The 55,847-nt window shown below is 58.2% G+C and carries 56 protein-coding genes, 2 tRNA genes and 2 pseudogenes (1 of these 60 only partly in view); 35 read left to right on the plus strand and 25 right to left on the minus strand.

Going from position 1 to position 55,847, the window contains the following annotated elements; translation table 11 throughout:
* Positions 1-176 precede the first annotated feature (176 nt).
* Positions 177-1,373, minus strand: coding sequence for a site-specific integrase (locus tag Q1A34_RS03080; RefSeq protein WP_300030598.1), 1,197 nt, complete (start codon positions 1,371-1,373; stop codon positions 177-179).
* Between the two features lie 168 nt (positions 1,374-1,541).
* Here Q1A34_RS03080 and Q1A34_RS03085 point away from each other — a divergent pair.
* From Q1A34_RS03085 to Q1A34_RS03095, 3 genes are all read left to right on the plus strand, one after another.
* A tRNA-OTHER gene (locus Q1A34_RS03085) sits at positions 1,542-1,610 on the plus strand.
* A 514-nt stretch (positions 1,611-2,124) separates the two neighbouring features.
* Complete coding sequence (locus Q1A34_RS03090) at positions 2,125-4,185, plus strand: bifunctional diguanylate cyclase/phosphodiesterase (RefSeq protein ID WP_300030601.1); 2,061 nt, start codon at positions 2,125-2,127, stop codon at positions 4,183-4,185.
* 574 nt (positions 4,186-4,759) lie between these two features.
* Positions 4,760-5,815 carry an aromatic ring-hydroxylating dioxygenase subunit alpha gene (locus tag Q1A34_RS03095; RefSeq protein ID WP_300030604.1) on the plus strand — a complete coding sequence of 352 codons (1,056 nt, stop codon included), beginning with the start codon at positions 4,760-4,762 and terminating at the stop codon, positions 5,813-5,815.
* Here Q1A34_RS03095 and Q1A34_RS03100 read toward each other — a convergent pair.
* The 11 genes from Q1A34_RS03100 to Q1A34_RS03150 form a co-directional block, all read right to left on the minus strand.
* A complete protein-coding gene (locus tag Q1A34_RS03100; RefSeq protein WP_300030607.1) occupies positions 5,778-7,085 on the minus strand; it encodes an amidohydrolase family protein in 1,308 nt (435 codons plus the stop codon). The two genes, Q1A34_RS03095 and Q1A34_RS03100, sit on opposite strands and share 38 nt — an antisense overlap.
* On the minus strand, positions 7,085-8,158 hold the full coding sequence (locus tag Q1A34_RS03105; RefSeq protein ID WP_300030610.1) for a BMP family ABC transporter substrate-binding protein: 1,074 nt from the start codon (positions 8,156-8,158) through the stop codon (positions 7,085-7,087). Before Q1A34_RS03105 ends, Q1A34_RS03100 begins: the two co-directional genes overlap by 1 nt.
* Before the next feature lie 36 nt (positions 8,159-8,194).
* Positions 8,195-9,109 carry an ABC transporter permease gene (locus tag Q1A34_RS03110; protein ID WP_300030613.1) on the minus strand — a complete coding sequence of 305 codons (915 nt, stop codon included), beginning with the start codon at positions 9,107-9,109 and terminating at the stop codon, positions 8,195-8,197.
* Entirely contained in the window at positions 9,109-10,182 is a 1,074-nt protein-coding gene (locus tag Q1A34_RS03115; RefSeq protein WP_300030616.1) for an ABC transporter permease, read from the minus strand. The genes Q1A34_RS03110 and Q1A34_RS03115 overlap by 1 nt, the downstream gene beginning before the upstream one ends.
* Positions 10,175-11,689, minus strand: a complete 1,515-nt coding sequence (locus Q1A34_RS03120; RefSeq protein WP_300030619.1) for an ABC transporter ATP-binding protein — start codon at positions 11,687-11,689, stop codon at positions 10,175-10,177. Before Q1A34_RS03120 ends, Q1A34_RS03115 begins: the two co-directional genes overlap by 8 nt.
* Positions 11,682-12,338, minus strand: coding sequence for a glutathione S-transferase family protein (locus Q1A34_RS03125; protein WP_300030622.1), 657 nt, complete (start codon positions 12,336-12,338; stop codon positions 11,682-11,684). Before Q1A34_RS03125 ends, Q1A34_RS03120 begins: the two co-directional genes overlap by 8 nt.
* The gene (locus tag Q1A34_RS03130; RefSeq protein WP_300030625.1) at positions 12,335-13,180 is read right to left on the minus strand and encodes an aromatic ring-hydroxylating dioxygenase subunit alpha; all 846 of its coding nucleotides are present in this window, start codon (positions 13,178-13,180) and stop codon (positions 12,335-12,337) included. Before Q1A34_RS03130 ends, Q1A34_RS03125 begins: the two co-directional genes overlap by 4 nt.
* Positions 13,177-13,815 (minus strand): Rieske (2Fe-2S) protein, encoded by a 639-nt coding sequence (locus Q1A34_RS03135; protein WP_300030628.1) that lies wholly within the window; start codon positions 13,813-13,815, stop codon positions 13,177-13,179. The genes Q1A34_RS03130 and Q1A34_RS03135 overlap by 4 nt, the downstream gene beginning before the upstream one ends.
* Positions 13,816-13,932: 117 nt before the next feature.
* Positions 13,933-14,205, minus strand: coding sequence for an acylphosphatase (locus tag Q1A34_RS03140; RefSeq protein ID WP_300030631.1), 273 nt, complete (start codon positions 14,203-14,205; stop codon positions 13,933-13,935).
* On the minus strand, positions 14,202-14,690 hold the full coding sequence (locus tag Q1A34_RS03145; RefSeq protein WP_300030634.1) for a nucleoside deaminase: 489 nt from the start codon (positions 14,688-14,690) through the stop codon (positions 14,202-14,204). Before Q1A34_RS03145 ends, Q1A34_RS03140 begins: the two co-directional genes overlap by 4 nt.
* Positions 14,691-14,855: 165 nt before the next feature.
* Positions 14,856-17,390, minus strand: coding sequence for an HWE histidine kinase domain-containing protein (locus Q1A34_RS03150; protein ID WP_300030637.1), 2,535 nt, complete (start codon positions 17,388-17,390; stop codon positions 14,856-14,858).
* A gap of 166 nt (positions 17,391-17,556) precedes the next feature.
* Here Q1A34_RS03150 and Q1A34_RS03155 point away from each other — a divergent pair, with 166 nt between their 5' ends.
* From Q1A34_RS03155 to Q1A34_RS03165, 3 genes are all read left to right on the plus strand, one after another.
* The gene (locus Q1A34_RS03155; RefSeq protein ID WP_300030640.1) at positions 17,557-17,997 is read left to right on the plus strand and encodes a response regulator; all 441 of its coding nucleotides are present in this window, start codon (positions 17,557-17,559) and stop codon (positions 17,995-17,997) included.
* A 228-nt stretch (positions 17,998-18,225) separates the two neighbouring features.
* A complete protein-coding gene (locus tag Q1A34_RS03160; RefSeq protein ID WP_300030643.1) occupies positions 18,226-18,807 on the plus strand; it encodes a hypothetical protein in 582 nt (193 codons plus the stop codon).
* Between the two features lie 452 nt (positions 18,808-19,259).
* Positions 19,260-21,287, plus strand: a complete 2,028-nt coding sequence (locus Q1A34_RS03165) for an EAL domain-containing protein (protein ID WP_300030646.1) — start codon at positions 19,260-19,262, stop codon at positions 21,285-21,287.
* A 23-nt stretch (positions 21,288-21,310) separates the two neighbouring features.
* Here Q1A34_RS03165 and Q1A34_RS03170 read toward each other — a convergent pair whose 3' ends face one another.
* Positions 21,311-22,573, minus strand: coding sequence for a c-type cytochrome (locus tag Q1A34_RS03170; RefSeq protein ID WP_300030649.1), 1,263 nt, complete (start codon positions 22,571-22,573; stop codon positions 21,311-21,313).
* 247 nt (positions 22,574-22,820) lie between these two features.
* On the opposite strand from Q1A34_RS03170, the gene Q1A34_RS03175 reads away from it, so the two are divergent.
* The 10 genes and pseudogenes from Q1A34_RS03175 to Q1A34_RS03215 all read left to right on the plus strand — a co-directional run bounded on the left by Q1A34_RS03175 (position 22,821) and on the right by Q1A34_RS03215 (position 30,725).
* Positions 22,821-24,002: a M24 family metallopeptidase gene (locus tag Q1A34_RS03175; protein WP_300030652.1), complete on the plus strand. Its 1,182-nt coding sequence runs from the start codon at positions 22,821-22,823 to the stop codon at positions 24,000-24,002.
* A gap of 2 nt (positions 24,003-24,004) precedes the next feature.
* On the plus strand, positions 24,005-25,009 hold the full coding sequence (gene doeB, locus Q1A34_RS03180; protein WP_300032323.1) for a N(2)-acetyl-L-2,4-diaminobutanoate deacetylase DoeB: 1,005 nt from the start codon (positions 24,005-24,007) through the stop codon (positions 25,007-25,009).
* A 3-nt stretch (positions 25,010-25,012) separates the two neighbouring features.
* A complete protein-coding gene (locus Q1A34_RS03185; protein ID WP_300030655.1) occupies positions 25,013-26,383 on the plus strand; it encodes an aminotransferase in 1,371 nt (456 codons plus the stop codon).
* An 87-nt stretch (positions 26,384-26,470) separates the two neighbouring features.
* Positions 26,471-26,560, plus strand: a tRNA-Ser gene (locus Q1A34_RS03190).
* A 150-nt stretch (positions 26,561-26,710) separates the two neighbouring features.
* On the plus strand, positions 26,711-27,877 hold the full coding sequence (locus Q1A34_RS03195) for a site-specific integrase (RefSeq protein WP_300030658.1): 1,167 nt from the start codon (positions 26,711-26,713) through the stop codon (positions 27,875-27,877).
* Positions 27,878-27,903: 26 nt separating this feature from the next.
* Positions 27,904-28,779, plus strand: a complete 876-nt coding sequence (locus tag Q1A34_RS03200; protein WP_300030660.1) for a hypothetical protein — start codon at positions 27,904-27,906, stop codon at positions 28,777-28,779.
* A gap of 172 nt (positions 28,780-28,951) precedes the next feature.
* On the plus strand, positions 28,952-29,164 hold the full coding sequence (locus Q1A34_RS03205; RefSeq protein WP_300030663.1) for a MerR family transcriptional regulator: 213 nt from the start codon (positions 28,952-28,954) through the stop codon (positions 29,162-29,164).
* Positions 29,164-29,262, plus strand: a pseudogene (locus Q1A34_RS22030) (hypothetical protein); the annotation flags it as partial. The gene Q1A34_RS03205 and the pseudogene Q1A34_RS22030, both read left to right, overlap by 1 nt.
* 24 nt (positions 29,263-29,286) lie before the next feature.
* Positions 29,287-29,589, plus strand: a complete 303-nt coding sequence (locus tag Q1A34_RS03210) for a hypothetical protein (RefSeq protein ID WP_300030666.1) — start codon at positions 29,287-29,289, stop codon at positions 29,587-29,589.
* A 110-nt stretch (positions 29,590-29,699) separates the two neighbouring features.
* Complete coding sequence (locus tag Q1A34_RS03215; RefSeq protein ID WP_300030669.1) at positions 29,700-30,725, plus strand: site-specific integrase; 1,026 nt, start codon at positions 29,700-29,702, stop codon at positions 30,723-30,725.
* A gap of 816 nt (positions 30,726-31,541) precedes the next feature.
* Here Q1A34_RS03215 and Q1A34_RS03220 read toward each other — a convergent pair.
* Both Q1A34_RS03220 and Q1A34_RS03225 read right to left on the minus strand, forming a co-directional pair.
* Complete coding sequence (locus Q1A34_RS03220; RefSeq protein WP_300030672.1) at positions 31,542-31,700, minus strand: hypothetical protein; 159 nt, start codon at positions 31,698-31,700, stop codon at positions 31,542-31,544.
* Positions 31,701-31,788: 88 nt separating this feature from the next.
* Positions 31,789-31,947 (minus strand): MAPEG family protein, encoded by a 159-nt coding sequence (locus Q1A34_RS03225; protein ID WP_300030675.1) that lies wholly within the window; start codon positions 31,945-31,947, stop codon positions 31,789-31,791.
* Between the two features lie 317 nt (positions 31,948-32,264).
* Between Q1A34_RS03225 and Q1A34_RS03230 the strand changes: the two genes are divergently transcribed.
* The 4 genes from Q1A34_RS03230 (at position 32,265) to Q1A34_RS03245 (ending at position 35,665) form a co-directional block, all read left to right on the plus strand.
* Positions 32,265-32,753 carry a CreA family protein gene (locus Q1A34_RS03230; protein WP_300030678.1) on the plus strand — a complete coding sequence of 163 codons (489 nt, stop codon included), beginning with the start codon at positions 32,265-32,267 and terminating at the stop codon, positions 32,751-32,753.
* A gap of 116 nt (positions 32,754-32,869) precedes the next feature.
* Positions 32,870-33,334, plus strand: a complete 465-nt coding sequence (locus Q1A34_RS03235; protein WP_300030681.1) for a GAF domain-containing protein — start codon at positions 32,870-32,872, stop codon at positions 33,332-33,334.
* A 280-nt stretch (positions 33,335-33,614) separates the two neighbouring features.
* A complete protein-coding gene (locus tag Q1A34_RS03240; protein WP_300030683.1) occupies positions 33,615-34,892 on the plus strand; it encodes a hypothetical protein in 1,278 nt (425 codons plus the stop codon).
* Complete coding sequence (locus tag Q1A34_RS03245) at positions 34,889-35,665, plus strand: hypothetical protein (protein ID WP_300030686.1); 777 nt, start codon at positions 34,889-34,891, stop codon at positions 35,663-35,665. The genes Q1A34_RS03240 and Q1A34_RS03245 overlap by 4 nt, the downstream gene beginning before the upstream one ends.
* Before the next feature lie 10 nt (positions 35,666-35,675).
* On the opposite strand, the gene Q1A34_RS03250 is transcribed toward Q1A34_RS03245, so the two are convergent.
* Positions 35,676-37,061 carry a mechanosensitive ion channel family protein gene (locus Q1A34_RS03250; RefSeq protein WP_300030689.1) on the minus strand — a complete coding sequence of 462 codons (1,386 nt, stop codon included), beginning with the start codon at positions 37,059-37,061 and terminating at the stop codon, positions 35,676-35,678.
* A 232-nt stretch (positions 37,062-37,293) separates the two neighbouring features.
* Between Q1A34_RS03250 and Q1A34_RS03255 the strand changes: the two genes are divergently transcribed.
* Together Q1A34_RS03255 and Q1A34_RS03260 are read left to right on the plus strand one after the other, a co-directional pair.
* On the plus strand, positions 37,294-37,674 hold the full coding sequence (locus Q1A34_RS03255) for a hypothetical protein (protein WP_300030692.1): 381 nt from the start codon (positions 37,294-37,296) through the stop codon (positions 37,672-37,674).
* A gap of 41 nt (positions 37,675-37,715) precedes the next feature.
* Positions 37,716-38,036, plus strand: a complete 321-nt coding sequence (locus tag Q1A34_RS03260) for a hypothetical protein (RefSeq protein ID WP_300030695.1) — start codon at positions 37,716-37,718, stop codon at positions 38,034-38,036.
* An 88-nt stretch (positions 38,037-38,124) separates the two neighbouring features.
* Here Q1A34_RS03260 and Q1A34_RS03265 read toward each other — a convergent pair whose 3' ends face one another.
* Together Q1A34_RS03265 and Q1A34_RS03270 are read right to left on the minus strand one after the other, a co-directional pair.
* On the minus strand, positions 38,125-39,468 hold the full coding sequence (locus Q1A34_RS03265) for an adenylate/guanylate cyclase domain-containing protein (protein ID WP_300030697.1): 1,344 nt from the start codon (positions 39,466-39,468) through the stop codon (positions 38,125-38,127).
* A 65-nt stretch (positions 39,469-39,533) separates the two neighbouring features.
* Positions 39,534-40,457, minus strand: coding sequence for a DMT family transporter (locus Q1A34_RS03270; protein ID WP_300030699.1), 924 nt, complete (start codon positions 40,455-40,457; stop codon positions 39,534-39,536).
* Positions 40,458-40,554: 97 nt separating this feature from the next.
* Here Q1A34_RS03270 and Q1A34_RS03275 point away from each other — a divergent pair, with 97 nt between their 5' ends.
* From Q1A34_RS03275 to Q1A34_RS03300, 6 genes are all read left to right on the plus strand, one after another.
* Entirely contained in the window at positions 40,555-41,442 is an 888-nt protein-coding gene (locus Q1A34_RS03275) for a LysR family transcriptional regulator (protein WP_300030701.1), read from the plus strand.
* A gap of 90 nt (positions 41,443-41,532) precedes the next feature.
* The gene (locus Q1A34_RS03280; protein ID WP_300030703.1) at positions 41,533-42,099 is read left to right on the plus strand and encodes a nuclear transport factor 2 family protein; all 567 of its coding nucleotides are present in this window, start codon (positions 41,533-41,535) and stop codon (positions 42,097-42,099) included.
* Between the two features lie 45 nt (positions 42,100-42,144).
* Entirely contained in the window at positions 42,145-43,278 is a 1,134-nt protein-coding gene (locus tag Q1A34_RS03285; protein ID WP_300030705.1) for an aldo/keto reductase, read from the plus strand.
* Between the two features lie 308 nt (positions 43,279-43,586).
* Positions 43,587-44,000 (plus strand): hypothetical protein, encoded by a 414-nt coding sequence (locus tag Q1A34_RS03290; protein ID WP_300030707.1) that lies wholly within the window; start codon positions 43,587-43,589, stop codon positions 43,998-44,000.
* A gap of 15 nt (positions 44,001-44,015) precedes the next feature.
* A complete protein-coding gene (locus Q1A34_RS03295; protein WP_300030709.1) occupies positions 44,016-44,303 on the plus strand; it encodes an antibiotic biosynthesis monooxygenase in 288 nt (95 codons plus the stop codon).
* Positions 44,304-44,306: 3 nt separating this feature from the next.
* Positions 44,307-45,065: a helix-turn-helix transcriptional regulator gene (locus tag Q1A34_RS03300; RefSeq protein WP_300030711.1), complete on the plus strand. Its 759-nt coding sequence runs from the start codon at positions 44,307-44,309 to the stop codon at positions 45,063-45,065.
* A 37-nt stretch (positions 45,066-45,102) separates the two neighbouring features.
* On the opposite strand, the gene Q1A34_RS03305 is transcribed toward Q1A34_RS03300, so the two are convergent.
* Positions 45,103-45,903 carry an alpha/beta fold hydrolase gene (locus Q1A34_RS03305; protein ID WP_300030713.1) on the minus strand — a complete coding sequence of 267 codons (801 nt, stop codon included), beginning with the start codon at positions 45,901-45,903 and terminating at the stop codon, positions 45,103-45,105.
* Between the two features lie 327 nt (positions 45,904-46,230).
* Between Q1A34_RS03305 and Q1A34_RS03310 the strand changes: the two genes are divergently transcribed.
* Positions 46,231-46,737 carry a VPLPA-CTERM sorting domain-containing protein gene (locus tag Q1A34_RS03310; RefSeq protein ID WP_300030715.1) on the plus strand — a complete coding sequence of 169 codons (507 nt, stop codon included), beginning with the start codon at positions 46,231-46,233 and terminating at the stop codon, positions 46,735-46,737.
* A gap of 134 nt (positions 46,738-46,871) precedes the next feature.
* On the opposite strand, the gene Q1A34_RS03315 is transcribed toward Q1A34_RS03310, so the two are convergent.
* A complete protein-coding gene (locus Q1A34_RS03315; RefSeq protein WP_300030717.1) occupies positions 46,872-48,245 on the minus strand; it encodes an MATE family efflux transporter in 1,374 nt (457 codons plus the stop codon).
* 145 nt (positions 48,246-48,390) lie between these two features.
* Between Q1A34_RS03315 and Q1A34_RS03320 the strand changes: the two are divergent.
* The 3 genes and pseudogenes from Q1A34_RS03320 (at position 48,391) to Q1A34_RS03330 (ending at position 50,853) form a co-directional block, all read left to right on the plus strand.
* Positions 48,391-48,610: pseudogene (locus Q1A34_RS03320) on the plus strand (DUF2945 domain-containing protein).
* Between the two features lie 249 nt (positions 48,611-48,859).
* Positions 48,860-50,200, plus strand: a complete 1,341-nt coding sequence (locus Q1A34_RS03325) for a potassium transporter TrkG (RefSeq protein ID WP_300030719.1) — start codon at positions 48,860-48,862, stop codon at positions 50,198-50,200.
* 2 nt (positions 50,201-50,202) lie between these two features.
* Positions 50,203-50,853 carry a TrkA family potassium uptake protein gene (locus Q1A34_RS03330; RefSeq protein ID WP_300030721.1) on the plus strand — a complete coding sequence of 217 codons (651 nt, stop codon included), beginning with the start codon at positions 50,203-50,205 and terminating at the stop codon, positions 50,851-50,853.
* 10 nt (positions 50,854-50,863) lie between these two features.
* Here Q1A34_RS03330 and Q1A34_RS03335 read toward each other — a convergent pair whose 3' ends face one another.
* Positions 50,864-51,679, minus strand: coding sequence for a response regulator (locus tag Q1A34_RS03335; RefSeq protein ID WP_300030723.1), 816 nt, complete (start codon positions 51,677-51,679; stop codon positions 50,864-50,866).
* 131 nt (positions 51,680-51,810) lie between these two features.
* Between Q1A34_RS03335 and Q1A34_RS22035 the strand changes: the two genes are divergently transcribed.
* The 3 genes from Q1A34_RS22035 (at position 51,811) to Q1A34_RS03345 (ending at position 54,007) form a co-directional block, all read left to right on the plus strand.
* Positions 51,811-51,942 carry a NepR family anti-sigma factor gene (locus Q1A34_RS22035; RefSeq protein WP_366942815.1) on the plus strand — a complete coding sequence of 44 codons (132 nt, stop codon included), beginning with the start codon at positions 51,811-51,813 and terminating at the stop codon, positions 51,940-51,942.
* Positions 51,943-52,054: 112 nt separating this feature from the next.
* A complete protein-coding gene (locus Q1A34_RS03340) occupies positions 52,055-53,791 on the plus strand; it encodes a sensor histidine kinase (protein ID WP_300030725.1) in 1,737 nt (578 codons plus the stop codon).
* A gap of 99 nt (positions 53,792-53,890) precedes the next feature.
* A complete protein-coding gene (locus tag Q1A34_RS03345) occupies positions 53,891-54,007 on the plus strand; it encodes an entericidin A/B family lipoprotein (RefSeq protein ID WP_300030726.1) in 117 nt (38 codons plus the stop codon).
* A gap of 83 nt (positions 54,008-54,090) precedes the next feature.
* On the opposite strand, the gene Q1A34_RS03350 is transcribed toward Q1A34_RS03345, so the two are convergent.
* The 4 genes from Q1A34_RS03350 to Q1A34_RS03365 all read right to left on the minus strand — a co-directional run.
* Positions 54,091-54,477 (minus strand): hypothetical protein, encoded by a 387-nt coding sequence (locus Q1A34_RS03350; RefSeq protein ID WP_300030728.1) that lies wholly within the window; start codon positions 54,475-54,477, stop codon positions 54,091-54,093.
* Between the two features lie 147 nt (positions 54,478-54,624).
* Positions 54,625-54,957, minus strand: a complete 333-nt coding sequence (locus Q1A34_RS03355) for a hypothetical protein (RefSeq protein ID WP_300030730.1) — start codon at positions 54,955-54,957, stop codon at positions 54,625-54,627.
* A gap of 48 nt (positions 54,958-55,005) precedes the next feature.
* Entirely contained in the window at positions 55,006-55,770 is a 765-nt protein-coding gene (locus Q1A34_RS03360; RefSeq protein ID WP_300030732.1) for a DUF3618 domain-containing protein, read from the minus strand.
* Positions 55,763-55,847, minus strand: the end of a protein-coding gene (locus Q1A34_RS03365; protein ID WP_300030734.1) for a phage holin family protein. 335 nt of this gene lie beyond the right edge of the window; the window shows 85 of its 420 coding nt (coding positions 336-420); its start codon lies beyond the right edge, outside the window — the gene reads right to left on this strand; it ends in the stop codon at positions 55,763-55,765. Before Q1A34_RS03365 ends, Q1A34_RS03360 begins: the two co-directional genes overlap by 8 nt.

Consider the following 55,847-nt stretch of genomic DNA (forward strand, 5'->3'; position numbering starts at 1 on the left):
TTATACCAATCTCTTATGTACATTTTTGATAAGCTTTGTGGACAACGCGAGATTGTAAAGTTCAATCTACGTTGAATATTTTCGACAACCACGTCCACAAAGCGAGTCGATAAAGGTTTGTAACGAACACCTTGCGGTTTTCATCATTGCAGGCTGCACCAGAGAATAGTTAGGCGCTAAACAACCCGTAACCGCTTTTTCAAAGCTGTTTCATTGATTCCATGGTTGCGCATCGCCCCAGCCAAACGGCTGGCGACCGATCCCGCCGCACGCTGAACCGCGTCATCCGCAAAATGCGAATACCGCAGTGTGGTCTGCAGGTTCTTGTGACCCATGATCTCTTTCAGCAAAAACGGATCAATGCCGCTCATCACCGCAACGGATGCATAGGTATGGCGCAGATCGTGCATCCGCACATCCTCCAGCCCTGCCCGCTTTCGGATGCGCAGCCAAGGCTTTTGCAAGTTGATTAAAGGACCGTATTCGCTTTCACCAAGGATCACATAGGGGTTTCCCGGCTTGCGCGGTAACGCCATGACGATGTTGTAAGCTTCCCTTGGCAGTGGAATGCGCCGCCTACCCGTCTTGCTGTCGGGTAATTCAAGATGGTGCGGCGTGATGTATTCCCATTTGAGAGTACGTATTTCTCCCATGCGGCAACCCGTCAGCATCAGCAGGTAGATTGCAGAGACAGCGTGGGGTGTTTCATCGCCGCTTTCCAAAGCGTCGGCCAAAACCTTGCCAAGTCGTGCTTGTTCCGCTTCGCTCAGATAGCGCTTCTTTTCTTCTTCTCGGAATTTCTTGATCCGGCGGGCTGGGTTGGAACTATCAGTTTTCAGTCCCCAGTCCTCCGCCAGATTGAACATCTTTGACAGGATGCTGACCGCGCGGTTCGCGGTGTATGGGCGATCCCGCAGATCGTAGTGAAATTTCACCACTTCAGCCCGTGTCACATCGACGATTTTACGACTGCCAAGTTTTGGTTTGATGCAAGTGCGGACCATAATCTTGTACCCCTTGCGGGTGGAAGGCTTGCAATGCTGTTCGGCATATTCGGTCAGGAAGCGGTCACATAATGCGCCAATCGTTTCGCCGCTCAGGTGGCGCTGGCGCTCTTCTGACGGGTTCCCGCCTCGCGCAACGTCACCAAGCAGCTTGCGGGCTTCAACACGCGCCTGATCGGCGGTCAGCGCCCCGTGCTGCCCGATGGAACGGCGACGCGTTCTGCCCCCGGCCCTGTACTGCACCAGATAGGACTTCCGGCCTGAGGCAAAGACCCGGACGCCAAAGCCGGACAAATCGCCATCCCAGACCAGATAGTCTTTGGCACGGACTTCCAAGGCTTCTACAGCACGTTTTGTCAGTTTGGACATATCAAGAACACCTCACTGGTTTTGTCAGCAGATTTCCCGAAAACGGAAGCATTACGGAAGCACTGCGCATCAAATTACAGGGTTAGAGGTGGTACAGGGGCGCATCTAAAGTCAAGAATAACATATACGATTCAATGATTTACCGTAAGCTGGCGAAAAATGGCGAAACCCGGCGAAACGCCACTGGGCAGGCTGTTAATCAATTGGTCGTAGGTTCGATCCCTACCGCCGGAGCCAAAGAATTCAAGGGCTTAGCGCAGGCGCGTTAAGCCCTTTGTTTTTGAAAGCTGAGCCTAAACCCACTTTGGTGGAATACTGTTCCAAGTCTGCGTCGGAACAAAGATAAACCGGCCCGGACTGCTTTGCAGAGACTGTATGGCCTTGCCGGCCGATTGTGGCGCCATTCCACTCATCCAATACCCGAGATGGGCTTGCCTCTTCACAGGCTCTTGTACCCCCCAATTGCCGACCCCGGCGCAGCACGTTTTCCTGGGTCGGGGCGCTCCCATGTCCAAAGTCTGCAATTCCACTTCAGAGATCAGCAACCGACTGCCGAACAGACTATTTATTAAGCCAGGTCCAATGCCTTTGCACCTTGTGAAAAACAGGGTTTCTGCCCAGAGCCTGGCCGGTCTGCATCTGCATTCCCCTCGCAAATACTGGAATTTGCATAAACTTCTATCCGTTTGAGCCAGGCAGCATAACAGCTTGTATACCAATGCGATCTAGGCACTGGGCAAGAGCAGTAACGATGAAAGTTATTACGTTGGTTTGGCTGAACGAAATAAGGTTGCGCGTTGTTGTCTGCATGCTCTGCGCTATTGCGGTCGGCGCCGTTTATTTCCTAGCCTACAACTACAAAGTAACCAACAGTGAAATGTCGCAGCGGCAACAGCTGATTGACATGACCAATGCCTTTACCAGCGCATTCGCCGTACACCGTGGTGAGGAAAACCTGGTTCCCGCAACTTTCCGCAGAATTGGGATCCAGGAATTCACCGACAATGTCATAAGCAACGCCGATGTCAGGGCCACCGCTTCAACAATGCGAATGCCGGGAACGCCGGGGCTGGAGCTCACGACTGTCGAACAAGATCCGCGTATTCTGTCCATTATCGCCAATATGGCACAGACCAGAAGTTCAGCGTCGCACAACGAACACCTCTGGATCGACGGTCAGTTTATTGGCCGGACAATTGTTCCCTCCATCGCCAGTTCCGAAAGCTGCGTTGCCTGCCACAATGAGGCGCTTGGCGGGAATGTCTACGAGGTGGGAGACGTGATGGGCGCATTTGTCGTCGAAACGGATCTGACAAGCGCTGTGACCCAGAGTGCCGCATATGCCATTGGCACCGCGCCCATTGTCGGCATTCTCGTTTTTGGACTGATCACGCTTCAGGCAAGACGTTCGGCACGTACGGTCACAGCACTGCAACGACAGGTCAGCGCAGAACAAAAGCAACGCAGAGCAGAGGAGCGCGCCAAATTTCTGGCGTCTCACGACTCACTGACCGGGTCCGCAAACCGCAGTATGTTCTACGACCATCTGGACAGGAACATCTCACAGATGGAAACAGGCGAAGTTGCCGACGTCATTATCGCACTTATTGATCTGGACGACTTCAAACTGATTAACGATTCGATGGGGCATGATGCCGGCGATGCTGTGCTGGTCACGATCGCCACGCGTCTTCGTAAAGTGGCCGATCCTCTGGGTGGTCTTGTCGCACGTTTTGGCGGTGATGAATTCGCTGTGGTGGTCGCGCCGAAGCAGACTGATTTCGACGTGGAAAAGCTGGGACAGCAACTTGTAGACAGCATTCATCAGGAATTTCAGTTCGGCACGTCTGTTTTACGGCCCGGTTGTTCTGTCGGCATTGCGAGCCTCTCACAAGTAGATGGCTCTGACATACCGGCGCTGATGAAGTCGGCAGACACAGCACTTTATGCCGCGAAAAACGCCGGCAAATCCCGGTATCAGACGTTTGATGAAACACTGCGTACCAAGATGGGGCGCAAGCTGGAGTTACTTACCGCACTGCCTGTCGCACTGGGCGAAAGCGGGATACGACCTGTTCTGCAACCGAAAGTCGACCTTAAATCCGGCGAAATCGTTGGTTTCGAAGCGCTGGCACGCTGGAACCACCTGGGCAAGGAAATTCCACGGACAGAATTCATTCCACTCGCCGAAGAATGCCACATGATTGAGCAACTGGATTTCCAGATCATGCGCCAGTCCGCTGCTGCGATTGCAGAAGCGTCCCGATCCGGACAGAAATCCGTTATGTTGTCTGCAAATGTCAGTGCCCTTGACGTACACACGTCAGATTTCGTGGAGCAGGTCCAGGATGTGCTGCTGGTTACAGGACTTTCGCCATCGCAGCTCACGCTGGAAATCACGGAAAACGTGTTCATGCAGAACTGGAAAAAAGCGCGCAAGTCGCTGACTGCGCTGCGAGCAGCCGGTGTCAGCGTCGCACTCGATGACTTTGGAACCGGATACTCTTCTTTGTCATACGTGCTGGAGTTCCCCTTTGACGAGATCAAAATTGACCGTTCGCTGGCAAAGGATGTCACCAGGATCGAGCAAAACAAAGATATGCTGCTGCACCTGACCCGGATGTTCCACGATCTGGACAAAACCGTCACCATCGAAGGCGTCGAAACTGAAGAACAGATGTTACTCCTTATGGAAATCGGCGTGCAGGTGGCCCAGGGCTATTTCTTCTCCAAACCTCTCGAACTGGAAGAGGCAAGGGAGCTTTTGCGCAGTACGGACACCGGAGCCGCGCTGAAATCCAGGGTGGGCTGATCCCCAGAGATATGCGGCTTCGGCCCACTGAATTGGCCTCTCCAAACGCGCGCTCAAAAGCGACGAAAGACAAATCTGTCCGCCAGCTTTCTCCGCGTGACCGACAGAAGCAGCGGACCGATACCAACCTGTTGCAGATGAACTTACGCATCCGGCTACGGCCGGGAGGCGTGCAGGGTTCCATGCACAAAGAGTTCGGATTATAAGAACCGGGACTGGATCAGAGGCTACCGGCAATGTTTTCAGGCGTGATCAGCCATGGATCCACGATCAAGGTGAAAACTTCGGAAGTCGCGCGCGCACGACTACGATGGCAATCCAAGAACAAAGCGGCTGCGGGCACTCTGCGATGTCAACAGACGGAAATGCGATCCGGCTCCTGTTTTTGCGTCGAGGCAAAGACGTCGTGGTTGAAACCGAACCGCGCCCGCGCAAACCGTCCCTGGCCCGTGGTTGCGAATTGCCCGCCGGTCGGCCCCGCCTGCAAGGGTCACCAGTCTGCGGCAATTGTGGAGCCTGCAGATCCCGCCCGCTGCCCTTGTCTTTTGCGGTCCACTGCGGTTTTCTCACGATCATGTTTCTTCCTCTGAACGCCAGCGCATCAGCAACCGATCTGCCGCACGAATGTACCTTCGCCGAGGCAGACTGGAGAATACTGTCCCGCTTCTGGCATCCGATTGCCTTCTGCCATGAAATCAAAGAGCGCCCCGTAGCCGCGCGCCTGCTGGATGTTGACCTGGTGATATGGCGTACGGCCAATGGCCTTTCCGTGGCAAGGGATCTCTGCCCGCACCGGGGCACGCGGCTCAGTGCAGGGCGCGTCGACGCGGACCAGTTGATATGTCCGATGCACGGGCTGCATTTTGACCCTGCAGGCCTCTGCACCCGTATTCCGTCCAACCCGGACCAGAATGCGCGCATATCGCCGCGACTGCGGCTTCAGTCTCTGCTTACTCAGGAAAGGTTCGGGATTCTGTGGACCTGCCTGTCGGACGAACCGGCATGGCCCCTGCCCGACTGGCCCGGTCTGCGCGATCCGGCACTGAGAAAGGTTTTTGTCCCGGCCAATACCTGGGCTGCAGCGGCCAGCCGCCATGTAGAAAATTTCAACGATGTTGCCCACTTTCCCTGGGTGCACAAAGAAACGTTTGGCGGCAGTGAGGAAGACCGTTTTCCGTCCTACAAGGTGACCGATACGGATTATGGCCTCACATTTGATCTGGGGTATGACGAGGGGGGCAACCGGTTCCCGGATGATGTTCCGGGCGACAGCCGGCACGTCGTCTATACGTATGAGCTGACCTATCCGTTTTCCACGATCATCATCATCAAACCAAACGACAGCTGGTACGTTCAGTATTTCGCCGATACGGTATGTCCGGTATCCGCCTATGAAACAAAGATTTTTCAGGTAGCAACAGATACAACCGGTGCGCCGGATGAGGCGTTTCTGATCCGCGAAAGCCTGACGATCAACGACGAGGACAAAGCGCTGGTCGAGGCACAGCGTCCGCAGGACCTGCCGCTGAACGTACGCGACGAAGTGCACATTCCGGCAGATGCGATGTCAATCGCGTACCGGCGCGGCCTGGTCAGACACTTTGGACTGGGGGGCGATCTTTTCCGCTGACGGCCCGACCAGCAACCCAGGTAGTGACAATTTCATCCGGTGTTGCGCGCATGATGATCTTTTGCAGGAGATCCTCCGGCGGGCCAAAGTCATCCTGCAGATCGACCAGGATGGCGTCCATCTGACGACCGGGTTCAAATGCACCCGCAGGCAGATCAAGCACCTCCGCTCCTCCCTTTGTCGCCAGATAAAAGGCATCACGGAAATCAATACGCGAACCGGCAGCGCCACGCTCGGCGGCGCCTTTTTCCGGGTCGGTGCCGTCCTCCAGCATGCGCGACGCGGTGACGGCAGCGCGGGCATTGTCGAGCAGGAACGCACTGTGGCCTCCCGAGATATCCGTGCCGAGCCCGATGTGCAGCGCTTTGGCCAGTGCACGTCGCAGGGGGAAAACCGCATTGCCAAAGTAGGCATTGGAAAGCGGGCAATGCGCAATTCCCGCGCCGCGCCCGGCGATAAGTTCCATGTCTGCGCCCGTGATATGGCCTGCATGCGCCAGCACAGTCCGACGGTTCAGCAGGCCAAAACTGTCCAGCGCGGCGGTGTCCGTTTTGCCCGTGCGCGACAGGACATGCGCATGCTCCCAGTCGCTTTCTGAACAGTGAGTCTGCACAGCGGCACCGGTCTCGGCCGCCAGCGCGCCCAGCCCTTCAAGTGCCGCATCGCTGCACGCAGGGATAAAACGCGGGGTAATGATCGGCTCAACCAGGGCGTTTTGCGGCAACGCGCGCACGGCCTCAATGAACCGGGCAGTCCCGGACACAGAGGCGGCGGCATCAGCATCGCGGTAATACTCCGGGCAGCTGTCCGCCAGATCCATGGCAACGCGTCCGACAAAAGCACGCTGACCCAGCCGCAGACATGTCCGGGCGAGATCAAGGCAGGACGCGTCATGGATCGTGGCGAAGTAGACGGCCGTCGTTGTGCCATTGGCCAGCAGCCGCCGTACCAGACGATCGTGCACGCCCCGCGCATAAGCAATATTGGCAAAACGCGCCTCAAGCGGAAAGGTGTATTTGAAAAGCCAGTCCTCAAGCGGCAGGTCCAGCCCGGTGCCCAGCTGCGGAAACTGCGGTGCGTGAATATGCAGGTCAATCAGCCCCGGCAGCAATACACCGCGCGCGCGCAGATCCATCGTTGCCGGTGCACTGTCACCCGGTGCGACAGAGGTAATCTGACCGGTGTCATCAAAGGAAACGAGCGCATCCTCGATGCGCTCGATCCGCCCTCGTTCCGGGCTGTGTATCAGATGGGCGCGAAACGCCTGCATCAGTTGGGCAGGCGTGTCTCGACACCGGCGACCAGCCAGTCAATGCCCAGCAGGTCCGGATCTGCAATCGTTTCACCCTCGGCGAGCCGTTCGGTCCCGTCCTGGTCCACAACCGGTCCCGTAAGCGGGTGAAAGCTGCCGGCCTTCATGGCGTCAGCGGCCTCGGTGATCCGTGCCATTGCGCCCTCAGAGATCTTGTCAGACCAGCTTTTCACATCGACAGTACCGTCGGCCATACCGCCCCAGAAGGCCGTTCCCTCAAAAGTGCCGTCCATCGACGCCTGAACGCTTTCGATAAAGAAGCTCGACCAGTCCGCAATCTGAGAGGCCAACAACCAGTTGGGCGCATAGGCTTTCATGTCCGAGGACGTATTGATCACCCAGACGCCCTCTTCCTCGGCAACCGTGACGACCGATGGCGTATCCTGATAGAGCGAATAAATGACGTCGGCCTGCTGGGCCATCAGCGCGCGGGCACTGTCCTGAGCCTTGGGCGGATCAAACCAGGAGTTCAGCCAGACGACCTTGATCGTCACATCCGGGTTCACTTCCTGCAGGCCCAGTGCAAAGCCGTTGATCATGCCGATCACTTCAGGAATGGCATAGGCAGCGACAATGCCGACAACGTTGCTCTCTGTCACATCACCTGCGGCCATCCCGACAAGATAGCTGCTCTCATAGTTGCGGCTCTGGAAGTTGCTAAAATTCGGCGCAAGCTTATAGCCGGACGCGTGAATGAATGTCATCTCTGGCCGTTGCTGCGCCAGTTTGATGCCGTCGTTCATATACCCGAACGAGCCCAGCATGATCATATCAGCACCCTGCGCGGCCATCTGGTTCATGATCCGGGCCGCGTCGGGCCCTTCCGGCACGTTCTCGACGAAAAGGGTTTCAACCTTGTCACCGAAATGCTCTTCGATGGCGGCACGCCCGGCATTCAGTTCGGCAGACCAGCCCACGTCGGCAATCGGTGACGGGTATACAAACCCGATTTTCATTTTGTCTTCGGCCACCGCCGGCAGAGCCATCAGCCCCGCCACCGCAGTTGCCATCAGTCCTGTTGTCAGTTTCATTTCAGATCTCCCCTTTTTTGGTTTCTGGTTGCAGCCTTACAATCGGAATGTCGCCCCCAGGCTTGCCGGACTGTTAAGGCGGATAAAGAGCGTGTTGCGCGAAATCAGCGCGAGCATGAAGATGGTCACAAGATAGGGCAATGCCGACATCAGCTGGCTGGGTACATTTACACCCAGAGCTTGTATCGACAGTTCCAAAAGCGAGATTGAGCCAAAAAGATAGGCACCAAAGGCCACACGCGGGACCATCCAGGTGCCAAATACGGTCAGCGCCACAACGATCCAGCCCCGGCCCGCAATCATACCCTCTGCCCATAATGGCGTGTAAGCCGTCGACATATATGCCCCGCCAATGCCTGCCATGGCACCGCCAAAGGCAACACAGCCCGCCCGGATCCACAGAACTCTGAGCCCGAGCGCATGCGCGTTCACCGGGCTTTCGCCGACCGCGCGTATCGTGAGGCCCAGTCTGGTCCGGTTCAGCACGTACCATGTCACCGGGATCAGCAGCATCGACAGATAAACCATCACATCCAGCTGAAAAAACATCGGCCCGATCACCGGTATCTGCGCCAGCGGTCCCAGTGGCAGATCAGGCACCCCGGGCAGCGTCATGCTTTCATATTTTTTGCCGATCGCTGAAGACAGGCCCAGACCCAGAATACCAATCGCCAGACCCGAAGCCGTCTGGTTGGCGCGGAACACGAGCGTGAGCAGCGCAAAGATCAGTGACAAAACACACCCCAGCAGCGCCGCTGCGATGAAACCCACCGTATAGGACCCGGACACTGTCGCTGCCACAAAACCCATCGCGGCACCGGTTGCCATCATCCCCTCGATCCCGAGGTTCAGCATACCGGACTTTTCCGCCACCAGCTCACCCATCGCTGCAAAAATCAGCGCGGTGGCGGCGGCAAGTGTTCCGCTTACCATAAAGATCAGAACATCCATCAGCCGGGTGCCTCCCGCACAAGACGCAGGCGCATGGTCAGAAGCAGCGAACAGGCGAGGTACGATATCAGCAGGATGCCCTGCAGAATACCCGTAACAGCATCCGGCACACCCACAGACAAAAGCGCGAAGTCACCGCCCACGTAAACCAATGCCATAATAGCCGACGCAAAGAGGATGCCAATGGGGTTGAGCCCCCCAAGCACAGCCACGATGATCCCGGCATAGCCATACCCCGGAGAGATATTCCGCTGGAGCTGACCCAGGGGTCCTGCCACTTCTCCGACACCTGCAAGTCCAGCGGCCCCACCCGATACCAGCAGCGCGACCCAGATCGCGCGCTTCGAAGAGAACCCAGCGTAAAAGGATGCCCCGGGAGCCAGACCGCCCACGGACAGTTTGTAGCTGGCAAAACTGTAGCGCACGAAAACAACGGCAACCAGGGTGACGGCAAGGCCAATATACAGGGATGCGTTGGCGCGCGTCCCCTCCAGAATGATCGGGAACACGGCGTTGGGGGCAAAGCTGATCGACTGCGGAAAATTAAAACCCATCGGATCCTTGAGTGGCCCGGTGACAAGAAAGTAGAGCAGTTGCAGCGCAACGCTGGTCAGCATGAACGTCACGAGGATTTCGTTGGCGTTGAACTGTGTGCGCAGCCAGGCCGCAATTGCAGCCCATGCCATACCTGCCAGCATCCCTGCCACAACCATGGCCGGCAACAACAACTGCGAGTCCGTGCCATCAAACCGGATGGCCAGCACCGATGCGGCAATGGCCCCCAGGATCAGCTGACCCTCTGCCCCGATATTCCAGACCTGCGCCCGAAACCCGATGGCAAGCCCCTGTGCGATGAGCAGCAAGGGGGCCATTTTAAGAAGAACCTCGCCAATGCCGTATCTGGTCAGCAGCGGTTCGACAAAAACCGCATGCAGCCCATCCAGCGGCGAAACGCCGTAAATAACAAACAAAACCGCGCCGCCCAGCAAGGTCATAACCAGCGCCAGAACCGCCACTTGCAGGGGGGCGAGCAGCGTCGCTGTCTCGCGCGGTACCAGCACCAGTCTAGCCATGCACTGTCTCCAGCCCGTCAAAATCACCGGCCATGGCCAGACCAATGTGCTCGATGTCCGTCTGGCCCACAGCCACAGGTGCCGACAGCCGACCGCGGAACATCACCTGCACGCGGTCGCAGATCTCCATCAGTTCCTCCAGCTCTTCTGAAACGATCAGCAGCGCCACACCCTGATCACGCATATCGAGCAGTTTTTGCCGGATGGCCGCCGCAGCACCCACATCAACTCCCCACGTCGGTTGCTCTGCGATCAGCACTCTGGGTGCCAGCGCCATTTCCCGGCTGACAATAAATTTTTGCAGGTTACCCCCGGACAATGACTGTGCAGCGGCATCCGGCCCGCTGCATCTGACATCCATATCCGTGATCATTTTCCCGGCCCGCTCCCGGCGTTTGCGCAGTTGCAGAAACCCAAAGGACAACAAACCCGAATGAAAGGTGGTCAGGCCTGCGTTTTCCGCGAGGGTATGACCGGGCACCGCACCGCGGCCCAGCCGTTCCTCGGGGATGAAATGCACGCCGAGGCGCCGCCGGGCCCCTGGCCCCAGCGCGCCGACCGGCTTTTGGTCCAGCAGCACCGTATCCGGCGCCGTGCGGATTTCGCCGGCCAGAACCCGCATCAGCGCGCCCTGCCCGTTGCCGGACACCCCGGCGATCCCCAGGATTTCGCCACCACGCAGTTCCAGATCCAGTCCCGAAAGCGGCGCGGCATAGGGATCATCCGGCACGTGATCCAGGTTTTGCACCCGCAGAACTCCGGCTGTGGTTCCGGCATGGCTGCGCGCCGTCGGGGCAGGAATATCCTGTCCGATCATCAGTTGCGTCAGACTTTTGGAGGTTTCTTCTTTTGGATTGACCACGCCGACAACACGCCCCCCCCGCATGATCGTCGCAGTGTCGCAAAGGGCCCGGATTTCATCGAGTTTGTGCGAGATGAAAACAACAGCGATCCCCTCAGACGCGAGATTTCTCAATGTTTCAAAAAGTTTAACGATGCCCTGCGGCGGCAGGACCGACGTCGGCTCATCCAGGATGATCACCTTTGGCTCCTGAAGGATGCAGCGCAGAATTTCGATGCGCTGGCGCTCACCGACTGTCAGGGTATGCACCCGTGCATCCGGCTCCACATCAAGACCAAAGCGGGCAGATGCAGCGCGGATCCGCTGTCCCAGTTCGTTTTTGCTCCCAGGTACCGCCAATGAGATGTTTTCCGTCACTGTCAGCGTCTCAAACAGCGAAAAGTGCTGAAAAACCATCCCGATCCCAAGCCGCCGGGCCTCGGCCGGTGAGGCAATACTCACCAGCTGCCCGCGCCAGACAAGCGTGCCTGCATCAGGTTTGACCACACCGTAAATGATCTTCATCAGGGTCGATTTTCCCGCCCCATTCTCACCCAGAACCGCGTGAATGAGCCCCGGCTCGACCTGAAAATCAACCGCATCGTTCGCGACCGTAAGGCCGTAGGCTTTGGTCACGCCGCGGATATCCAGGATCGGCTCAGTCACCTGATGTCTCTTTTAGATCGTGCAGATAGTGAATACCCGGCATCGCCACAAACCCCGGCAATGCCCGTACAGCATAAAGCCAGTTCCGAATGGCCGGATATCCGTCATGCTCCAGACCCGCATCAGGGCTGAGAGCGGTGTAGGGAAAACAGGCGATATCCGCGATTGTGGGACCGTCCCCGGCGATCCACAGACCGCCCTCCAGCACTCTGTCGTTCAGATGAAGCTCAAGCGTGCGCAGATCGCTGATGGCTGCGGCCTTGACGGCCTTTTCGTCGGCCGGCCAGTTCAGCATGTCGTGCAGCCGCGCAAGACCTGCGCTTTGTGACAGTCTGCCCGCAAAGCCCAGCCATTCCGTGATTGTGGCAAGCCGCTCCGGATCATCCACAGGATACCAAGTTCCAGTGACATCATATGTCAGCGCGAGCCAGGTCAGCATTGCCTGGGTTTCTGTCAGAACCATGTCGCCGGATGTCAGAACCGGCAACGTACCGGCCGGGTTCAATGCCAGTATACCGGGGCTGCGGTGTTCAAACCCCGGGTAAAAATCAACCGCAATAGTCTCATACGCCACATCCAGAAGCGCGGCCATCAGCCGGATCTTGTAGCAGTTTCCGGAAAGGACATAATTATACAGCTTGAAAGTCATGCAGCAGTCGTCAGCGCTCCGTATGTGGCACCCTTGCGCTTGAGCCAGCGCCGGTAGACCACCGAAGTCAGATCACAGCGGGTTGGTATTTCCAGCCGCGGGTCGAGCGGCAACAGAGTCGGTTTCTGGTTTTCCAGAATCGACCGGTCCTGGAGGAATATCTCCTGCTGAAACTGGACAAGATCCGCATAGGGCGTGACCTCGTCGTAGAGGGCCATCCAGGGCCAGGCGATGCATTCATTCTCGGCCAGAGGCTGAACGAATATCGCAATAACGTCCCAGGCCTCTGGTTTCGGCGGGCAGGTTTTGTAGAGCACCGCCGTTGTAGGTGCGGGCACGCGGTATTCGTATCGGGTTTCGATGGCTTCGGTCGCGCTTTTGGCTGCCTGGGGCTGGTGAAACCCGATCTGGGTCGCCCAGACCTCATCCACATCTTCGCGTATCTCGACTTTGTAGGGTGCTACCTCTGTGTGCGGCTCCTCTCCCAGAATGCCCGTATGCACAAATGGAAAATGCGCGATATCGAGGAAATTCTCAACCGCCCGCAGGGGCGAACAACGCACTCTGACCCCGCCACAGGGCACGAATGTCCGGTCCCGCTCCGCTGCCTCGGCAATGTCCGGCAAGGGTCGCGGATCCGCCCCCGGCGACGTCCAGATATGGTCGTATCGCAGCTGGGCGGGGAGCGCTGTGCCATCGGCGGTTGTGACCAGCGGCGCGTCCGGTGATCCGGAGACCCGCAGGGGCTGTCCTAAAAGCCTCGTCTCAACAACCTGCCCCGCTGCAAGCTGGTTGACGTCTGCAACCACATACCAGTCGTTCCGCGCGTATTCTGTACTCATGCAGCCTGCCTTTCAGCCACCGAACGCGCAGCCTCGCACCAGCGCGACAGGGCCTTTTTCGCAGCAATCCCGACCCCCGCGGATGTCAGCACGTGGATCAGCGTTTCGGACTCTGTCACCGGATTTGCGAGAACGGCAACGGGGTGCCCGCCTGCAACCAGGCGACCGGTACTTTCGACTTGCGGCAGATTGCCTGCGAAAGGTGTATCTTCAAATGCAGCCCGCGCGATTGCTTCGGCACAGAAAAATGTAAGACTGCGCAACGGCTCCGAAACCGGTCCTGTATCAACACCCTGCGCATCATTACCTGTGCTCACCCAAATGACACCCGATTTTTCAATGACGCTGTAGGTTTGCGCCCGGATGGTTTCCGGTGGTTCTAGCCCGGGGTGTGCAGGGATATAGGCGCAGCCGCCGTCTTTACGATATTGCCAGCCGTGGTAGAGACAGGCGAGCCGGTCGCCACGGACAAAGCCATGGCTCAGACGCATCCCGCGGTGCGGGCACCGGTTGTCCCAGGCGTGCAAACCATTCTCGCCGTCCCGCCAAACAGCAAGATCATGACCATACGCCACCGCACGCATCACGCGTTTTGGCGCAAGATCACGCGACAACCCGACTGCTACTGAATTCATTCTTACACCCACCCCGACACCCATTTGATACGGCAACTCAGGACAGTCACAAAGCCTGAATTTCAAAACCGTTGCTCTGCAAGATACCTGGTGCCGAAAAAACAGGCAGACCGTGGTTCAGGACAGATGCCGGAACCGCCCCGGTGCATGGTCGAAATCGTGAGCCTGCCGTGTGATGTGCTCTACCAGAATATCGGCCGGTCCCAGACTACAGGCTGCCTCCATCGCCGCCACAAGCGGCTCGGGCCCCGCGAGGGCTATTTCGATTTCACCCGCACCACGTCGCCGGACCCATCCATCAAGGTTCAGCAAAAGCCCCCTGTGCACGATCCACGGGATCGCACTTTCTGCTTCCAGATCGCCGGTGAGGGTCAGTGCCGTACCAATCATGTCCGCTCCCAGAAATCTGCGTGCTGTGCAACGATCTCATCTTCGAGCGCATCAAATGGCCCGCGTACGGTAACCTCACGCTGGCCCGATGCAAAAATCACCCGGCATTCCAGGTCCTGCGTCTGGTTTTCCGGATCATCGCCGGTCAGTTCCCCCAGTCGTTGTTCCGTCATCCCAAAAACAACCGCGCCTATTTCTGCCCAATAGATGGTGCCGGAACACATGGAACAGGGCTCGACAGACGTATAGAGCGTCGCCCCCCGGAGAGTTTCAATATCAAAGCGCCGTGCTGCATCGCGCGCAAGATTGGCCTCTGCGTGTCCGGGGCCGCGGTCTGTGGAAAAAGTGTTCTTACCTTCGGCCAGAACGTTCCCCCGGGCGGAAACCAGAACAGCCCCGAACGGATGGTTGCCTTCCGTCACGGCTTCATCAGCCAGTTCAATAGCGCGTCTGAGATGGCAAAGATCGGCGGCGGTATCCGGCATGCTGTACTAAATCCCCCAGGTTTTGACTGCAGGCTGTAAGCTCACCGGGGCATATGCAAGAGTTTTCTGAATGCGGCACGGCTGACGGCCCGTGCTGCCCAGCCGGACGAAAGTGATGCGTTCCAAGGGAACGCGGCGCAACCAGCAAAAAGGCGTGGCGAGACGCTATTCGAGCAACATCCGGGCCACAGTGGATTTCAGGAGATCCACCGGCACTGGTTTGACCAGCTTCACCGCAGAACGGAACGCGATCGGAGTGCTCTCATCCTCCCCGTAGCCGGTGACAAAAAAGAAGGGGATGTCCGCTTCCTGCAAAAACTGTGCTACCGGAAAACTGGTTTCACCATCCGAGAGGTTAAAATCCAGGATCGCGAATGTTGGCCGCACCGAACTCAGGTAGTCGAATGCGCCCTCCAGATCATTAACCCGCTCACATTCCCTGACACCAAACGACAGCAGATCATCCTGCGTGGCGCGTGCAATCATATAGTTGTCTTCTACAATCAGACAGGTTGCACCGCTGGCCGCATCAAGAAATGCTTGCGCATCATATGCCGTCTGGACCGCATCCGGCTCATCGCTCAGTACATGCTTTGCAGACTGGTCAAAAAGTTTGGCAGGCAGGAAAAACCGCGCATAAATCCCGGTTTCCCTGAAAATCAGTTCTGCATCGCCATCGAGCTCGTATGGAACTGCCTGTTTGATCAGAGAGGATCCAAAGCCCAGCTCGTCCGGCTCACGAACAGGAGGCCCCCCCTGCTCCGTCCATTCCATGATCAGCCCGCCGTCATCCTGCCTGAAATCCGCCGCAACCGTACCGGCCTCGTTGGACAGTGCGCCATATTTGACCGCGTTCGTGACCAGTTCATGGACCACCAGCGAAAAAATGGGAGCCACTTCTGCACGAAAGGATTTCTGAGCGCCTGAAATCGTGTATCGGTTTTTTGCCCCCTCGTCGAAAGGCTTGAATTCACGCGCGACCAGCTCTTCGATGCCGACGACCGCGTTCAGGCTGGTCGAGGCAAGCTCATGCGATGCAGCCAGCGCATAGATACGCGCCTCAAGCGCCCGCGCATAAGAGTTCAGTGAGCCATAGCTGCTTTGCTGTGCCTGTTTTGAAACAGAGCGTACCAGAGCCAGGATATTCCGCACCCTGTGGTTCAATTCCTGAATCATCATGTTTTGCTGGCGATTGAGCGAGGTTATCAGTTCGCGCCGCTCGATTGTGTTGACCACGGCCCAAAGCCTGCTTGCAAAATACAGATCCTGATCCCGCCAGGCTTCTGCATGTCCGCGCACCTGTTCCAGATAGGTCGCAAAAGAGCCACGGGGCGATAACCTCAAACGGTCATCGACAGTTTCCACAGTTTTTTCCGGATTGCCCGCCCAGGAAATCTGCTGCTCGATCTCATTTCGGAAAACCAGCAGCCACTGGTTTTCTTCAGGGCCGAAAACGATGGCACCGGCACATCCGTTGCGGGCATGGTCGTGTGACGGAAAGCTCTCGCTCAGCGCGTTGAAACTGCGCACAGTCTGCGGATCGCCGGTACTGCTCTTCAGCGCGGCAATAAGTTCGGGATCAGGCACCTGCCCCAGCTGCCGCACAACATCATCGCGCACGATGATGACCCCGTCAGCATCGAGCGTTTTCAGTACCGAGGCCAAAAATGCAGTCACGCCGCTTTCGACATCCGAATCCAGCAAAGCGTCGTCTTTCAGCGAATCAACCCGCGAGACCAGCGCCAGCCGTGCCTGTTGTTGAAAAACCTGCAGTTTGGCCGAGAAAACCTGCGCAATACTTATCAGAACCTCGCGCAGCGCCGGGACGGGCGCGCGCGGCTTCTCGTGATGAAAGGAGATGATACCCCAGAGTTTTCCGTCAACCTTCACGGTCAGGGTCATCGTCGCCTGTGACCCCATATTGCGCAGGTATTCAAGATGCAAAGGCGACGCGCCGCGTGTCGCCGCCAGGGTCAGGTCGAGCGGCTCAAGATCTGCCGATAATGCCCTGAGCGGTATATGACCCTGCCCCGCGTCCTCGATTACCCGCAGGGGAAGTTTTTCCATCAGCGCCCGCGCCTGTGCCGGAATATCCCAATGCGGAAAATGCAGGCCTTCAAAGCTCTGCATGTTGCTTCTGCGGTTTTCGGCAAGCACCTCGCCGTTAAACTCGTGGTCAAACCGGTAGATCATGACACGGTTGTAGCCGGTAATGTGCCGCAGCAGATCGACTGTGAGGCTGAAGAGCAGCGTTTCGTCCGTCGCACTCTCGATGTTGTCCATAAACATGCGAAGCGTCTGCAGCCCTTCCGGACCGGAAAAAACTGTCTGCTGGCACTTTTCAAATTCCAGGACAACTGTCCCGGCAACCTTGAACGCGCGGACAGTCGCCATGTGGTTGCCAATGGAAAAATCCCCCAACAGAGCCGGGCGCGACACGATTGATGCGCGCGACAAAGCGTTCTGCAGCGCATGCCAGATATCTTTTCCAACAAAGCTGTCGAGCTTTGTACCCAGTAACTCCGCGGCCCGAATGCCTAACACATCAGCACTGTTTTCACTCGCGTGTGTGATCACCGAAGTATCCGAATCGGCGGCCACAATCGCCCCGAAAGCCTGGACGCTGCCAGGTATGTGGATAGGCTCGGCTGCACATGTTTCCAGTGCTTCAGCGAGTTCAGCGTCTGTTAAACCCTTCATAGTTCTGCGACTTCCGTTGCTTCAGTGATTTGCAGCCGAAGTGTAAACTAAAAACGACACCTTTAGTACTGGTGGTGTAATGTTTTAATGACGTTCGGTGCGTTGATTATTTCTGACAAGTTGACACTTATAGTTGTAGAGTATTCGCGCAAACCGGGAAGAACATATGAACACAACGAACGCTGAACTCACTTCAGGCGGAGAAACAAAACGCGTCCTGATCATGGATGACGATCTGGAACTGTCTTTCGATCTTGCGCGGCAGTTGCGCGAATATGGTTTCGACGTTGACACGGTGACCAACGCATCAGACGCAATTGCGCATTTCAAAAACCGCAATTACACCGCTGTTGTCACGGATATGATTATCAAATCAGAGAACCGCTCCCTGCCGGACGGGGGGCTGTCGCTGATTCACCGGCTGCGCAGAATGCAGCAGGACGACCCGCAAAAAGCCGCATGTGTGATCATCGGGATGAGCGGTGTGACCAAATACCCGGGAATGCAAAACATTCTGACCACAGCCGAAAGCCTCGGTGCGGATGCGACCATGAAAAAACCGGTGTCCTCTGCCCTTCTTGTGAGTACGATCGAAGAACTGCTCTGAAGGCCGGGCTATGATACGCAGACCGATTGAATTTCGTCCTGCCCCGGGAAACGTGGACACAGGGTCCGGGGTTAACACCCGTGTGGCCGGGCACGGTCAAAGGCCTATCCCCCATATGCGTATCTGTATGTGGACCGAGTCATCACTGATCTGCCCGCGCATTGCGCGGCGGGACAGCCCATGCCGGGCCGACGGCTTTCAAGAGTTGTTTTTCCAGGGCTGCAGCTCGTGAAGAACCATCCGCAAACTCAGACGACCATCAGGTCACGCATTGCGCTGGCAACGCGCGACATACATGATGCTTTGCACAAAGATCCTGTTCTGGGAAAACTGCTTGAACCCTCTGTGACGCTGGACCAGTACCAACATGCACTTGGTCATTTCCTGATGTTTTACAGCGTGGTAGAGCACCAGAGGCGCCTGATGGGCATCTGGTCTGAATACTCTTTGTCAGATGATTGCGCGGCGTTGCGGTGCGACCTGCGCGCGCCCCGTTTGTCGCAGGAATCAAAGCTCCGGCTTGAAACTCCTTCTGCGCTTCTGGGGGGGCTGTATGTCGCCTGCGGTGCCGCCTTTGGCCGCAGTCAGTTCAGAGCAAACGTCGAAAAAGCGCTTCCCGGGGCGCGCCACAGTTTTGTGCAACGCCGGCCCGACAAATCGCTCTGGGCGTCTCTGGTCAGCGATATGGAAAAGACAGGCGCAGCCCCGGCCGAATATGATCAGCTGTTTGACGGGGCGAACCGGTCATTTGAGTTTATGGCTGGTCTTAAACTCGAAGAACTGGTGATTGCGGGTCAGCACGCCCCCTGAACCCGAGCACGATGCCGGGCCATCCAGTGACAAACCGCAATCAGATATACAGGACGCGAAAGAATTCTACCTGCATTACACTATACCTTTTTTACTATATTTCAGTAATTTGCATTCCGTTATTAATGTATTACTCAAATGTAAAGATGGCTTGCAACTGAATTTCCGCTCGCCCTTCAACGAAGCAAACCCGTTCTGTTCAGCCCGGTTTTCAGAACCGGGAATGGCCTCAGTGAACGCCTTTCACCTGTCGCGCCCGCGAAGAAAAATTCACCGGGCTGACAACCGATGGCTGGCAAGTTCTTTCACACCGGATCGTACAGGGCGCATGCACAGGGAAATTACGTCACCCCTCCGTTACCCTACTTTTCCCTAAGCTCATTGTCTGATTGATTTTTTCCGAATGGCCTCATGGCCCATGGCAACGGTTTGTTCTTTAATTGCCTGTATTCATGGCGAAGACAGATTCTTTGAGAGCACCAGAATTGGATCAGCCTGCTGTAAACGACGCGTTCAGCCGACTTGTTGACGTAAGCGTTGTCATGACGCTCTGCGCGGTTCTCATTGTGGTTTCCGCGACCGTTCTGCTGCTCGACGGGGTGGAGCGCCGCCGCCGCCGGCAGGACCCCGCCACACGTGTTCTGCTGTGGGCGCATGTGTTTTACCTGCTGGCTGCGGTCGGGCTGGAGCTTGGCTCAGTGGCTCCCTTTGCGGTCAGTGCGTCGCTTGTTGTTGTCGGTACGCAATGTGGTCTTGTGGCCGGATACATAGGCATCTGTTCTGCCGTCGGAGAGGATGCGCCAAGATGGTTCTGGCTGCGTGTCGCTGTAATTGTTGCCCTCGGGCAGGCCACACTTGCCGCAGTAACACAGGACCTTGCGATTACCTTTGTCCAGTCGTCCGTCATCAACGGGACCCTGGCTCTGGTTTTTGCTCTCGACATCCGCAAACGCGCCACGGCCAGACACGTGCGCACGACATGGCTTCTTGTTTTGCCATTTGCGATCATTTCCGCTGTCTATTTTCTGCGTCTGGCGCTGGTAGGTCTGGGAGCGCCAGGGCATGTGGTTGTCATCGCTTCCATCGGGATCGGGCTGGTATTTCCAATGGCGACGGTATTCTGGGTGTTCGGCGCAATGTCGCTGAGGAATTTCCATCTGACACGCACGCTGGACCAGTCGGCCACTCAGGATGCACTGACAGGTCTGGGAAACCGGGTGGCACTGGAACGGTTCAAGTCCCGCCTGCCCGCCACCGAACGCCGCGGATCCGGCAGGTATGCCGCATGTATCTGTATCGACCTTGATCACTTCAAAGAGGTCAATGACGCCTACGGTCACTCGGCCGGAGATGCGGTGCTTGTCGCCATTGCAGAACGTCTCACCCGCGAGGCGCGCGCCTCGGACAAGATCTTCAGGATCGGCGGTGATGAATTCGTCCTGTGGCGTGAGTGTGATGAGAGTGACAGGCTTGATATCTTCCTCGATGACCTGCTGGGAAAGCTGTGCAAACCCATTCTCTATGGCAGGATCAACGTCACCATCGGTGCCAGCATCGGATTCGACGTATCCTCGAAAAACAACTCTCCTTGGGATCTGATCAGACGTGCGGATATTGCGCTCTACCGGTCAAAGGACACCGGCCGGAACCGTGTCACCCGTTACACAGAGGACCTGGGCGAAGCCTACGACGCCCGTCTCAGCGCACTTGAGGCGTTTCGCGCTGCTCTGGAGGAAGACCAGCTTGAGGCCTTCTTTCAACCCCAGATCAACGCACAGACAGGTGCTCTGACGGGCTGCGAGGCTCTCGCCCGTTGGCGGGGACCGGATGGGACTGTCAGAAATGCGGCGGAATTCATGCCTCTGGCCGAGGAACTGGGCCTGATGCAGGAGGTTGACCGGAAAATCCTTGAACTTGCAGGCGAGGCCGTTTCAGCCTGGGCAGAAAACGGCACACCTGTCCCGCGCATTTCGGTAAACGTCTCTGTCGCCCGGTTGCTGGAACCGTCCCTGATCGAAGAGCTCAGCCAATGGCAGGCAGACTGCCCGGCGCGTCTGTCTCTGGAAGTTCTCGAAACGGTTTTCATCGATCACGACGACAATCTGGCCTGGCAGGCGGATGGGCTGCGCGACATCGGCGTCGATCTCGAGATTGACGACTTTGGCACGGGACATGCCTCAATCAGTGCCGTGCTCGCTCTGCAGCCCGCACGGATCAAGATTGACAGTATTTTTGTTTCCGAAATTGAAGAGAATAGCACCCGTCTTGGGGTTCTGCGCTCGCTTGTGGATCTTGCCCATCAGCTGGGGGCTCAGCCTGTCATTGAAGGCGTTGAAAAAGATGCTCAGATCGAAACAATCCGCAACCTGGGGCCGCTGGAAATACAGGGCTTTGCCGTAGCGCACCCAATGGATTTCGACACGATGACCTGCTGGCTGACGGACAACCAGGCCCGCCTTTCACGCAGTGGGTCGCATTAAGAGGGAAAGCCTGCGGCGCGGGACTAGGGGCCTGTCGCCTCTCGCAGAAAACTGATCAGATCTGCACGGTCCTGCGCGCCTGTGATGCGCTGCATCGGCATTTTCGAGCCGGGGATATAGTGATCCGGCCCCTTATCAAACAAAAGATCTATCGTCTCTTCCGACCAGACAATGTCTGCCGTGTTCAGGGTCTCTGAATAGATGTACCCTTCAATGCTGCCAGCGGGCCGGCCAAACAACCCATGGAGCGTCGGGCCTGCGCGGCGTTTACTGTCCGGCCCCAGAGTATGGCAGATTGAGCATTTGCGCTGAAACTGTCTTTCCCCGTTCGACATCAACTCCGGGTTTTTGAGAAACGAGCGCTCTGTTCCGGTCATCTGTACCGCACGGTCCAGCGCATCAACCGGCCAGCTGTGCACCACATCCGATATCCCGCCCGCATGGATGTTCCGCCCATCCGGCGAAAAGGACAGTGCCCAGACCGGCCCGGCGGCAGCTGCACGGAAATCGTCCGCAATGCGCCAGGCGTCGGTGTCGACCATCATGATATATCCCTGAGCGTCGCCCACTGCGATCCGGTTGCTGTCCAGGTGATGAGCCATGGCAAGCACAGGCCGGCGGTCTGCAGTCAGATCGGCAATTTCGGCCCCGTCGGGCAGCGACACAACGCGCGTACCGCCATCAACAGCACCATACGCCAGCCAGCTTTCATCCGGTGCCACGATCACTGTGTTGATGCCAAAACCATGGCTGACGATCCGTCGGAGAAACGCGCCCGTTTCAGCATCCCACAGCCGCACCGTTCCATCACTGGAAACCGTGTAGACCCGCGCACCATCAGGAGAAAACGAAACATCGCTGACCGTGTTGGCATGGCCCTCAAGTGTCACCGGTGTACTGCCGTCCAGAGGCCAGATCACCGCAGTCCGGTCCCAGCTGGCAGAGGCCACCCGCGTGCCATCCGGCGCAGCGGCCAGCCGCATGATCTTGGCGTTGTGTCTGCCAAACACCGCACCCTGCCCGCTCTCCAGATCCCACAGGCGCAGCGTATAGTCATCACCGGCAGAAACCGCCATGCGCTGACCCACCGGCACCACTGCGTTGACGGCTGCTTCGTGCCCGTCAAACCAGCGGGGTGCACCATCCGTCCAGAACCCGACCGAATTGTCGAAACTCGCGGTCAGGATGTCGCCATCGCTGCGCACACTGATCCCTTTGACCGGACCGCCATGTCCCTGCAGCGTAAATGCCTCCTGTGCCTGGATATCGCGGGGCGCGCAAAACACCAGCAGACAAAGGGCCGGGAGCGCTGCTCGCCAAAATGCCCGAAGGCTGCAAAAAGAACTTTTCTTCATGTCCTGCCTCTGCTCAGGAATACGTCTTTCCGGACAAACTTTCCAAAGCCTAGCAAACCCCCACCCCTCACGTCCATGACGGTGTTTGGCAGCGTCCGGAAAGCGCCGATGGACCGGTCAGAAACTATCCGCTAACGTCCTCGCAACGCCGCCTGACGGGTGCCCGGGGAGATACAAGATGCCAGCGACCGACCTGCCCTTTGAACCTGCCGAATATGAAGACAGGATTGCCCGGACCCGGTCGGCGATGGACGCATCCGGTGCCGATGTAATAGTCGTCTGTGACCCGGCGAACATGGCCTGGCTGACAGGGTATGACGGCTGGTCGTTCTACGTGCATCAGGCCGTTGTCCTGGGGCCTGAGGGCCCGCCACTCTGGTGGGGGCGCGGGATCGATGCACTGGGTGCGCAGCGTACGGTGATGATGCCCGGCGACTGCATTCACGGATATGACGACACCTATGTCCAAAACCCCGAAAAGCACCCGATGGAGGATCTGGCAGCACTGTTGGCGCACATGGGCTGGGAGCAGATGCGGATCGGGCTCGAAATGGACAACTACTATTTCACAGCGGCGGCCTGGCAGACATTGCAAAGAACTCTGCCATCCGCCGCCTGGGTTGACGTAAACGGCCTCGTCAACTGGCAGCGCTGCGTGAAAAGCCCGGCTGAAATTACCTGTATGCGACGGGCCGCGCGGATCGTTGAAAAGATGCACGCAACCATCATGGAACATGCAGAGCCCGGGTTGCCAAAAAATGCGCTGGTGGCCGAGATCAGCCACGCGGGCATCACCGGCGCCGGGGGCCACTGGGGCGACTACCCCTCTATCGTGCCGCTGGCACCTTCCGGCGCAGAAGCAACAGCCCCGCATCTGACCTGGAATGCCAAACCCATGAAGAAAGGCGAGGCCACTTTTTTTGAGATCGCGGGTGTCTACCGCCGGTATCACGCCCCGCAGTCGCGCACGCTTTTTCTGGGAACGCCTCCCGATAAATACCGCCGGGCAGAAGCCGCCGTTCTGGAGGCGGTTGAGGCAGGGCTGGCAAAGGCGCGGCCGGGCAACCTGACCGAGGACATTGCCAATGCGTTCAACGCAACGCTGAACCGCCTTGGTTTTGAAAAAGACAACCGCTGTGGCTATTCGATCGGCATTTCCTATCCGCCGGACTGGGGAGAGAGGACGTTTTCACTGCGCCGCGATGACAAAACGGTCCTGCAACCGGGTATGACCTTTCATTTCATGCCCGCCCTGTGGCTTGATGACGGCGGTATCGAGATCACGGAGCCGGTGCTGATCACAGACACCGGTGCCGAGTGTCTCTGCACAACGCCCCGTCAGCTGATGGTCAAAGAATGAGCCTGCCCGCCTCCCCTGTGACCGCAACCGTTGATTTTGACGCGCAGGGTGTGCAGCACGGTCACCTGCGGCTGCCCTGGAGCCGGGACGACAGTGCCTGGGGCTCTGTGATGATCCCGGTCACAGTGGTCCGCAACGGCAATGGCCCCACTGCGCTGATCACCGGCGGCAACCACGGCGACGAATACGAAGGACCGCTCGCGATCCTGGAGGCAGCGCGCGACACTGACCCCGCGCTGGTATCGGGGCGCATCATTCTGGTCCCCTTCATGAACGCGCCCGCTGTACAGGCCGGGACGCGCACCTCGCCCATTGACGGCGGCAATATGAACCGGGCCTTTCCCGGGCGTCCTGACGGCTCTGTGACAGAAAAAATCGCCGACTATTTCACCCGCGTGCTGCTGCCGCTGGCGGATGTCGTGCTCGATTTTCATTCCGGCGGGCGAACACTGGACTTTCTGCCATTTGCGGCCTGTCACATCCTGCAAGACAAAGCACAGGAAGCCCGGTGCCGGGCCGCCCGCGATGCTTTCTGCGCGCCCTTCAGCCTGGACATGCGCGAGATCGATCCATCGGCCATGTATGATCATGCCGCCGAAAGCCAGGGCAAAACCTTTGTAACAACCGAACTGGGTGGCACCGGCACGGCCACCCCGCATACCATGGAGATCGCGCGCCGGGGCCTGCATAACTTCCTGATCCACAGCGGTATTCTGGCCGGTGTGCCCGAGACCGCCCCGACCTGCCATCTGGCGCAGGAGACAGAAGACTGTTTTCATTTCTCGCCCTGCGGCGGGATGCTGGATTTCAGGGCGGCTCTGGGCCAAACCGTGAGCCAGGGCGATCTGCTGGCGCGCATCTGGACGCTGGACCGCACCGGCGCAGAACCGGTTGACGTCCTTGCGCAGATGTCCGGCCTTGTGATGGTCCGGCACCACCCCGGTCTGATCCGGCAGGGCGATTGCCTGGCCGTGCTGGCCACCGAAGTAAAAACCCCGAAAGGATGACCGATGCTGACCAATGACACTCTCGCCGAATGGGACCGGGAAAACTTCTTTCACCCTTCCACGCATCTGGCCGCACATGCCCGGGGCGACACGCCCACCAGAATCATCACCGGCGGTAAAGGTGTCTGGATCGAAGACCGCGATGGCAAAAAGATGCTGGATGCTTTTGCCGGTCTTTACTGTGTGAATGTCGGGTATGGGCGCACCTCAATCGCCGATGCCATTTCCGAACAGGCCCATAAACTGGCGTACTATCATGCCTATATGGGTCACGGCACCGAAGCCTCCGTCACGCTGTCCAAAATGGTGCTCGACCGCGCGCCGTCCAATATGTCGAAGGTGTACTTTGGCCTGGGCGGCTCGGACGCGAATGAGACGAACATCAAGCTGGTCTGGTACTATCACAACATTCTCGGCAAACCGGAGAAAAAGAAGATAATCTCGCGGCAGCGGGGGTATCACGGATCAGGCCTCATGACCGGCTCGCTGACCGGGCTGGGCCTGTTTCACAAAAAATTCGATCTGCCTCTGGCCCAGGTCACCCACACCGAAGCCCCGTATTATCTGCACCGGCATGACCCGGATATGAGCGAAACAGAATTCAGTGCCTGGTGCGCGCAACAGCTCGAAAAGATGATCCTCGCAGAAGGGCCGGAAACGGTCGCTGCATTTGTGGCAGAACCCATGCTGGGCACCGGTGGTATTGTCCCGCCGCCCGAGGGGTACTGGGCTGCAATTCAGGAGGTTCTGCGCCGCTATAATATCCTGCTTGTCTGCGACGAGGTTGTGACCGGCTTCGGGCGGCTGGGCACTATGTTCGGGGCGGATCACTATGGCATCGAGGCCGATCTCATCACCATCGCCAAGGGGCTGACTTCAGCCTATGCACCGCTGTCCGGCAGTATCGTCTCTGACCGGATGTGGCAGGTTCTGGCGCGGGGGACAGATGAAAACGGCGCCTTCGGACATGGCTGGACCTATTCCGCGCACCCGATCGGTGCCGCCGCGGCCATCGCAAATCTTAAGCTGATTGATGAGCTTGGGCTGGTGGAGAACGCGGGCCAGACCGGTGCCTTTATGCGCGTAAAACTGCAGGAGGCGCTCTCTTCACATCCCAATGTGGCTGATATACGCGGCGAAGGGTTGCTCTGTGCTGTGGAACTGGCCGAGACCCGGCAGCCTCTGAAGAGTTTCGACCCCGCCGGCGGTGTCGTCGCGTCGGTTGTGTCCGCCATGGGGCAGCGCGGTGTGATTGCCCGCGCTATGCCCCAGAGTGACACAATAGGCTTCGCTCCCCCGCTCTGCATCAGCCGGGAAGAGGTCGAAACAGTCGTTGAAACCACACGCGCGGCAATTCAGGAGGTGCTCGGCTGACAGATGGCCGGTTTTGGTATCAGTTTTCGCCACCGGTCCCGGATTTATCTCTTGTTTTCCACCAGGCTGCCCGATAGGACGGTCAGCGGAGACGTGGCCGAGTGGTCGAAGGCGCTCCCCTGCTAAGGGAGTAGGCCCGGAAGGGTCTCGAGGGTTCGAATCCCTTCGTCTCCGCCATACCACCATTTTCTGGATTTTGGCCGGATCACCTTCGGTGAGTATTTTCCTTTGTTTTATTGGTTTTGAGGGCGCTTTTTCTTTTTCTTGAGTTTCTTTCGATGGTAGTTATGTTTGCTCCTTGAGTGGTACGAAAAGTGGTATTTTTGAATGGCCCTGTCCGGCAAGCTGACGAAGAAACTGGTGGAGAACCTTGGCGCTGGGCGGCACGGGGATGGCAACGGTCTTTATCTCGTGGTTGACCCCTCCGGCGCGCGGCGCTGGATTGTGCGGGTGGTGGTCAAGGGTCAGAAGAACAGGAAGGGCGCGCCGCTGCGGACGGACTTTGGTTTGGGTGGCGCGGACATTGTCACGATCAATCAGGCACGCGAGCGGGCGCTGGAATATCGCCGCATGGCCAGGACCGGCCTGAACCCGCGTTTCAACGCAACCCGTGACATCCCGACATTCGAAGAGTTCGCCAAACAAGTGCATATAGACCGCATGCCCACGTGGAAGAACGCGAAACATGGGCAGCAGTGGATCAACACGCTGCGCGACTACGCCTTTCCCAAGATCGGCCGGATGCCGATTGACAGTGTTGACCAGCCGGAAGTGATGATGTGTCTCGCGCCGATCTGGACCGAAAAGCACGAAACCGCAAAACGGCTGGCGCAACGGATCAAAACGGTGCTGGATGTGGCGCGGTCGAAAGGGTTCCGCGAAGGCGAAAACCCGGTGACGGCGATCAAGGACGCGGGCGCGCTGCCCAAAGTGAAGAAGAAGGTCCGGCACCACAAGGCGATGCACTGGCGCGATGTGCCTGCTTTCTATGCTGACCTGAAATCCCGCAATGCGATGGCGGCCAAGGCGCTGATGTTCACCTGCCTGACCGGATCGCGCACGGGCGAAGTGCTGGGGATGCAATGGGGCGAGGTCGACCCGGACGCGCGGGTGTGGACCTGCCCGGCGGTGCGGATGAAAACAGGAGCGGATCACCGCGTGCCGCTGACGGATGAAATGCTGTCGATCATTGAGCCGCTGCGCGCGATGCAGTCGCAGTATGTGTTCGAGGGTCAGAAACGTCACCAGCCACTGTCTAATATGTCGATGCTGATGCTCCTGCGCCGGATGCAGGTCGATGATGTCACGGTGCATGGCTTCCGCTCTACTTTCCGTGACTGGGCCTCTGAAGTTGCCAACGCCCCACGCGAGGTGGCGGAAATGAGCTTGGCGCATCAGGTCGGCTCAGACGTGGAACGGGCCTATGCGCGGTCCGATTTGCTGGATAAGCGCCGGGCATTGATGGAGCGGTGGTCTGAATTCGCGACGAATTGAACATGCTGACAAAGAGGAATTATTGAATGTTCGGACGTGAAGGTTTTGTTTCAATCTCGCGTCTTTGGCGTGATTTTGAGAACCAGTTTTTGTCCCTTGTTAGAAAACGCGCATTGGCTTGTATGGAAGCAGATCCGCACTCATCCGACTACGTGTTCGGCACCGCTTTGGACTTGTGTGAAGATGCTTTTTTAAAGATGTTTGATACACTCCAGTTAAGCCTTGTACCGCTCAAGGGGGAGATCATGCAGGTCGAACCCGTTCTTGCCCATTCAGGGGCAAGGTTGCTGTTGAAGACCACCGCTTTTGATAGTGCCCAAATCAGCATGCGCCCCGATGAAGCAGGCCCAGACGGAATGTGGCTCAAACAGATGGGGTCTTCTGCGTTTTGTGCTGCTGATATGGGCTGGCTGTGGCCCGACAAGAAGGGGAGACCCGCTGGCGAAGACCTCGAGAAAATCCTCTTTGCCGAAGTGTTTCATACGTTGCCAATTCTGTTTGAGCGACCATCGTTTGTCATCCCAATGGAGCTACCTCCATGGAGCAATGACCTGCTTGAGGACTCCTATGTTCGGAACGTTTGGTCCGAAACACGTGGATCTTCAATCTGCCTGCCAGAAGCGTCTGTCGAGAAGTGGGAAAAGTTACAGACAATGGAAAATGTGGAGGTTGCTCTGAGGGTTTTGACACCAGGTTTTAGAACCGACGCGGTTCCTGAAAACCGACCAAAAGGTGGGCGGCCTGACAAGAAGAATGACGTCTTGAGAGCCTATCAACAACTTAAGTTGAAAGATGAAAACTTGTCCCGCAAGGAAGAGTTGCGTCTCATTGAAGACTACCTCAATTATGCGGTCGGTCTATCAACTTTGAACCGGGTGAGACGCACTTTACGGAGCAATTAGAATTCGCAGAACGGCAGGCGGAACTGAAAGCACGTTAAAATAGTGATCCAAAAACCGTGCCAAAACCCGTGTCAAAAGGTCGTTTGGGTTTTGACAGTTCTGACACTCTAGCGGCCCAGGAAGTTTTTTCAAACATTCGTAGCCATTGGAAACCGACAAAAGGGATCGGATGATGGCAAAACTGTTTGACGACAAGCGAAACTACATCCTTGGCGATGAGGAACTCAACCTTATTGGCGACAGGGACAAGCTGGCGCAGTGGCGTCACAAACGCATGGGCCCACCGTTTTACAAACTGGGGCGCAAAATAGTTTATTGCGGCGCTGATCTGAACGCATGGGCTGAAGCGAACCGGGTTGATCCGAACAGCGATGGGGCAAACTGATGGCTCGGCGGGTGTCAGCGCGAGCCATCAAGGCGCTCCGACAATACACGTATGATGAGGCCGCGAGGGTTCTGGGCGTTAGCGTTCAGACAGTGCGATCATGGCGCAAGATCGGGCTCGTTGTGATCGACGATCAAAAGCCCCATCTGATTGTCGGCGCCTGCCTGAGGGCTTTCATCTTGAAAAGGTCGAATAAACCCACACTGAGACTGAGGGCGCATGAGTTCAATTGCCTGCACTGCGGCACAGCACGGGGCGCCTGGGGCGGATTGGCCGACTACATCCCGCATACATCCGCCAGAGGCAGATTGGAGGCGTTGTGTGAGGTCTGTGAAGGCAAGTGCTGCAAGTTCGTCAGTAAATCACAACTGCTCGGTTTGGCTGGTTTTCTGAGCGTCGCAATCCGCAATGGTGCGCATGCCTAAGGGAACCCCTCAACCCTTACCTAAACCATAACTTCTGCGTGCCCGCCAGGACAGATTCAAACAAACTTACACCGGCATACCTAACTGAGCATTAAAGGGAGCATTTCGACATGGTCAAATTCAATCCGGAAAACGAACGGATCAAACGAAATTACACGCGCGATCTTCGCGAGGCGGATGGCTATGACGATTCCACTATCGACAAGGCGCTGGCCGCAATCCATCGGTTCGAGGAAACGACCAGGTTCAAACCTTTCAAGAAATTTCACATCGACCAAGCTGTGAAATTCAAGGAGGTAATGTACAGTGCCCGCAATGCCAAATCCGGCAAACCGCTTGGGGCCTCAACGGTCGATTCCACTCTGCGTGCGGTCAAGAAGTTCTTTCATTGGCTGGTCGGCAAACCAGGATTCAAAAAAGTGCTGACCTATGCCGATGTACGGTATTTCAACAACACTAAGAAACGGACGAGGGTAGCGCACACGTCCCGAGAGGTTCCTTATCCGACGGTGAAAGCCGCGGCGCATGCGTTTCATGCGATGCCGAACCGTACCGCGTTCGAGAAACGCGACAAGGCTCTGTTTGCATTCTTCATGTTGACAGGGGCGCGGGTCGGGGCCGTGGCGTCCCTGCGGATCAAACACGTCAATCTGGCGCGCGGCCACGTATTTCAGGATGCGCGCGTAGTGAACACAAAAGCGGCCAAGACGATCAACACATACTTCTTTCCTGTAGAAGCCGCTTATCTGGACTGCCTCACTGCATGGTTGACCTTTCTGAACGATGAAATGCTCCGTGGCCCGGAAGACGCGCTGTTTCCCAAGGCTCAGGTGCCAGTAGTCAAAGGCAAGGGGTTCAGCGACCCGGTTCTGACCCGAGAACCTTACGCGACCACGTCCAAACTAAACGAGATCATCCGCACTGCCTTTTCCAACGTCCAGTTGCATCCCTACACACCACACAGCTTTCGCAAGACTCTGGCGATGGAAATGGACCGTTTCTGTGACACTATGGAGGAGCGAAAAGCGTGGTCGATGAACCTTGGGCATGAAAAACTGGCCGTGACCGTGGGATCATACATGCAGGTCAATGGTCAGAGGCAGGAAGAATTGATGAGGAAGTTTAAGTCCGGTTAAACGCGTCGGAATTTTCAGAGCCTAAACTGGGCAAAAGCCGATCATTGTTTTCAACTAGGGCCGTCTTTGCGACGGCCTATGACTGCAATACGCGGTTCGCACCCATTCGTGCGAAGTGCGGCATTTGGCAGTATGGGCTCTACCGGCACCTTCTCCGCGTTGATCACGAAAAGCCGGTTCAGGGAACATGGCCGTTGGCTGCGGCGCGCACGAACTGATAGTGTGCGGACGAAGTTGCCATTGGAACGTATCTTACGTCCGTTACCTTGATGGCCAGCCTTCTTGGTCGTAGCCCTCACATAGCTCTGGATTGGCAGTACGGTCTTCCCGGTAGGCAGCTGCTAGTCTTTCGCATAGCCAATTGTTGGCGTGATCTCTCTGTATTTCTTCGTCTATCACTACCGGCTCGTTGAGACCTGACGTTGTAGCACAGGCCGTCAACAAAGTTGCCAAAATAAGCGAAGAAAAGAAATTGTGCACGGTTCAATACTCCATCGTCTCGACGAGTGGTATGCTTGTCCTGAGCTTAAAGCAAACATAGCTGGTGACCGCTTCGGGCTCGAGATCGGACCTTGGACCCGCGCCGCACCTTCCGCTCCTGATATATACGCTCATCAAGGACAGACAGCAGACAAAGCGCCATTTCGCTGCATCTGCGCTAATGTCCGCTATCGCCTAACCGAAGAAAAGAGAACAAAGAGCAATGACATCGGTTATCGTAGCCAAGAAGCCATGGATCTAACGCTGGCTTGGACTTCGTACATTGACATTTACAATTTCTAGCTTGTCTTGGATCTGGGCAGGGCGTTCGCTTCGTTAATGAGCTCCATTAAAAGGATGGTCGCCGATGACCATGTCCAGCCCCATTTCCAACACAGTGAGCCCAGGCTCCAGCTCGGCGAGCGAAACGGTATCGGCTGCCCGGCGTCGATCATCGACAGCGCGATCTGCTTCGGGCCGCCCTTCCGAAATCATCAGTTTTGTCAGTCAGTTTATTTGGCAGCAACCACGCCTATCGCATCCAGTACCCACACCACACCAGCTTCAAAGACAGAAGCTGCGATCAGAAACAAGCCCAGCTGAGGCTTCGGAACGGCTTGATGCCGAACGCATAGAGCGACAGGTAGAAAATCCGCGAAGCGCTCATGGCCGGAGAGGCGCAGTAGGCCAACGCACCGGATGAGCCGGTGATCTGCTTAACAACGACCAGCGCGGTCCACATGGGCATCCGCCGACACCGCGCGCCGGGTCTGCATGTCAATATCCAGCTTTGATGTCATAATCCTCTACCCGTGATAGCCCGGTGTATTGGGCCCTTTGTGTATACCCCCCAGCGCTATGCCTGGCCCGCGTTTTGAAGCGGCAAAATTGATGACGTGCGAGATCAGGGGCCCGCTGTGATTGCTGCAACAAAGAAAGGCACACTGCGCAACACCGAGAAGAACACCCATCCGGTCTCAACGAGAGAACCGGACAGGCGAGGGAACGAAGGGTTGGTCTGCTGCGTTAGCTCCCAAAGCACACAGAAAAGGTGTCCTCATGTCTCTGATCAATACTCTGCGCAGCGCTGCAATTCTTGGCATATTTGTTCCGGCTTTTTCGGCGAGCGCCGAACAGGTGGGCAATGTTGACGTCGACTGGCTGGGCAATGACATTGTGATTGAGGCCTTTGCCGACCCGGAGGTGTCCGGCGTGACCTGCCATGTCGCCTATTTCGAGCGCGGTATTATTGACCGGCTGCAAAAGGGAAACTGGTTTGAGGACCCGTCGAATTCGTCCATTGCATGCCGCCAGACCGGTCCGTTGGTGATTGGCGATATTGATATGTCGGATGAGGGCGAGTCGGTATTTTCCGAGCGCCGGTCGATCATCTGGAAGTCTCTGCAGATCAGACGCATTTATGATGCACAGAACCGCACACTGATCTACATCTCCCACGCGCGCGAGGTTCAGAACGGATCAGCGAAAATGGCGATCTCTACCGTTCCCCTGTTTGAGCCAGGGCGGATTACCGCAGCTGTGGAGTGACTTGAGGGCAGGTCGCGGAATCGCGGCCTCTGTGTCACAGTTAATAGCGGGCGTTTGTCTGCGGTGTCATCGTGCGCGCTTCTGATCAGAAGCACGCACTAGACCGGAGAACCGCCATGACGTACGAAAACCAGTCGGTCTTCGACCGGGACCCGATGCCGGCGTTGCAGCAAATCAGGCAGGCTCTTGAGTGCACGGCTGTCTTTCTCAGCCAGGCGGGGCCGGGGCCGCATGTGGTGGCCGCAGAGGTTGGTCTGGACCGTCTGGGCGCGCAGCCGATCAGGCATCTGGCAGCAGACAGCCTGCCGGCCATGGTACGCGACATGAATTATCCCATGGTGATCGATAACGTGCATGCGCATCCGGCGGTGGCTGACCGGGCTTTATGTTACCGGCAGGGCATCTGCGGCTATCTGGGGGTGCCGGTCATGCGTACAGGCACCGGGCACTGTTGCGGGACGCTGTCTGCTGTCACCGGCAGGCCGCGTCACTGGAGCATACAGGACACCGGTCTTTTGCTCGCATGGGCGGAACGGATCGCCGGGGTGTCCGGGAGCAGCCGTCGCCGTACAGGCGGATAATTGCCGCAATTCCGGAGCACCGCAGATCAGCCACCCAGGCTATGTCACAGATTAATGCAGGTAACTCCTGACCGCGTTAACACATTTATCTGCTGACACCGGCGTATGAGTTTCAGGTTGACGAGGTGACGAGACGCACATGATCCCCGGTCGGCAGAAGCGCGCGGCGTATCCCCACCTCGCAACACGCCGCGCGCGTATCTGCCGGTGCGCTGCGGGGGTGGCGCTGCTGGGCTGTGACCCCATATGATAGGGTGGTGCGGTAAACGGGGGGCCGGGTGTGCAACAGACAGACAACGAAGGACTGCGCGAGGCGCAGGAGCTGGAATCCCATGTGGCCTGGCTGGACAGTTTCACCGGGGCGGCCCTGGGTGTGCTGGCCGTGGCCTCGGGCATTTACACCTATTTGGGTGTCTCGTCGCTGCTGGATGACAACGGATCGCTGAGCTTTTTTGCAGCGATCAGCTATTCGGTCGCGGTCTCGGTCGGGATATTTGTGTTCTGGTCCTATATGATGCGGCTGTTGCCTGCGGTGCGCGCCAGGGCGTCGCGCATGGGGCTGATGCTGTCCATGGGCCTCGGGTCCGCGGCGATCATTGCGATGTCGTCATGGCTGAATGCGGCGGCGCTGGCCGGAGCGGCGGCGGTGGAACAGCATCTGGCGCGCACGGTGCAGGAGTATCAGGGCGCGCTGGAGCGGGCGAATGAGATAGCCGTCTCTGCCCAGGGGCTTGAGCGGGATGTCGCACGGGTGCGCCAGTCGTTTGAGGACCTGTCCGAGCAGGAGGCCACGGGCAATCTGTCCGGGCTGGCGGGCGAAGGAGCGGTCTTTCGCGTGCTGCGCCAGAAATCAGACGAGCTGGCCGGGCTGGAGGCGCAGATTGCCACACAGCAGCCGCTGGTCGATGCCGCCTTTGCCGAAGGGAATGCCATTCTGAGCCGGATGCGGGCGCTGACGGTGGCACCCGGTGCTATCGAGGCCCGGTCGGTCGAGTTTTCCGAGGAAGCCGTGCGACTGGCAGGGGTGATCACCACGCTGCGGCAGCTGTCTGTGGCGCCACTGGTGGCGCGGGCGGCCTCTGATCTGAGTGCTTCGGTGGTGTTGCCAGAGCTGGACGGGCGCACCGCAGAGACCCGCGAGGGACAGCGCAGTACCATCGCCTCGGTGCTGGAACTGCTGGGCCAGCGGGCCGAGACGCTGCGCGCGGCGGCAGGCGAGGTGATGGCGATGCCGCCTGCACCCGACACGATCTATACCCCGATCAGCACGGCGGATGCGGTGATCATCTATGCGCGCAACTTTGTGCCCTCCTGGGCGGGGGCGATTGCGATTGATCTGTTGCCCGCGGTGCTGGTGTTTATCCTGGCCGTAACGCAAAACGCCATCCGGGCAGGCAGGGCGGATCAGCCCCTGGCCGACAGTCTGACCGTGGCGCAGATGCGCGCGGCGCTCAAAGCAGCCCAGGAACTGGACCCCGACACACCCCCGGTCCGCGATCCTGCCGAACGCGCAGCCCCGGTGGTTGTGAGCACCGGGGTCGAGCGCGGATCGTCATGAGCACGCGGCGCGGGATCACCACACGCGGCGCGCTGACCGGTCTGCTGGCGCTGCAGATCCTGCTGGCATTGCTGCTGATGGGGCGTGATCTGCTGTCGGCACTGCCGGCAATGATGCGCAGCACGGATCAACCGGCGTTTGACACCCCCGTGGCCCCCGGTGATCAGCGGCGGCAATATGCGCCGCGCGACCTGCCGCTGCGCCCGGCGGATGGCCCGAATGTGCAGCAGTTCACCTCGAGCGGGGACATGCCCAGGCGGCTGGATTTTGACCGGCAGGGCGAAGTTCTGGTACTGACAGGTCAGATTGCCGAGGGCGACGCCGCCCGTGTCACCGACGCGCTGGAGGCGCAGGCCGACGGGCTGGTCTATGTGCGGCTGAATTCGCCCGGCGGGTCGGTCACGGATGCGCTGGCGATCGGCCGTGATCTGCGCGCGCGGGGTCTGGAGACCGTGGCGGGCGCAGGAGATATCTGCCTGTCGGCCTGTCCCTATATCTTTGCCGCCGGTGTCGCACGCCGCGCGCACGAGGACGCGCAGATCGGCGTGCATCAGCATTTCTTTGGCGCAAGCTCTGCCTTGCCGGCCTATTGGGCGGTGGAGGTGATCCAGCGCGGTCAGGCGGATGTGATGCGGTATCTGGACGCTATGGGGGTGGACACGCTGGTCATGCAGCATGCCCTGGCCACGCCGCCCGATGAGATCTATGTGCTGCTGCCCGAAGAGCTGGAGACATACCGGATGGTGACAGAGGGCGGGCCGGGCGACAGCTGAGGCACGATGCTCAGCGTGGGCCGAGCAGATCATCCTCTTCGTCCTGTGTCTCGGGCGGGCTTTCGGGTGCCGGAGTTTCGGACAGCAGATCGCCCTCGCCTTCGGTGGCTGCGGGCTCGGTCACCGGGTCCGGATCGGACGGGGGCGGCGCAGGCGGTGCCGTCCTGGGGCCTGTGTGGTCCAGCACGCGCACACCTTCGGGGAAGATCACCTCGCGCGCCTCGTCCGGCATGGAGATCCCGGCGTTGGTCAGCGCGGTTTTCACGGCCCGCAGCAGGGCCGATTTGAGCTTGACCGCAGAGATCACATGCCCGTCGAACCAGTAATAGGTGCGCATATTGATGGTCGACGCGCCCAGCTCATCCACCAGCACCATGGGTTCGGGATCAGCCAGAACCGCCTTGTGACCGGCCAGGCATTCCATGATGATTTCCTGGGCTTTGGGCACGGCGGCATCATAGCCGATCCCCACCAGGAATTCCCCGCGCCGGTTGGGCGAGGAGGTGTAATTCTCGATCACGTTTTTAAAGACCGTGGCGTTGGGGATATGGATTTCATTGCCTTCAACCGAGGACAACAGGGTGCTGCGGGTGCTCATGCTTTTGACCGTGCCCATGATGCCGGCCACTTCGATGAAATCACCGCGCTGAAAGGGGCGGCGCACGCTGAGAATAAGCGAGGACAGGAAGTTTTCGGCAATGTCGCGGAAAGCAAAACCGATCACGATCCCGATGACGCCGGCACCCCCGATCAGCGAGACCGCCAGCTGTGTCAGCCCCGCCACCTGCAGCACGATGTAAAGGCCCACCAGGAACACCGGAAAGGCGATGGTGCGCGCAATCACCACCCGCAGAAACGGCGAGCGGACGCGGTTGGCCAGCAGCAGTTTCGCCAGTTTGGACACCAGGCGGGCGGCAAACCAGGCCAGCGGCAGGACAAGGACGGCCAGCAGCACCAGCGGCAGGAATGTCACCGCCTTGCGCGCCAGGGCCTCAAGCTCGGCCATTGCGGGATCAAAGGACCACACAACGGCCTCGTCCACGGCAATGCGGTTCACCACGGCGACGGTACCGGTGGTTTTTGAGGCAAGGCTCTGCGCCCAGGTCCGGCGGGCGTCTGTGTCTGTGGCGGCATCCAGAAAGACAACGCCCTCGTCCACAGTCACCCTGATGTCACTGTACCAGTCCGTGGCTTCGAGGATGCGGGTGATCCGCGCGGCAATTGCCGCGTCCGGGGCGACGGGGTCGATCTCCACCTGTTGCTGGGGCGCTTCGGGCGTCTGCGCGCTGTCTGCCGCAGTGGTCTGCGCGGGCGCGGCCAGTGGTGTCATCAGCCAGACGATCAGCGCGGCGGCCAGCCAGGGGGTGCGGTATGACCGGTTTGCGATGTTGTGCACGTGTTCTCTCCTGTCAGGCCGGGTGCTGCGCGCAGGCTCGCATGCCGGGTCCAGAGGGAAAAGGCCCGGAGCATGGTTTTGGTTCCGCAAAATCCTGCAGACGGGCATGCAGACACCTGGCTGACGCATGGTCATGTCGTCCGGGCGCGGAGATGTCCGGGTGCTATGTCACAGATTAATGCGGGTTCCTGCCAGGGGTGGTAAAACAACCGCTTACAAAAAGGACATTCCGATGACTGACAGACGTGCAGTATGTATCATAGAGCGGAACCCTTTTGTCGCGGAGGATATGCGGGAGATGCTATGCATTCAACTGCCGGATGCGGATCTTTCCGTCTTTTATGACATGGCTGATGCACGGTCCGGCACAGCGAAAGCGCCGGATCTGATCATGATCGCTGCCGATGCCCATGGGTCGCTGGACCTGTCACAGGATGATCTGCTCTGGATCAATGGAACAAAAATCATTGCTTTTGACACCCGTAATCGCGACGCGCATAAAGACTGGATATACCTGAGCAAGCCCTTTTCAGAGCAAGAGCTTATAGGATCTGTGCGCGCGGCCCTCAGTGAAAAAGCCCACGAGGCGCGTTCTGATCTGACGGATATTTAGCACAACCGGCGGTATGCACGCGACGAGGCAGGGACACATACATGCCGCCGGTTGTGGATCGCACCGTCGCGGTGGTGCGCAAAGCAGAAAGGGTTGCCTTCTGTTCCTTCGCTAACGTGTCAGCGGAGGCATGGTTCCACAGAAAATGCATAAAGTCGGTTTGGACTGACGCCGGCATCTCCAAGGATTGGTATCGGGCGGATGCGATCAATAATGGGATTCGACTTGCTGAAAAGAACAGCACCGGTATCCCTCTGATTTCTATTGGTCATTTTGAATATGTAAACTTCGCTATACGATTGATGCGTACAGCTGCAAACCTGTATCTGTCTGCCACCGTGGAAAGCCTACCGGGCTTATGACAACGGCCCTTCCCTTTCCTGTCCGGTGCGTGAAAGGGCCGGCAAACTTCCGGAACCCGGATCGAGCAGATCTGGCCGCATTACGCAGTTACACGGTTTCTTTCAGCCGGAACACGGGAACTTCGTCTGCAAGCCCTGCAATGCGCTGATCCCCGTAAGGCTCGAGCGGCGCTGATGCACCCTGTGCATTCCGGGTCTGCTGATCCGCGAGCACCGAAACGCCGAGAGCTTTGCACAGGCCTTCAAGACGTGCGGCAAGGTTCACCGCATCGCCGTAGACGGTAAAGGACTGGCGTTCGGTTGAGCCTATCGTGCCTGTTACCAAATCGCCGCTGGCGATGCCGACCCGCACCCCAAACCCATGATTTCGGGCAACCTGCAGCAAAGCCTGCGCTGTCCGGAGCGCTGCGCCTGCCGGGTCTTCGACGCTGATCGGCGCATTGAATGTGACCAGAAAGCCATCACCCAGATAGGACATGACGATCCCGCCTTGCCTGGACACACAGTCTGTTGCGTCGGACAGAAAGGCATCCAGTTTTCCGATAACGAATTCAGGCGGGTGCCCCGCGGAGAATTTTGTGAAACCTGCGATGTCCATCACCAGCGCTGTTCCCGCCGCGCGTTGCGGCGTCAGAGGGCCGTCTGCAGCGATCAGTTTCTGTGCGATTTCGGCAGGAACATATTTGCCAAAGAGGGCGCTTACCCGTTCCCGGGCACTGCGCTCACGATGCCATTCGAGATCTGAGGCGACCTGAGCAAAAAATACGCCGCGCGCGCGGTATACGGCGACAGCAAGCACCAGGGCGGCACACATCAGCATGACGGATTCCTCGATCCGGTTGCCCCGCCCGATAAAGTCGATGGACAGGAACACCTGTTCATAGTCTGCGCGGGTGGCGTCCGGTGGGATATCGGCCCATGACAGGGTTCGCCCCATACCGGAAGTCACCCAGACAAAGGCTCCCCACCAGCCGGCAACGCACATGGCTCCCGTCCAGATCACCAGGCGCCATGACAGGCTGAGGCAGCAGAATGCGACCATGGGAAACAGATAATAGATACCGTAGGCACGGAACGCGACGATCTGGGGCACCTGGTCTGCGCGGCTGATCGGGATCAGCGCAAACAGGGCACAGATCGACAGGGTATCCAACGCATAGACTGCATACTTCATCCACGAACGATCAAAGCGGGTGCCAATAACCGCAAGATGCGCCACACCTACCCCGGTGAAAATCAACAGGACGATAACGGCGGCAAGGCGCGGTTCAAAATCAGAAAACAGAAAGGGCGCGCCGACGTACCACGCAAAGGCGAGACCGGTGACGAGCGTGCGGCAGGCGATGGCGAGGCGCAGGCCTGTCTGCTCTGCACGGATCAGACGGGCAGCGGACTCAGCGGCGAACTGGTCGGTGTCTGCAGGTGTCAGCATGCTGTTCTCTCTGGTTGCAATGCAGTGGATTTGTGGTTTCACGATGCCTTGGGTGTGCGGTTCGTTCAGGAGTGAGGTGTTGCTGTGGGCGTCGTTGGCCACAGTTTTCCCGGCGAAATGCCAAGGCTTGTGACAAAACCGGCAATGATGATCAGGGCACCCGATATCTCGGCTGTTCCCGGGAGAGTGCCGGAGACGGAAGCAGCTATCCCGAGGGCTACGACCGGCGTGAAAACCGGCAACAGAGCTGCTACGTGCGCGGGCAGCAAACGAACTGCGCCGATAAGCGCCGCGACGCTGAACACGCCACCAACCAATCCCTGCATTATGATCTGAAAGATAAGGTCTGCTGGTGCCATCATGAGCAGTGTCTCTGAGGCTGTTACACCAAGCACAGGCACCGCGATGATGGACGAGGCGCCAGCGACGGACAGTGTCCCCTCGATCATCGGGATCTGCCACAGGCGCAGCAGCACGGTGTAGCCGCCCCACATTGTACCCGCCAGCACAAAAAACGCAGCACCCATGGCCCAGGATGCGCCCAGCCCGCTTATATCCAGGCCGACAAGCGTGGCGAGCCCGGCGAACATCAGAGCAGCTCCCTTCAGTTTGCGGGAGGACACACGTTCCTGCAATAAAAGGCGGCCCAGCAGGCTGCCGGAAACGAATACGGCCACGGGCGCAAAGAGCAGACCGTGTGAAAGAGGGGCATGCAGGTACCCGCTGACAGCAAACAAACCAAACACCGGGCCTCCCAACGCGACCAGGGAGAGAAGACGCCGGACTGGAATGCCAGCGGCTTTGCCGCGCAAATGCAGGGCGCTGAGAAGGGGCAAAACGATCAGCCCGGGCACAGCAAATCTGAGAAAAGCCAGAGCGTTGGGCGACAGCCCGGTATCAACGCCATGTTTGGCAGCGACGTTATAACCTGCCCAGCACAGGACTGTCAGAAGGCCAAGCAGGGGGCCGGTGTGTTGTTTCAGGGTCATTTTCGCCTCCGGTATCAGCTGGCACGAGAATGACCTTTGCAGATGATGCCCACCAATGCTAATTTCGGCACTAAGTGATAACTTTTGGGTATGTATTATGGAACTGCGGCATCTGCGTTACTTTGTGGCTGTCGCCGATCATGGCGGCATTACCCACGCGGCAGACCGGCTGAACATCGCCCAGCCGGCAGTCTCGCGCCAGATCCGGGATCTTGAGGCGGAGATGGGGGTAGACTTGCTTTTGCGGGAGGGCCGCCGAGTTGTCCTCACGGATGCAGGACGCGCCTTCGCAGAGCGCGCGCGAACGCTGCTGTCAGCATCCGACTCTGCTGTCGAGGAGGCACGGCGGATTGACAGGGGCGAAGCAGGTCACCTGCGGATTGGGCTGCTGGAGAGCGCATCATGGTCCGGGCATCTGCCTCAGGCGCTGAACCGTTTTGCCCGCGCCTGTCCCAATGTGCGAATGGATGTTGTTCCGATGGGATCGGTCGAACAGATCAACGCGATCCTTTCCGAAGAACTGGACGCGGCATTCGTCTACCGACAGGATAACCTTGTCGGGGGCGCTTTTTCGATCATGCCGCTGCGTGTGGACAATGTGGTCCTTGCGGCCTCTGCCGATCTGGATTTTGAAAAGGACAGCGACCTTGAACTGGAAGATATTGACGGATTGCCCATCGTTTCTTTCCCGCGCGCTGTTGCACCCGCCTATCACGATGCGCTGAATGCAGCGCTTGCGGGCATCGGATTTGATCCTGTGATAGTGCAGGAGGCCGAAAACGAAACGACCATACTCAGCCTGGTTTCTGCAGGGGTGGGTTGCGCCTTTGTTAATTCCGCCAATGCGCACCGCCCGCCAAAGCGGGTGAGGTTTTATCGCGTAGAGGGTTTGTCTGTCCCCATTGAATTTCTGTTTGTTACACGCAGCAACGTCGGAGGCCTGACGCAGAGGCTGCGGGCGATTGTTGAAGAAATAGATGCCTGAAAAGTATGTATCCCATACCTTCATAGAATTTTTTATTATGTGATTAGTGCCTCAGTTTAGTCCCATCACACAGACCGATGGAGACACCTGATGAAACGTATATTCACTGCCCCCCTTATCGCCGGCCTGCTGGCAACATCCATTCCTGCCGCTGCCGATGTTGCGCTGATGGCCGGTACACCCGTGACAGCAGACACACATGTCGCGCAGGCCGAGATGATCCGCATCGCTGACGCACTGGACGCCGCGGTCGACGCAAAGGACTGGGCGCTGGCACGTTCGTTCTTTTCCGAAACGATCGATGTAGACTTCACGTCCCTTACCGGCGGTGCGCCGGCCACTATCCCGGCAGACGCGCTGATCGATGGCTGGTCCGCCAACCTGACCGAAGAAAAAAAGTCGTTTCATCTTCGCGGCAACCACCGCGTGACTTTTGAGGCGGATGGTTCGGCCACAATGCTGTCTCATGGCTATGCCTGGAACCGGATGGAGCGCGGCGCGTTGCCTGGGAATGGCGGCGAAGCGCTTTGGGAAGTCTGGGGCACCTATGTGCACGGATTTGTCCTTACGGACGCCGGCTGGAAAGTCGATGCCATGACCTTCACAGCTACAGCTGAGCGCGGCAACGCCTTTGTGCGCAACACGCCTGGCAGCTGAGCCGCTGTTCAAACCCCTTCAAATTCATAATCACGGAGAGATACTATGACTATTCCTGTTTCGCCGACACGCCGCGCGCTTCTGACTGCCGGGGCCGCTGCTCTCGCGTTGGGCGGCCTGTCATCATCCCGCACTGCCGCGCAGACTACCCCGCCTGACGCAATGCCGCAGGAGCGGCGTATGCTGGGTGCGCTGGAAGTGTCTGCTATCGGCCTGGGTGTACAAAACCACAGCCGGACATTCTCTACGACAATTCCGAACCGTGCTGAGATGCACAATATTATCGGTGCTGCAGTGGACCGGGGTGTCACTTTTATCGACACCGCAGAAGTCTATGGACCGCATGAATCCGAGCGTATCCTTGGCGAAGTTGCGGGACCGGTCCGGGACCGTATTCAGATCGCCACCAAGTTCGGCTTTAACGTCGACCTGGAAACTGGCCAATGGGCGCCTGGTCTGATCAGCGACCCTTCTCACATCAAAAAGGCGGTTGAGGGCTCACTGCGCCGCCTGCGTACAGACCGGATTGATCTTTTGTATCAGCACCGCGTTGATCCCACCGTGCCGATCGAAGACGTGGCAGGTGCAGTGCGTGACCTGATGGATGAAGGCAAGGTTTTGCACTGGGGACTGTCCGAAATGGGCTCTGATACGCTCCGGCGGGCGCATGCTGAACTGCCGGTGGCGGCGGTGCAGAATGAGTATTCGATGCTCTGGCGTGGTCCGGAAAACGGCCTGCTGGCGCTGTGCGAGGAGCTGGGTATCGGATTTGTTCCCTTCAGTCCGCTGGGATACGGTTTTCTCACTGGCGCGATTGATATGGTTACAAGCTTTGCCCCCGGTGACTTTCGCGCAAACACATCGCGGATGGACCCGGAGAACCGCGAGGCCAACATGGCGCTTGTTGAGCTGGTGAAAACCTGGGGGGTACGAAAGAACGCCGCCCCGGGTCAGATTGCTCTCGCGTGGCTGATGGCACAGGGGCCATCGATTGTGCCCATACCCGGCACAACCCAGATGCCGCATCTGCTTGAAAACATCGAAGCCGCCGGAGTTCGGTTTACCCCGGCTGAGCTGTCCGAACTGAACAGTCAGGTGGCTGCCATTGATGTGCAGGGAGCACGGATGCCAGCCATGGTCGCGGAATGGTCAGGTGTGGAAGCGCCGGCACGCAGTTGAGACGCAATCCATGAGTAACCTGACGGATGCCAGCGCCTGCGCGCTGGCATCCGTTTTTCTGGTGTCGGGGGTGTGCCGACGGCTGATGTCGGCCATTTGACTGGCTGCCAGGGCACAGATTTCCCCGCCTGAACCGGATGTGTCTGATCGGTCCCTCAGTGACCTGTCATGCGGGTGTGCACATGCGCGAGCTGATTCAGCTGCAGAAATCATTTTGGCGGATCAGGGCGCATGATTGGCGAATATGCACAAGACCGCCAGGCATCGCTCTGCCTACACTTGGTCCATTCTCTGAAAAGGACAACATCATGAAACGAAACCTTCTTTTATTCTTCAACCCGCTGCTGTTCGCGGCAGCATACAGCACTGCCGCGTTTGCAGGCGACATCATGAATTCGGTACAGCTTGGTGCCCTGATCACTGGCAATACGCTTTACGTTGAAATTCCTGCCGGTGCGCCCGGCGCTCCGGACGGCGGAACCGCCCCGATCTACTATGCGGGCGACGGATCGGCCGTTGCCCTGCTTCCTGCCGGTCTGAAACTTGTGGGCTCCTGGACAATCGCAGAGGATCAATACTGTATCGACTGGGAAAACGGGCCAAAGAACAGTTGCACGCAGTTGGTGCGCAGCGACGCGGGGTTTGTGGTTACCGACACGAAACTGGGCGAACCGCGCGGTGTTGTGACCCGTCTTGCCACCGGCAATCCCGAAAACCTGTAAGTCAGAGGAGATGTCATGAAACTGGTAACCGTCGAAGCCGTCGTTGCTTCATCCGATCTGGCAGATGTGATTTCCCTTTTCTCCGAACATGCGGCCGATGTTCTGAACATGAAAGGCTGCCAGCGCTATGCCTTGTTCTGCAATCCTTCCGGCGAGGGCATCGCGGTTCTGCAGCAGTGGGAATCTATGGCCTATTTCGACGACTATCGCGCGAGCAGTACATTCGCCCGGTTAGGTCAGGGATTGCTTCCGTTGATGAAAGCGCCGCCCGTGACCACGGTTGCAGAGGTCGATACAGTCTAGACCATGACGCATGAGCTTCCAGATGCTTACTGTTTTTTTCAGGATATCGAACCGCGTCCGCCACTGGACGCCGTTTTTGAGCGCGACTACCTGCTCTATGCGGCGGCTGGTGCATTGCGCGTCACGGTCCGGGACCAAAGCTGGCTTTTGCCACCTTCGTTTGCAGCATGGGTGCCTGCCAACACGCCGCTGACAGCCGAGATCGGCAAACCTGTGACCACCTGTTCGGTTCTTGTGCGACATGGATTGTGCACGACGCTGCCCGACAGGCCGGTTGCGTTTCAGATGTCGGCAATGACACGGGAAATGATCCGATACTGTCGCGACTGGGGCCCGGAAAAAGCGCAGCCCCCCGAAGCCCGCGGATTTTTTCTGGCGCTCTTAAATGCCTGCGCAGGGCTGATCCAGAAATCCGTCGATGTCAGGCGCCCGCGCGCGACAGATCCCGCGATAGAAAGGGCCATCGAAATCACCGAAGAGCTGCTGGCCGGAAAGCTGACGTCTTCAGATGTGGCCCGTGCTGCAAATATGTCAGAACGCAGCATGCAACGCCGTTTCGCGCAGGATGTTGGTATGACCTGGTCAGAGGTTCTGACGCGGCTGCGCATGATACGCGCGCTGGAGCTTTTGTCACAGGATGAGCTTTCTGTCATTCAGATTTCAGCGGAAACCGGTTTCAATTCGCTGAGCGCTTTCAACCGCGCCTTTTTGAAATTCGCCGGGTGCACACCAACAGATTTCCGCAAAGGACTGGCGAGCTGATGGGCCAGGTTTGCACATTTTGTGCGATGCCCGGCTGTTACCTTCGGTGCGCCTGCTGCAACCAGCGCAGTGTCTCGTCCCACAGCGCTTCTGATCCTTTTCGGAAGAAACCCATGTGACCAAGTCTGGTCAGACCATATTCTGAGGGTATCAGGTGGCGAAACTCTACGTTTGGATAGGCTGACATCATCGCCTCGACCGCAGCGCGCGTGCCCCAGTTGTCGTCATCAATCGAGCAGGCCAGAACGGGTGACCCGAATTCTCTGAACCTGTGAAGCGGCAGGCGCGCGTCATCCAGCAGGTACCCGGGAGAGCGACACCAGGCTGCCCAGCCCAGTGCGACGTGGTACGGCAAATCCTCGCCGCCAAAGTATCGCCAGGGAAAATACCCGAAAAGCCGGGTCAGCATCGGGATAAAAACCGTCACAAAAAACCAGACCTTTGGTTTTTCCCAGCCACCCTGCAATCGCCAGTAACCTGACTGCGACGACATAGTGACCATAGCCGCAATCTTGTCGGGGCTACGGATCATACCGGCCTGCTGCCCGCCGGCGGAATGGCCGACAATGTAAAGCGCATCCGGTGTGCAGGTGCTTTCGACAAAATTTACAGCGGCCTGCATATCCATAAGACCCCAGTCACTGACCTGTGCGCTGAAACCTCTCAGGTCCTTCGGGGCCGATGCGCCGACCCCCCGGTAGTCAAAGGTCAAAACCGAGAAACCCGCCTGCTGACTGTGTGCAGCAAACCGGCGATAAAAACTGTGTGGAACGCCGGTTGCACCATTCACGATCACAAATGGCGCTTGCGCACCGGCGGTATATAAGGTGCCGCCCATTTCAAATCCGTCCGATGCTGTGAATGTTACCTGAGACACGTTTTGCATACGCCCAGCCTGCATCTGTTTGCACATCTCCGGCAATTGAAACCCCGCGTAAACCGGCAGCTTTGCACGTCCTGGGACATTGATGTGCGCGCTCGCTCCCACCGGCTGATATTTTTCCACGGCGCCGCAAACGGGAATATTGTAGTGTGGGTAGTGTTTGAGAGCGCTGTTAACCATGCTCGCAGGCAAGATTGGCACGTGACGTCTGTGTCCTGTAGTTACCAGTTAGTTAAAATTGGCCAGAAGTCAGTCAGTTTTGTTTATCCAAAGGAAGTAATCATGTTCAAAGCCGTCTCTGCCACCGTTGCAGCCGTATTTCTGTCCACTGCGGCCACGGCCGCGACAATCGACACTTTCGAGCTTGATGTCACAAGCGCCGCGGGCACGGATTCAAATATAGTTCTGGAACTTGGCCAGACGTACCGTCTGACTGTTTCGGGCACCTTTATGCTGGGTTCCAACCCAACCCGCCATGTTGCTGATGCGGAATACTTCAATCTTGGCTCTGACCCGCTCCAGCCGCTCGACGGAACGAGTTCTCGGGAGATTGGCGTCGGAGTTGACGGCGCAGATATTGATTTCGGTGAGTTCCGCGCTGACCGGGTATACACAGCGCTGATTCAGGGTACGGGCAGCACGATCAATGTGTTCTACTCGGACAACCCACTTTTAGACAATGTCGGCTCGCTTCGCGTGGAAATCTCTGCTGTACCTCTGCCGGCCGGCGCGCTGCTGATGCTGTCCGGCATTGCAGGCCTGGGTGTGATGCGCCGCCGCAAACCGTAAACAAACCCGGACGAATTTCGGCGCCCGCGCAACACTGGTTGTACGGGCGCTTTTCTGTACCCGGCGACAAGGCCCGTTGAAAGGCCGCTTTAGCAGTTGTGCGGGCTGCTCAAAAACATCCGCCTGCAGATGTTTTAACCTTTTGCCGCCTGTGGCACAGCCTTGTCTCTGGCCCTGAACTGCGGTGTCAGACCGGTTGAGGCCGCGCAATACCATGCCGCGCTGACAGCCAGCACATTTGCGGCAACTGCTGCGGCAAGGATCCCGTTGTATCCGAACAGGACAGCACCGGCCCAGGCAACGGGCACGTAGACCAGAAAAATCCGGCCCAGGCTCAGGCCCATGGACCAGACTGCTTTGGATCTGGCGTTCATCGCTGCGTTTGTCGTGATTACGATTCCATAGCCGAACAGGCTCCAGCCGACAACGCGCAGGTATCCGGCGGCAAAGTCTCTTGCCTCCCCTTCAGCAAAGAGCCCCGCGACCGGTTCGGCAAAGAGGGCAAGTATCACTCCCAGCACCACGCCGTAGACCACACAGATCATCCACGACAGCCCGACGGCCCTGCGCGCCCTGCCCTGTTCGTCCGCCCCCCAGTTCTGGCCCACAACCGGTCCAATCCCGGCAGAGAGTGCCAGCAAAACAACAACAGCGACGGACTGCACCCGGGTCGCTGCGCCAAATCCGGCAACAGCCGCATCGCCCAGAGTGGCAACCGCCGCCGTGACCAGGGCCATACCCGCAGGATTGATCGCGTTGGAAAAAGCCGCTGGCAGCCCGACGCTAAAGATATCCCGGACCGAACCGGCAAGCCCGTCAAAGATGCTGCTGCACAGGGTCAGGACACCACTGCGCCAGGCCCACCAGATCGCAATGCCACAGGCGATGCCGCGCCCGATGGCCGTTGCCACTGCTGCACCTTCGGTGCCCAGGCCCGCGACAGGCCCCCAGCCAAAAATGAAAAGCGGTGTGAGGGCGATGTTCACAACCGCGGCAAGGATCATGATTATCGAGGAGGTCGACCCGTCGCCATGTGCCCGGAACGCCGCGTTCAGGATCATCATCAGCACCAGAAACGGAAACGACAGTGACCAGAAAGGTACGTAGGATTTCGCTTCCTTTAGCGGCGCGTCCGAAGCGCCCATCCAGCCAAAGAGCGTACCTGCCGAAGAGACAAACACCATTGCTACTACGATCGACAATGCAAAGCCGATGACTGTTGCGTGCAGGCTGAGCCGCTGCGGCGTGTCGCCCTCTTCTTCTTTGCCCAAAGACTGGGAAATGGCGGCATTTGCACCGGCTGAAAGGCCGATTGCCAGCGAGGTCAGCGCCGTTGTGACCGGATAGATGAACCCGACCGCCGCCAGTGGCGCATTGCCCAGCTGACCCAGAAAATAGGCATCTACCAGCCCGACGCTCAGAACTGCAAAAATGCCGAAAGTCATTGGGGCAGAGACGGCTGCGAGCGCGCGCCACACCGGTCCGGTGGTCAGATTGCGTGATGTCATGGGAGCTTTTTTGCCTTTCGCGGCGCTTGTCTGTGACGCTGTAACGCGTCGGGCAGGAGGTTTGTTCCGAACCTTTCAGAGGAACAGACTGCCCTGTCGCCGCGTTGTGGATTTATCGAAGTGCTTCATGAACGAGGAATACGATATGTCAGGCATAGAATGCGGCGACCGGGTTGAATGGAACTGGGGGTCCGGTACCGGCACAGGCCGGGTAGCAGAACGGGTTACGCAAAAAGGTAACCCGTACCCTCAAAGGCGCGGAGGTGACGCGCGATGCCAGTCCGGATTGCCCTGCCTTTCTCATCGAGCAGGATGACGGCGATGAGGTGCTCAAATCTGCGTCAGAGCTGGAGAAAAACGGCTGACCTGCCCGTACCCGGGGGAACCAACCGGGCTACTGCGCATTATCATTATGTTGCCTGAGGAGTGGCGCGCACAGGTCGTTCGAAGCTCGTGCTGTCACAGCGCAAAATGAAAGGCCGACCGCACGTATGCCCACACCGCTGACCCGGAAGTCAGGCAGTCAGATCCTGTTGAAACCGGCGCGCGTGCACTGCGTTGCACTCACGCTTGCGAAACATGGCGTGCTTTTCCCACTTGTCTTTTGGCCACCGATGTTATGGTCGGCAACGGAAGAGGCCTGGCTGTTCGCTCTCGTATTGCTGGTGCCCGGTGTCGCGGGCATGCTGCTCTGGTGGTCTGTGCGCCATCTGCCCCAGCCCGCTGACCTGCGCCAAGCGGAAGCGGTCGTTGTGCTGGCTTTCCTGTTCATCATAGTACCGCTGCTGTCAGTCCCGGCTTTCGCGGTGCTGGGCCTGCCCGGTATCGATGGCCTGTTTGAAGGGATGAGCGCTATCACTACGACCGGGCTTTCCGTGGCATCTGATACGTCGAAATGGCCCTTTGCCGCGCACGTTCTGCGCAGCTGGATGCAGTGGTGTGGCGGTCTGGCGATGGCAACCGCTGTACTTGCCATGCTGATCGGGCCGGGCGCGATGGCCCGCGAAATGGGCCGCGCAGGTCTGGATGAAGGGGACCGTATTGCCTCGACCCGCAGCCGCGCCCGTCAACTGCTGGGCGCCTACGCGGGTCTGACCCTGCTGTTCTGGCTGGCCATATCCGCCAGTACGGGCTCTGTTACGACGGGGTTGCTGTTGTCGCTGTCTGCAGTGTCCACGGGCGGGTTCGCGTTTCTTCCGGATTCGCTCGGCAGCTATTCAAAGCTGACCCAAATCCTTGTGATTGTCGCGTCGGTATCGGGCGCAATATCCTTGCTGGCCGTGGCGTTCCTCAGCAAGGGGGACTGGCGGGAAGCCTGGAAGCTCGGCTCATTTCAGCGCGTTGCAATGTGGTCGGCAGCGGCCCTCGCCGTTCTCATTTGCACCATGCTCGCATTGGATGAAACAGCGTATTACGCCCATGCCATGAACCTGCTCAGCGCCATCAGCACAGCAGGTTTTTCGGTCAGTGACATGCCTGCGCACCCCGTTCTGCTGCTCATCTTTGTCGTGGCAATGATCTTCGGCGGGGATGCAGGCTCTACCGCCGGAGGCATTAAACTGGCCCGACTGACCACCTTGCTGCGTGCCACACGACATGCCGCGCGTCAGCCCCGTCTTCCGGAAAACGCAGTAGCACCGTTGCGCGAATACGGGCAGCCAGTCAGCGACAGCAAACTCATCGGCCTGCTCGCTATATTTCTGCTCTACAGTACCTCGGTTCTGATCCTCTGGAGCGGATTTCTGGCCGGCGGGTATCCCCCGATGCCGGCGCTCTTTGATACGGTGTCTGCCTTTTCTACTGTGGGCCTGTCAGCCGGTGTCATATCGCCTGATCTTTCCACGAGCCTTAAAGCCGGCACAGTCCTGGCTATGCTGATGGGACGCCTGGAATTTATCGCCATACTGTTGCTGGTCCTGCCACGCACCTGGCACATCCCCTCTCAAAGGAGCTGAATATGCGGATTGTTATCGTCGGAGGATCAAAGTTCGGAGTAGCTACAGCCGATCAACTGATTGAAAAAGGGCATGAGGTCGTGCTGATTGACAAAGACCGCGAAAAGCTTGAACGGCTGTCCGAGCACATGGACTGTGGTATGATCCAGGGTGACGGGTCTTCTCCCAACACTCTGCGCGAGGCCTTCGGTTCTGAAGATGACGTGCTGATTGCCCTGACCAATGCTTCGGATGACAACATCCTGACGGCCATTGTTGCACGTTCTGTCGGGTTCTGCCGGGTGATCCCACAGATTGTCTCGGCAGAATTGCTTGACGTCTGTGTCGAACTGGATCTCAAGGATACGATCACGCCGCATGTGACTGTTGCGCGCAGCCTCTGCCGTGCGCTCGAGGACGACACTGAACTGGCACGCGACACGAACCTGACAGGGGACCTGCGCCTGCTGCGTCTGGATGTTCCCGCGCACACCGCCGGCAGCACTCTGGCCGATTTGGACCTGCCGCCAGACTGCCGCGCTGTCGCCGTTGTCCGTGACGAAAAAGAGAGCTTTGCGCAGGAGGATGAAACATTATCAGAAGGAGAGGAAATCCTGTTTGCTGTGCACTCTGACCAAGTGCAGGCCCTCAAAGACCTTTTTGCCAAGGCCTGACATGCTGATCTCAGCTGCTGCGCAGCGTAGCTGTTGAAGAAAAGAACATTGCCTGACTTACAGCAACACTGACCTGCGCTTCTGTATAGGGTTTGGTGATCATGAATGCAGGTTCATGCGGTTTGCCCGTAAGCAGTCTTTCCGGATAGGCGGTGATAAAGATCACAGGCCGTTCACCCTGTGTATTTAGGATGTCTGAGACAGCATCGATCCCGGATGAATTGTCGGCCAGATGGACATCCGCAAGGATCAGATCCGGCGCCTTCTGGCCCGCGAGCGCAACAGCCGCCAGATGGGTCCGGGCGATCCCTGTAACCTCATGACCCATTTCCGTCACCATGCCCTCGAGGTCCATGGCAATCAGTGCTTCATCTTCGATGATCATCACAGTACCTGCAACGGAGGCCTGCATCTCGTCATAGGCGGTTTGCAAAAGCGCCGATACGTTTTCTTTGTCGAGGCCGAGGATGCCAGCAATCTCATCACTGGTGAAGCCCTCGAGAACCGACATCAGCAGCGCTTCACGGCTGTTGGCCGTCAGACGGCTCAGGTGCACCTGAGCCGCTGCGTTCAGATCGGTGTCAGGCGTGTCCGCGGGCGTGCCCCGCGCGTGCCAGATACCGTGAAATACCCCGAACAGGGCCTGACGCACCGGGACGGACCGGTCAAAGCCCGCCGTGTCGCTGACTATGGTTTCCAGCGTGGCAGCTGCAAGATCATCTCCGGCTTTCTGAGTGCCCGTCAGCGCGCGCGCATACCGGCGCAAACCCGGCAGATGCCGGCTGATTTCATCGGCAAGATCGCGGACCTGGCTGGGATCAGACATCATTTTCTCCACACTGTGAAAATTGTTTCGGAACCGAACGCCCGGCCATCGCGTTTTGTTCCCAGCTGTTTTGTGTTTTGAGAGGAGGTCACCCGGTGGCCCAGAGTGAGTATTCTGACAGAGTATCAGAAGTGATAGAGGAAAACCTGAAAAGGGTTTACGGCGAAGGTTCTGAAAGCGCGCTGCCCGAGCGGTTGAACAACCTGCTTGACCGCCTGCGGGCGCAGGATCTTGGCCAGTCCGGAAAAAGGAAAAGCAGGTGATACTCTTTTATACGGGCGCTGGTGGCGTGACAGATCTGTTTTATCAGAACATATCGCAACTGCATGCCCCCGCGCCACCAGTCGGAGAAACTGCCGCGTGATGTGGCGCAGAATGCACCGCTCCGCCGGCGCAGGCCTGGCGTTGCGGGCCACGCTGCTGGTGACCCTCGCTCTTATGCCTCTGGGTATCATTGCTGTCTGGCAGGCGGACCGCATTTTTCAGGATGATCGCGAAAGGGCCGAAGTTGCACTTCTCGCCGTAACCGAAAGAGCCGCTGCGCGGGAACGTCTGATCATTGAGCGCGCCATTGGCGCTGCCGCAGCGACCGGCAACACCGCAGTCTCCTTGCTATCCGAACCGTCAAGGTGCTCATCCATTCTGGAGAACTTTCAGCGCCGCAGCCCGTTATACAGTTTTGTTGGCCTGGTCCTGCCCGATGGCAGCGTGCCTTGCCGGTCAGCAGTGACAACCGTAGCCGAACGAGCATCGGCGGATGAACTCGGACGCACCGGCCTGATGGAGCAGCAGAAGCTGGGTCTTTACGCCACCCGCGATGCAGCAAACCCCGCACAGTCACTGCTGGTGGTCGCAACGCCTGTGTTTTCGGGCGAGGTCTATACAGGGCATATGACGTTGCAGATCCCGCATGCTAACCTCAAGCCGTCCGCTGATGATCTGGCAGGCGAGGGTCCGCTGGGCCTGATCGTTTTCAACAACAAAGGCGAGGTTCTGACTTCTGAACAGCAGCTCGAGGACGCGCAGGCGATTCTGCCCGCTGATACTGATCTTGCTGTTCTGGCACGCACGGAACCCTACACATTCCAGGCACGCTCGGGTCTTGGCGTCACGCGGACCTATGCCGTTCTGCCGATGGTGCCCGGTGCCGCTTATGCAATTGGCACATGGAGCTCCGACACGGGTCTGCTGCAGGCAGAAACACCCTACTGGCGGACGATCGTGCTCGCTGGTCTGATGTGGCTTGCCAGTCTGCTCGTGGTGTTTCTTATTATGCAGGTACTGGTCATTGACGGTGTGCAGTCGCTTAGAAATCAGTTCCGCGACTTCCTTAAAACCAGAAAGGTTCCCACAGGGCCGGTACGCGGGCGCGGCGAACTTTTTGATCTGGAGACCGACTTCCGCGATATGGCAGGCACCATTCTGAGGGAAGAAGCCGAGCTGGAAGGCGCTGTGCGCGAAAAAAACGTGCTGCTCAAGGAGGTGCATCACCGCGTTAAAAACAATCTCCAGCTTATCAACTCGATCATAAACATGATCCTGCGCGGCGGTCATTCTGATCAGACAAAGACTGTTGTGCGCCGCCTGCAGGACCGCGTTATGGCAATGGCCTCGGTGCATCAGTCCATCTATGAGGCCCAGTCAATGGAAAACATCGATGCGGCAGAGACCGTGCGCGAAATTGTTCGGCAGGCAGTCAACATTGGTTTGCCACGCGGATCGAACGTCGTTGTGGACACTGATCTTGCCCCTGTGGTGCTGCACCCGGATCAGGCCATGCCTCTGTCCCTGCTGGTCTCTGAGGCCGTCACAAATGCTCTCAAATATGTCGGCGGCGACGCGCCTTGCATCCAGGTTATCCTGTCGGGGACAGACAGGGACACCGAGACCGGAAAACGCAGGGCGACCCTCAGCGTAATCAACACGGTGGCAGACGAAACGGACGATTCCGATGGTACCGGGCTCGGGTCGAACCTGGTCAGGGCCTTTGCTTCTCAGCTCGACGGCAAGCTGGAGAGCTCTCAGACCGACGGTGTATACACGCTCACTATCACTTTTGAGATTCCAGATACCGAACTGGTCGATGAAAAATCGGTCACAATCGCAGTCTGACTGATGGGTAAGAGCATCGGCGGTGCATATGTCTGATCCTGCGGAACAAAAAAGAGAGTCGTGCGTTTCACCCCTGTAAGACAAGAAAAGGAAACCGAAATGTTCAGAATTATCGCTATGACTCTCGCGCTGACGGCTCTTGCTGCCTGTGAAACCACAAAGGGCGTTGGCAGAGACGTACAGAACGCCGGTGAAGCGCTCGACGAGGCTGTATAACCATGCTGCCGAGTGCAGGAAAAAAGGAGCGGTCCTCGCGGGCCGCTCTTTTTTTGTGCACAATTTTGAAACAGCGCCGCCGGTTATTGCGACACCACGCCCGGGCGCGCCGTCTGTGCCAGCTGCAATGGACGCGGATCAGGCGGTATGACATCCGCGTAGTCCGCAATGACATCATCACCTGCCATATCCAGGCTCCAGTTTTCGCCATGCGCCAGAGTGCAGCTCAAACCATCCTTACGATATGAAATCAGCGTCCAGCTGCCTCCTGTTCCGGCCGCCCAGATCTTTCCACCCGAATGGTGCTCAGCAACCAGCTGCTCGCCGTGCCATTCCACGAGGGCAGCTTCCATCTCGGCAGTGGGCATACATACGGGCGCCTCGGCCCGGGCGCTGGACGCCGTTGCATAACAAAATGCGACTGACAGGGCGGTTGTTCTGACCATATGTTCCATGTCAAAAAAACCCATCAGCCGCGTCGATGTTCCACAATTAATTTCTTTTTTGCGTATTGAATTCACCCGGCATCGGGCGAGTGCAATCACCATCAGATGACAAAAGGGCGACACCCCAAACAGGGGTGCCGCCATTGTCAATAAGCCACCAGATTCCCCGGGTCAGTATCGGTTGCGCGACAGCGCCATACCAACCACAACACCCACAGCCAGTGCGCCCGCGACTGCCATAAGCGGCTGCTTTTCGACGCCCTCGCGGGCCCGGCGGCCAACCTCGTTCAGACCAGCCTGCAGATCTTCGACGCTGTCAGCAGCTGTCGCGACGGCGCGTTCTGCCTGTACGGTTGCTTCCCCCTGCAGCTTCGTGGCGCGGTCAGTTATCTTTTCGCCGGCGTCGGCTACTGCACTTTTAATTTTATCTGCTGCGCTGTCCTCTTCGGGTACGCTGGCATTGGTCAGGGTTTCGGGTCTCGCGGAATGAATGGTCGTAGTCATGTCAGTCTCCTCGTTTCAGGGGTAGAAAAGGATCGGTGGCGGCCAGTGTCAGGTGGCAGCGCGCAGCCTGTCGTAGCCAGCACGCACGCCTTCACGCACCGCGGCCTCGCCGGTAGCTGTCGCCTGGGCCAGCTCGTCACGCAGGGCGAACTCTGCCTGCTGCAACAGGTTATCGCGGCGTGCGCCCAGCAGATCGTCCTCCATGCGGGTGCGCGGTAAAAGTGCTGCAACAACAGCACCCACGCCCAGAGCCAACGCCCCGGTCGCCAGCGGCTGGCGCTGGTGGAACGAGCGGGCGCGTCTGCCTGCGGCCGCGGCTTTGCGGTCCAGCTTTTCCTGAACTTCGATCGCTGCTTCGCGCGCCTTGATTACACGACGGCGCGCAGGTGCAGGCAGATTGGCCAGGCCATCATTCAGTGCTGCCCGCAGACGCGGCGCACGCGGTTCCTCATTCTGATCAGCGGCTGCGGCTGCGACACGGCGGTCAAACTCTCCGGTCAGCGGGTCATCGCCCGACTGCCTTTCGGCGACGGGCACACTGCGTGTATCAAATTGTGGACGGTTCACGGGGCGCTTGGGCCCGGCAAGCAGAGCCGCAATGCCGATGCCCACAAGTGCCACGCCGGCAGGATTTGCGCGCACCATGTCCATGGCGGCAGGGACTGCTGCACCGCCGCGCTGCTGCATCTCCCGCGCGAGGGTGTCAGACACCTGTTGCGGCGAAAGAGCAGTCATCAGCTGGCCGAGTGAGCGTTCCAGCAGGCCGCGGCTAGCTTCGATGTCACGTTCGATGTCGCGGATGCTGTCAGACATTAGCAGTCTCCTTTAGTGTTTCGATATCCCGGCGGATGTTCTCGACAGAGCGCTCGGGCTTAAGGCTGGTTGACGTC

The sequence above is a fragment of the uncultured Roseobacter sp. genome, assembly GCF_947491795.1.
In the GTDB taxonomy this organism is placed as follows: Bacteria; Pseudomonadota; Alphaproteobacteria; order Rhodobacterales; family Rhodobacteraceae; genus Roseobacter.

Excerpts from the sequence above, each read along its gene's own strand:
- Q1A34_RS03095 (WP_300030604.1), top strand. The coding sequence starts at position 4,760 with ATGTTTCTTCCTCTGAACGCCAGCGCATCAGCAACCGATCTGCCGCAC.
- Q1A34_RS03345 (WP_300030726.1), top strand. The coding sequence starts at position 53,891 with ATGTTCAGAATTATCGCTATGACTCTCGCGCTGACGGCTCTTGCTGCC.
- Q1A34_RS03135 (WP_300030628.1), bottom strand. The coding sequence starts at position 13,815 with ATGAATTCAGTAGCAGTCGGGTTGTCGCGTGATCTTGCGCCAAAACGC.
- Q1A34_RS03140 (WP_300030631.1), bottom strand. The coding sequence starts at position 14,205 with ATGATTGGTACGGCACTGACCCTCACCGGCGATCTGGAAGCAGAAAGT.
- Q1A34_RS03165 (WP_300030646.1), top strand. The coding sequence starts at position 19,260 with ATGGCGAAGACAGATTCTTTGAGAGCACCAGAATTGGATCAGCCTGCT.
- Q1A34_RS03225 (WP_300030675.1), bottom strand. The coding sequence starts at position 31,947 with ATGTGGACCGCGCTGGTCGTTGTTAAGCAGATCACCGGCTCATCCGGT.
- Q1A34_RS03220 (WP_300030672.1), bottom strand. The coding sequence starts at position 31,700 with ATGATTTCGGAAGGGCGGCCCGAAGCAGATCGCGCTGTCGATGATCGA.
- Q1A34_RS03255 (WP_300030692.1), top strand. The coding sequence starts at position 37,294 with ATGACTGACAGACGTGCAGTATGTATCATAGAGCGGAACCCTTTTGTC.
- Q1A34_RS03230 (WP_300030678.1), top strand. The coding sequence starts at position 32,265 with ATGTCTCTGATCAATACTCTGCGCAGCGCTGCAATTCTTGGCATATTT.
- Q1A34_RS03110 (WP_300030613.1), bottom strand. The coding sequence starts at position 9,109 with ATGGATGTTCTGATCTTTATGGTAAGCGGAACACTTGCCGCCGCCACC.
- Q1A34_RS03340 (WP_300030725.1), top strand. The coding sequence starts at position 52,055 with ATGCACCGCTCCGCCGGCGCAGGCCTGGCGTTGCGGGCCACGCTGCTG.
- Q1A34_RS03155 (WP_300030640.1), top strand. The coding sequence starts at position 17,557 with ATGAACACAACGAACGCTGAACTCACTTCAGGCGGAGAAACAAAACGC.
- Q1A34_RS03265 (WP_300030697.1), bottom strand. The coding sequence starts at position 39,468 with ATGCTGACACCTGCAGACACCGACCAGTTCGCCGCTGAGTCCGCTGCC.
- Q1A34_RS03280 (WP_300030703.1), top strand. The coding sequence starts at position 41,533 with ATGAAACGTATATTCACTGCCCCCCTTATCGCCGGCCTGCTGGCAACA.
- Q1A34_RS03335 (WP_300030723.1), bottom strand. The coding sequence starts at position 51,679 with ATGTCTGATCCCAGCCAGGTCCGCGATCTTGCCGATGAAATCAGCCGG.
- Q1A34_RS03125 (WP_300030622.1), bottom strand. The coding sequence starts at position 12,338 with ATGACTTTCAAGCTGTATAATTATGTCCTTTCCGGAAACTGCTACAAG.
- Q1A34_RS03315 (WP_300030717.1), bottom strand. The coding sequence starts at position 48,245 with ATGACATCACGCAATCTGACCACCGGACCGGTGTGGCGCGCGCTCGCA.
- Q1A34_RS03360 (WP_300030732.1), bottom strand. The coding sequence starts at position 55,770 with ATGTCTGACAGCATCCGCGACATCGAACGTGACATCGAAGCTAGCCGC.
- Q1A34_RS03195 (WP_300030658.1), top strand. The coding sequence starts at position 26,711 with ATGGCCCTGTCCGGCAAGCTGACGAAGAAACTGGTGGAGAACCTTGGC.
- Q1A34_RS03115 (WP_300030616.1), bottom strand. The coding sequence starts at position 10,182 with ATGGCTAGACTGGTGCTGGTACCGCGCGAGACAGCGACGCTGCTCGCC.
- Q1A34_RS03090 (WP_300030601.1), top strand. The coding sequence starts at position 2,125 with ATGAAAGTTATTACGTTGGTTTGGCTGAACGAAATAAGGTTGCGCGTT.
- Q1A34_RS03130 (WP_300030625.1), bottom strand. The coding sequence starts at position 13,180 with ATGAGTACAGAATACGCGCGGAACGACTGGTATGTGGTTGCAGACGTC.
- Q1A34_RS03300 (WP_300030711.1), top strand. The coding sequence starts at position 44,307 with ATGACGCATGAGCTTCCAGATGCTTACTGTTTTTTTCAGGATATCGAA.
- Q1A34_RS03295 (WP_300030709.1), top strand. The coding sequence starts at position 44,016 with ATGAAACTGGTAACCGTCGAAGCCGTCGTTGCTTCATCCGATCTGGCA.
- Q1A34_RS03285 (WP_300030705.1), top strand. The coding sequence starts at position 42,145 with ATGACTATTCCTGTTTCGCCGACACGCCGCGCGCTTCTGACTGCCGGG.
- Q1A34_RS03325 (WP_300030719.1), top strand. The coding sequence starts at position 48,860 with ATGTTATGGTCGGCAACGGAAGAGGCCTGGCTGTTCGCTCTCGTATTG.
- Q1A34_RS03310 (WP_300030715.1), top strand. The coding sequence starts at position 46,231 with ATGTTCAAAGCCGTCTCTGCCACCGTTGCAGCCGTATTTCTGTCCACT.
- Q1A34_RS03245 (WP_300030686.1), top strand. The coding sequence starts at position 34,889 with ATGAGCACGCGGCGCGGGATCACCACACGCGGCGCGCTGACCGGTCTG.
- Q1A34_RS03260 (WP_300030695.1), top strand. The coding sequence starts at position 37,716 with ATGCCGCCGGTTGTGGATCGCACCGTCGCGGTGGTGCGCAAAGCAGAA.
- Q1A34_RS03200 (WP_300030660.1), top strand. The coding sequence starts at position 27,904 with ATGTTCGGACGTGAAGGTTTTGTTTCAATCTCGCGTCTTTGGCGTGAT.
- Q1A34_RS03215 (WP_300030669.1), top strand. The coding sequence starts at position 29,700 with ATGGTCAAATTCAATCCGGAAAACGAACGGATCAAACGAAATTACACG.
- Q1A34_RS03275 (WP_300030701.1), top strand. The coding sequence starts at position 40,555 with ATGGAACTGCGGCATCTGCGTTACTTTGTGGCTGTCGCCGATCATGGC.
- Q1A34_RS03330 (WP_300030721.1), top strand. The coding sequence starts at position 50,203 with ATGCGGATTGTTATCGTCGGAGGATCAAAGTTCGGAGTAGCTACAGCC.
- Q1A34_RS03100 (WP_300030607.1), bottom strand. The coding sequence starts at position 7,085 with ATGCAGGCGTTTCGCGCCCATCTGATACACAGCCCGGAACGAGGGCGG.
- Q1A34_RS03145 (WP_300030634.1), bottom strand. The coding sequence starts at position 14,690 with ATGCCGGATACCGCCGCCGATCTTTGCCATCTCAGACGCGCTATTGAA.
- Q1A34_RS03150 (WP_300030637.1), bottom strand. The coding sequence starts at position 17,390 with ATGAAGGGTTTAACAGACGCTGAACTCGCTGAAGCACTGGAAACATGT.
- Q1A34_RS03185 (WP_300030655.1), top strand. The coding sequence starts at position 25,013 with ATGCTGACCAATGACACTCTCGCCGAATGGGACCGGGAAAACTTCTTT.
- Q1A34_RS03305 (WP_300030713.1), bottom strand. The coding sequence starts at position 45,903 with ATGGGCGGCACCTTATATACCGCCGGTGCGCAAGCGCCATTTGTGATC.
- Q1A34_RS03270 (WP_300030699.1), bottom strand. The coding sequence starts at position 40,457 with ATGACCCTGAAACAACACACCGGCCCCCTGCTTGGCCTTCTGACAGTC.
- Q1A34_RS03290 (WP_300030707.1), top strand. The coding sequence starts at position 43,587 with ATGAAACGAAACCTTCTTTTATTCTTCAACCCGCTGCTGTTCGCGGCA.
- Q1A34_RS03080 (WP_300030598.1), bottom strand. The coding sequence starts at position 1,373 with ATGTCCAAACTGACAAAACGTGCTGTAGAAGCCTTGGAAGTCCGTGCC.
- Q1A34_RS03175 (WP_300030652.1), top strand. The coding sequence starts at position 22,821 with ATGCCAGCGACCGACCTGCCCTTTGAACCTGCCGAATATGAAGACAGG.
- Q1A34_RS03205 (WP_300030663.1), top strand. The coding sequence starts at position 28,952 with ATGGCAAAACTGTTTGACGACAAGCGAAACTACATCCTTGGCGATGAG.
- Q1A34_RS03235 (WP_300030681.1), top strand. The coding sequence starts at position 32,870 with ATGACGTACGAAAACCAGTCGGTCTTCGACCGGGACCCGATGCCGGCG.
- Q1A34_RS03355 (WP_300030730.1), bottom strand. The coding sequence starts at position 54,957 with ATGACTACGACCATTCATTCCGCGAGACCCGAAACCCTGACCAATGCC.
- Q1A34_RS03105 (WP_300030610.1), bottom strand. The coding sequence starts at position 8,158 with ATGAAACTGACAACAGGACTGATGGCAACTGCGGTGGCGGGGCTGATG.
- Q1A34_RS03350 (WP_300030728.1), bottom strand. The coding sequence starts at position 54,477 with ATGGGTTTTTTTGACATGGAACATATGGTCAGAACAACCGCCCTGTCA.